This is a genomic window from Flavobacterium sp. WG21, from assembly GCF_000335775.1.
In the GTDB taxonomy this organism is placed as follows: Bacteria; Bacteroidota; Bacteroidia; order Flavobacteriales; family Flavobacteriaceae; genus Flavobacterium; species Flavobacterium tructae.
The window spans coordinates 173,015-218,571 of record NZ_AMYW01000007.1 but is presented as its reverse complement, the minus strand read 5'-3'; the positions used below and the strand labels follow the sequence as shown (position 1 = coordinate 218,571).

Sequence of the window (45,557 nt, the reverse complement as noted above, 5' to 3'; positions counted from 1 at the left end):
ACATTTTGTATTCTGGAAAATAATTTGATATATCAATATCGTCTACAAAAACATTACAGCTTATTTTGGCATCTGTTATATTACTACTGTCTAATATTTTTGGATTTTTTAGAATCAATTCTTTATTTGTTAATAATTTCTTTAATTTATCTACAGCATAATTTTTATTAGAAGAATGCGATAAATCATATCCTTTTACCTTGAGTGTATCACCTATTAATTTTGTTCCATCCGGTGTAATTAGAGACCATTTTGGTACAACCTTAATAGTTTCTCCGTCTACTATTTGTAAAATTTTAAATGCTGCCATAATTTTTATTTTTTATTCTCTGGAGGCGATAATTCTCCTAATTTTTCTACTTCTACTTCTGTTTCTTGTTTAAGAACCTTATCGTTTTTGTCCTTAATAAGAATTTGTTTCGCTTCTATTACCATGTTTAATATTTGCCAAAGAGCAAATAAGCTATAGCCAAAACAAATACCACTTATAATTATTGCTAAACATTTTAAAATAATAACGAATGGTAAGTCTAGTTGACAATAATTAGTCCTTGCAAAATAGTAAACACTGATAAATACTAGTGATAAAATAAGTGGAATAAAAACTCTTTTTATTTGTCTTTTAGGATTTAGTAAATTTAATTCTCTAATTACTTGTTTCTTGCGTTTTTCATTTTTTTTAATGATATCCTTCATTTCCTTCTCGATATCATCGACTCCTTTCTTTAGATACAAATCGTTGTAATATGACTTAATAGTTTCTAGTTCATGTTCATTTTTTATTCTTGCTTTTTCAATTGCATCAATAAAAATTGATATAAGCAAAGTAAAAGAAGGGCCAATAAACCCAAAAGTTGCAACAACTATCTTAGAATAGATTTCAATTATTTCTTTCATTCAGATTAGATATCTTTTAAATACATGAAATTGTTGTACAATTATATTCATTTAAATAGAAAATGAAATTTTCAGTAAATATAGATATTAAATTAAATATAGATATTAAATACTATTTATAAAAAAAAATACTTTTTATAATGCAAATAAGTCTCGGATTTGTTTTGTATAACTTTAGTATCTTAGAGTAAATTTAATGAATTTTGAGACTATTAAAATTGTTTATTATAATACAAGATTAAGATAGGGATTATTTAAATTCTATATTCATAATTTTTTTATAAAAATAATGCTCGACCAAAATTTTTAATAAAAAACTCTTTAATGCATTTATAATTGGTGATATATAAAGTCTTGAAGATTTCAGTATGCTAATTTAGGTTAAAAACCTAAAGTCATAAATTAACTACTAAGAAACTTAACATATCTGTTCGGAAAAACTGTTCGAGTAAGTACGGTTTTTCTTTTTATGTAGATTCGTCCTCCGCTCTTCAAAGAGCTATCATGAAAAACTATACGAATCTATCTTGACTTCCGCACCCTTAAATAACATTCTAAAAACAAAAAAAAAGAGACTTTCGAGTCTCTTTGTAAAATTATATATCTCTATAAATAATTATTTACCGATTAATTTCTCAAGCCTCACCATCATTTCATCTTTCTCTTTCAACATACGCTCGTATAACGCAATTTTTTCATCATATAATTGAACAATTTTGTCAATTGGATTAAATGTACAGTGTGGATTAACTGCATTTAATGTTGATGTATCATTACTTGTAAAAGTATTAGAAATAACATTTATCGCTTGTTCCTCATCAAAATTCTGAAAAGCTTCAACAGGAATTTTTAATACCGCTGAAATTTGTTTCAACAGGCTGTCTTCAATTACATCTTTCTGCTCCAGCATCGAAATTTTCTTTTGGTTCCAGTCTGCGCCCAGATCATAAGCTAATGCTTCCTGCTTGATGTTGAGCATTTCTCTGAAGCGTTTTACGTTTCTTCCCTGATGTATTTTCTGTTCCATAATGCGTGTCAATATTTCTAAAAGCTCAAAGATAAAGCGATTTTGATTAAAAAACCTGAATTTCAAAGATAAAAAAATATCCAGTAAAACATTCTTTTTTGTCAGATATTATGTCTGTTTTTAGAATAGACTATCCTTCTGGAAGAATAGAATCCCTGCTCTTCGAAAAGTTCTTATAAACAAAAAATCGCAATGATCTAAGTTTAGATTATTGCGATTTTTTTGTGGAGTCGCCGGGAATCGAACCCGGGTCCAAACAAGCAACTAAAGAGCTTTCTACACGTTTATTTCCTGATTGGATTTTCGATGTTAAGCTAGGTCAGGAACAACCACTCAACACTTATCTTCTTAATTTCGATATCCACCCGAAGCTCATGGAAATCTAGGTTTATTTTTACGGTTCCCCTGTACTGACCGCCACAAACCAAGGCTTTCAAGGAGAATCCAGCTTTCCTACCTTGTAGGAACGTGGCGCAATCTTACTATAATTCGGATTATGCAGCTAAAGCGTAGTTATTTTCGCCGTGTAAAATTGTAAGATCTTATATTTACGAGCAAGGTCTCAATGCTCGACGTGCTTACTTTTCAATTCGACTTGCTGTCAAAACCAGTCGACCCCAAAAATGAGTTTGCAAATTTATACTATTTGCAGTTAGTTTTGTAATAAATTTTTCAGAAAATTGTATTATTCAGTATTAGTCGAAAGTCAAAAGTTGTAAAGTTTTTAAAGTCAAACGCTTACTTCTTGTTTCCTCACAATTGATGGTATTTAAAAATAGATCAAAGCCAATATTGCAACTGTTTAGGACTTTAGGCTTTCGACTTTTGACTTTACGACTATTGTATTACTCTTCGTCCTTGAAGTTAAACGGGTAATCGCCAAAAATCGGTGCCAGTTTGCGAACCGCATAGGTATTTCGGGTCATTTTGTTCGACAAGGCAATAATGGTAACGTGTTCTTTCATTAAAGTAATATAAGAAGAAGTATTGCCGTGCCACCAGCCATTGTGGAAATAAAAATTCTGTCCGGTTTCCCAATTGATCATTCTGATTCCTAATCCGTAATTTTTGGTTCCTTTACGCTCATTGCTGTATCCGGTATAAACTTGTTTCAGTAAGGCAGGTTTTAAAAAATCAGGTGAATTTCTGGCGCGGTCAAACTTTAATAGATCTCGCACTGTTGAAAAAATATTTTTGTCCCCGTAAACATTGTCCAAATAATCAAAACCAATTTCTACACCATTACCTTTATAAGAAGGAACAATTTTTTTTCTGTCCTTATCATCGTCAAAAACGTAGGTGTGTTTCATTCCTAAAGGTTTGAAAATCATTTGGTGCATGGCTTCTTTATACGTTAAGCCCGTAATTTTTTCAATAATTAGAGCCAGCATCGCATAATTGGTATTGCAATAACTAAAACGCGTTCCGGTTCTGGACTCCAAACCAATGTTCTTGGTCGCTAAAATGTCGAGGATATCTTTATTGGTAAGCTGATTGTGCCTGTCCCAAACAGATTTGTCTCTGTCTGTGAAATAGGCATAATTACGCATTCCGGTACGATGGTCCAGCAGCATTCGGATCGTGCAGTCTTCGTACGGAAAGGTTTTTAGAATCGTATTTACCTTTTGATCTAAATCGATCTTCCCGGCATTAACCAGTTTTAAAACAGCAGTAGCAGTCAGAACTTTGCTTACAGAAGCAATCTGAACAGGAGTTTCTGCGGTTATTTTGGTGCCTTCGTTTTTATTGGCAAAACCATTATAGCGTTCGAAAATAATCTGACCGTTTCGGGCGACCAAAAAACTTCCGTTCATCGTATTGTTGGGCCAGTTTTTATTGTAAAAGTGATTTATTCTTCCTGCAACTGAATTGATATAGGCCTGCGAAATTCTTTTTTCAGGACCTAACGGTTTCATTTTCGGTAAAGTATCTTCTGTTGTAGTGGTAGTATCGGCGGTTGTTTTTTTATCATTACCACAAGAACTTAAAACTAATAACAGGAAAAGTATTTGTGGTATATTTGTTTTTTTAAGGAGGCTCATTTTCATCATTCTTTAAAAACAAATATATAGAATTCAATATTTATGTTTGGCTGTTTTGAGAGGCTCTAAAAGCACGATTTAACAAAAAATTAAGATTTTGTTTATTTATTTGGTTGTTTGTCAGCTTTTAACGGTTTTTAAACATTCTAAATTGTATTTTTTCAACAAAATTTTAACTAAATTTGTTATATTTGAAACAAATAAGATGTAAAAAGTTATATTAATAATTATTTTAAACCCGTTTAAATGAAATTTGGAATCATAAAAGAAAGAAAAAACCCGCCGGATCGCAGAGTTGTTTTTGCTCCTAATGAACTTACAAAACTCAAACAGCTTTATCACGAAGCAGTTGTTGAGGTAGAAAGTTCTGATATCAGGATTTTTTCGGATATACAATATAAGAGTATGGGAATCACCGTTACGGAAGATGTTTCTAATTGTGATGTATTATTTGGAGTAAAAGAAGTTCCGGTTGAGAATTTGATTCCGAATAAGGCTTACTTCTTCTTTTCGCATACTATTAAGAAACAGCCTTATAACCGAAAACTGTTACAGGCTATTTTGGAAAAAAATATTGATTTATACGATCATGAAACTATAGTTGATGCTCACAACCGCCGTTTAATTGGTTTTGGAAGATACGCAGGAATGGTTGGTGTTTACAACGGAATTCGTGCTTTTGGGATTAAGTTTGAGTTGTTTAAGCTGCCAAAAGCAGAAACACTTGACGGAAAAGAGGCTTTAATTAAACATTTGAAGCGCATTACCATGCCCGCTTTGAAATTTGTGATTACCGGAACGGGTAAAGTAGGGAGTGGTGCCAAAGAGATTTTGGATGCTATAAAAGTAAAAGAGGTTACAGTTGATAATTATTTGACTAAAAATTATGCGCAGGCTGTTTATGTACAGTTAGATGTTTTAGAATACAACAAGCGTATTGACGGTCAGGTGGTTGATTTTAAAGATTTTGTAGCACATCCTGAAGAATATGTTTCTGATTTTGAGAAGTTTACAAAAGTAACGGATATTTATTTCGCAGGTCATTTTTATGCGACGGGAGCACCGATGATTTTAACACGTGAAATGCTGAATGCGAACGACTGTAAGTTAAAAGTTGTTGCCGATATTTCTTGTGATGTTAACGGACCAATTGCCTGCACGTTAAGGTCTTCGACAATTGCCGATCCTTTGTACGGTTATTTTCCTTTAGAAGATATAGAAGTGGATCTTTTTCATCCAGCGGCAGTAGCAGTGATGGCGGTTGATAATTTACCGTGCGAAATTCCGAAAGATGCAAGTGAAGGTTTCGGAGAGCAATTTATGGAACATGTAATTCCGGCTTTCTTCAATGGTGATAAAGACGGAATCTTAAAACGTGCTAAAATAACCGAGAAAGGAAAACTAACAGAACGATTTAGTTACCTGCAGGATTATGTAGACGGAAAATAGAAACTTTGTTTCAAGTTTCAGGTTTCAGGTTTCAGGTTTCAAGTTGAAGTATTGAACAAATAAAAAAGAGCTTAATTAAAAAAGGAGAAAATTCAAAATTTTCTCCTTTTTTAATAACCTGAAACCTGAAACCTGAAACTTGAAACAAAAAAATTAAACCATCTCCTCCGGTTTTACCCAGGCATCAAAATCTTCCGGGGTAACGTATCCTAAACGAACGGCTTCCTCTTTAAGTGTAGTTCCGTTTTTGTGAGCGGTTTGAGCAATTTCGGCAGCTTTGTAGTAGCCTATTTTAGTATTTAAAGCTGTAACCAACATCAGTGAATTGTCTACCAGTTCTTTAATACGTTTGTAGTTGGGTTCGATTCCCTGTGCACAATGTTCATCAAACGAAACACAGGCATCTCCTAATAATCTTGCCGATTGCAGAAAGTTGGCTGCCATAACCGGTTTAAAAACATTTAGTTCATAGTGTCCTTGCATTCCGCCAACAGCGATTGCCATATCATTTCCAATCACTTGAGCGCAAACCATGGTTAAAGCTTCACATTGGGTTGGATTTACTTTTCCGGGCATGATAGACGATCCTGGTTCGTTTTCGGGAATATGAATTTCGCCAATTCCTGAACGTGGTCCTGACGCTAACATTCTCACATCGTTGGCAATTTTGTTTAAAGCAACTGCCAATTGTTTTAAAGCCCCGTGAGTCTCTACAATTGCATCGTGTGCAGCCAAAGCTTCAAATTTGTTTTCGGCAGTAACAAAGGGATGATTCGTAAATTTTGCAATATATTCGGCTACTTTTACATCGTATCCTTTTGGAGTGTTTAATCCGGTACCAACTGCTGTACCGCCTAAAGCGATTTCAGATAAATGTGCTAAAGTGTTTTTCAGGGCTTTTAATCCAAAAGACAATTGAGCGGCGTAACCTGAAATTTCCTGCCCAAGGGTTAGGGGGGTAGCATCCATAAGATGTGTACGACCGATTTTTACCACATCCTTAAATTCGGTTGCTTTTTTTACCAAAGTAGCGTGCAGTTTTTCAACTCCCGGAATAGTGGTTTCAACAATCATCTTGTAAGCAGCAATATGCATTCCGGTTGGGAAAGTATCGTTAGAAGACTGTGATTTATTTACATCGTCGTTTGCTTTTATAAATTGTTCGCCTTCTCCAATGTTAAATCCTTTCAGTACTTGTGCGCGATTGGCAATTACTTCATTCACATTCATATTGCTTTGTGTTCCCGAACCAGTCTGCCAGATGACAAGAGGAAACTGATCGTCTAGTTTTCCTTCAAGAATTTCGTCACAAACTGCTGCTATAGCATCTCTTTTTTCGATTGGTAAAACGCCCAGATCGTAATTGGCATAAGCAGCTGCTTTTTTAAGATAAGCAAAGCCTTCAATAATTTCCGGTGGCATAGATCCTGCTGCACCAATTTTGAAGTTGTTTCTGGAACGTTCCGTTTGTGCTCCCCAATATTTATCTGCCGGAACCTGAACTTCACCCATCGTGTCTTTTTCTATTCTGTATTTCATTATGTTGTATGTAAAAAGTTATTTGTAAAGTGTAAAATGTTTGCTGAAAACTGAAATTTCTTATGAAAATGAATGCACTAGCCCTGATGGCAGCGGCATCCTTTTGTGCCGGGGTTCGGGACAAAAGATATAGCGGACAGCAGGAATTAGCTTCTGAAAATTCTCATGTTCTTGTGCATGAGATTGTTCAGTAAAATGGCGGTCATCCATAAGAAAAAAAGCTTATTTAAAATGAGTATAAATATAAGCATAAATGTTATTTCCAGAAAATTGATTTGGATTTTATTGGTAACGAAAAATATAAGGCTTACATTTGTCCTTACATTCAAAAATTCCGGAAAACATGTTTGAATTTTCACAGTACTTAGGTTTTTTACTTTTCTTGACCATACTAACTATAGGGTTTTGGTTGATGTTTTTCTTAGTAGGTTTCGTATCTTATTGGGTTACGGGTGCTAGCTGGGAAATGTTCAAAGAGAAAAGAGCAAAGAAAAAGCAAGAACAATCAGCTTAAATTTTAGTTGATTTCAATAAAAAGGACTCGTTTTGCGAGTCCTTTTTTTATGCTGAAGAATGAAATTTTAATAAGTAATATTCAAATTCCAAAATCAAAAAAAAAAATCCAAATTCCAATTTTGTAAAACTTAATTGGAATTTGGATTTTTTAGTTTGGATTTTAAGTGAGATTATCCAGGGAATTCTCCTCCGCCGTCACCATCATTTTTAGGTGCGCCCGGTTTTTCTCTGTCACTTTTTGGTTTGTTGAAGCGGTACGTAAACGATAGATTGAATTGACGTTTACGGAATTGCATTTCGCCGTAAGATGTTTGACTTTCAAGAGTGGTGTCATTTTGAAGGTAAGTATACGATCTCATGATTCTTGAGTTAAAAATGTCACTGATATTAAACGCAATTGTTGCTTTGTCTTTCAATACATCTTTACTGAAAGCAGTATTCATTCCAAATTGGTCTAGAATTTTACCCTGTGCTGTCTTTTGTGAACCATTGTAGGTACCGCTTAACTGCCAGTCAATTTTGTATGGCAATGTAACTTTTGAACTAATTCTGGCAAACCAGGTGTTGGCCTGATTGTTCAGATTTTGTACAATCACTTTATTGTTTGTGTCTGTATAAGTGTTCTCTCCGGTTGTTTTTACATTGTAAAGGTTGAAGTTACTGTTTATTTTCCACCATTTATACGGACTGTAATTGAAGGTGAATTCGAAACCATATTTTTGCTCTTTTCCTAAGTTAATAGGACGGCTTAGGATAACAGGAATTCCGTCTACTTTATCTCCATTTGGAGTTCTGACAAAGCTGAAAACATCTTTTGTATTTTCGAAATAAGCTGAAGAACTAAAGGTTACTTTTTCCCATCTTTTAATATATCCTACATCAAATTTATCGGTTAAGGATGGATCTAAGTCAGGATTTCCCTGGAAAATATTAATGTTACTGGCGTAATTAAGAGCCGGATTCATGAAACGTCCTCTCGGTCTTGATAAACGTTTGCTGTAACTGGCAGTGAAGTTACTCTGATCTGAAATTTCATAACTAACAAAAGCACTTGGGAACAAGTTGTTGTATTTTTTGGTGTTAAAAACACTATTGTCTAATAAGTTCACTTGAATATTAGTGTCTTCCCAACGTAAACCAAATAAATAAGAGAATTTATTGACTTTGAGTCCATACTGTACATAAAGTGCATTGATGTTCTCTTTGTATTCTAAAGTATTTGATTTTTTTGGATCGATAACATATTCTCCATTTATAAGATTTGTAACGTTGTACTCGTTGTTTAAGTCACCAAAACTTCCTTTGTACCCCGCTTCAAACTGACTTCCTTTTCCTAATGGAAGAACATAATCTGTCTGAAGTAGTATTTGTTTTTGTACCTGATCGTTTAGAGTAGTATTAGAAGTAGGTAAAGCGGTAATAAGCCCGTCACTATCGTCTGTATTTCTGGAAACCGATAAATCGGCAGTAAGTTTGTGTCCTTTATCGTTGAAATTTTTGATTAAGTTCGAAGTAAATTCTACGTTCTCGCTTCCGGTATCGGCATTATTAAAACGATTAGTTGTTCCTGTAAAAGCGTGAGCGGCGTCAAAATTATTGTAGTTAATGTAATCTTTATCTTCACCCGAGTTCTTTTGATAATTAATGGCATTTGTCCAGAAAGTATTAGGAGCAACTGTCCATTCCATACCTGCTCTTGCATTAAAACCGTTTCGGATTCTTTTGGTATCACGATCTTCATCTAAATAACCTTTTGGAGATCCATCAGCATTATAATAAGAAGTATTGGTTAAACCCATACCTTCATTGGTTCTGTAGTTGTAACCCGCAGTCGTAAAATAGTTAAGTTTTTCGGTTTTATAATTTAAGTTGGCACTCAAACCATAAGTTTCAGGAAGTCCTGTAGAAGCAATAAAAGTTCCGTTGAACCCCTGATTTTTTCCTTTTTTAAGAATGATATTGATAATTCCTGATCCTCCTTCTGCATCATAACGTGCTGATGGATTAGTAATTACTTCTACTTTGTCGATAGCATCTGCAGGAAGCTGACGTAAAGCTTCGGCCACATTGATCGCATTTGAAGGGCGTCCGTCAATTAAAATTCGGATATTGTCACTGCCTCGCAAGCTTACGTTTCCTTCAGAATCAACAGAAACAGAAGGAACATTATCTAAAACATCACTTACTGTTCCACCTTTAACCATCATATCCTGTCCAACATTGTAAACCTTTTTGTCCAGTTTTATTTCGACACTTGATTTTTCGGCACGAACGACAACTTCACTTAATTGCGCAGCGTCTTCTGATAAATTTACAACACCTAAAGCAGTGTCTCCGGAAATTGTTTTCCCTTTAATAAATGTAGGTTTAAACGAAATAAATTCAACTTTTATATCGTAAGTACCCGGGGCAATAGCCACATCAAACTCTCCTTTTGGATTGGTGATTCCACCAGCAATAACTTTGGTGTCATTTGGGGCTGTGATCGAAATGGTAGCGTACTCAAGAGGTTGTTTGCTTACTTTTTCGAGAACTTTCCCGGTAACCTTTACCTTGTTTCTGGCAGGAGGTGCCTGTTGTGCATAGTTGTACAAACTTGTAAATAGGCATACAAGTAATACAGCAAATTTGATTTTCTTCATTGTGATTTTTGGTTTCTTTTGTTCTTTAGACGGCAAATGTAACTTTTGGTTTAAAGAGAAAAATCACAAAAATTTGTTAATATGGTTCTTTATAATTGATCTAAAAAAGAAGCTACTAATTCAGGGTCTCTGCCAATGATTGCTTTGTCGTCTTTTACAACAATCGGGCGCTCGATCAAAATAGGATTTTCGACCATAGCTTCAATGATCTGGTCATCGGTCAGTTCTTTTCCTTTGTAATTTTCAATCCAGATTTTTTCCTTAATTCTAACCAATTGCATCGGCTTAAGGTTTAATTTCTCAAGAAGTTTTTTTAAGTCATTAAAGTTCGGCGTTTCGGTCAGATAATGGATAATTTGATATTCCTGTTTTGTGTTTTCAATAAAAGCCAGGCAATTTCTTGATTTTCCGCAACGTGGGTTGTGATAAATTTGTATCATTTTGTTATATTTAAAATGTTGTAAGATAATTAAACTGAAATAGGTATTTTAGCAGTGCCAAAAATAAGATTTAGTTATTAAATCGAATTCTCATTTTTTAAATTATTATCAATATGTTTTTAGAACAAGGAATTAAACCTCATAATAAGTTCTGGTTGTATCTTTTAGGATCCGTTTTAATCATTATAGCATCTTTTATCGGTCAGATTCCTTTTTCTCTTGCAGTGTTTTATAAGAGTTGGATTTCCGGGAAGGCGTTTCCTTCTAATGATGCAGCGGTTATGAAAATGTTTGAACCCAATTTGACCTTGTTTTTGGTGATGATTTCTTTTGCTTTCGCCTTTGTAGGGATTTATTATGTGGTAAAATATATGCACCGTCAGACTCTTTTATCCGTTACTACTTCAAGAGCAGAAGTAGATTGGAGACGAGTTGCTTTTTCTTTTTTATTATGGTCTTTGTTCTCTGTTTTGAGTTTTGTGGTATTGTATTTTAGTTCTCCCGAGAATTTTGTTTGGAATTTTAAATTAGTACCTTTTTTAATTTTAGTGGTAATTGGAACGGTGTTAATACCCATACAAACCTCTACTGAAGAATATGTCTTTAGGGGGTATCTTATGCAAGGATTTGCCAATTTAGCGCGAAACAGGTGGTTTCCTTTACTGATGACTTCTGTTATATTTGGTTCGATGCACGTCTTTAATCCAGAGGTCGTAAAGATGGGGTATATCGTGATGGTGTATTATATCGGAACTGGTTTGTTTTTAGGAGTGATTACCTTAATGGATGACGGAATGGAACTGGCATTGGGTTTTCATGCTGCTAATAATCTGGTTGGAGCTTTATTGGTGACTTCCGATTGGTCGGTTTTTCAAACGCATTCTCTTTTTATTGATATATCAGAGCCTTCGGCCGGTGTAGATGTACTATTGCCGGTGGTTGTAGTTTATCCTGTGCTGCTTTTTATTTTTAGTAAGAAGTACAATTGGAGTAACTGGAAAGAAAAATTAACGGGGGAAATAAATGTTGTAGAATCTTTAAATTAAAACACACAGTCATGTCAAAATTAACACATAAAAATGTCCATAATTACTTTAAGTTAAATGGTTATCATTTAAATGGGAAAGATTTATGCCGTATAGGTTACAGTTACATCAAAGAAGGAGATGTATACGAAAAAGCTATTGGTGAGTTTTTGCTGGATTGGTTCGATAAGAAAGAGTTTATTGAAATGACAACTTCCGGCACGACCGGACTTCCGAAATTAGTCCGTCTCGAAAAACAGGCGATGATTCAGTCTGCTTTAGCTACAGGTGACTTTTTCGGACTAAAACCCGGTGATAAAGCCTTGCTTTGTTTGCCTGTACAATTTATAGCCGGAAAAATGATGTTGGTTCGAAGCCTGATTTTGGGGTTGGATATTGATGTTGTTTCGCCAAGCACGGCACCTTTGGCTTTAAATAGAACTAAATATGATTTTGTCGCCATGGTTCCTTTGCAGGTTCAAAATTCTGTTGAAGAATTGAAAAATGTGAAGAAACTTATCATTGGAGGGGCTAAGATCGATAGTGCGCTTGAAGAGCAATTACTTCCTCTAAAGACCGAGATTTACGAGACCTACGGGATGACGGAAACTATTACACATATCGCTGCCAAAAGAGTAGGAGAAAAAGCATTCTCGATTCTTCCAAATGTGAAAATCGACAAGGATGATCGTGACTGTTTGGTAATTCATCTGGCTTCGGTTTCTAAGGAACCTATCGTTACAAATGACTTGGTGGAGCTGGTTAATGAAAATCAGTTTGTATTTTTAGGAAGAATTGATAATGTAGTGAATAGTGGAGGAGTAAAGTTAATTCCGGAACAAATCGAAAGTAAGCTGATAGGGAAGATAAACAGCAGGTTTTTTGTAACCGGAGTTCCGGATACTACTTTAGGAGAAAAACTAATTCTGGTGATTGAAGGAGAAAAACAAGAGTTTGCTTCTGATTTTTTTGATGTATTGGGCAAATATGAAAAACCAAAGGAAATTGTTTTTGTTCCGAAGTTTAAAGAAAATGAGAATGGGAAGCTGTTGCGAAAGCCTAGTTTGGTGTAAAAAAGCACTTTGTTAGAAGTAAGAAAAATTACCTATATTTATAAGATATTAACTTTAAAACCTAATAATTATGAAATTTATCTTAAATCTGACAAATGTTGAGCAATTAAGTAAAAGCGAATTAAAGCAAATTAAAGGCGGTGATTTTATTTATTATTTAAATGGCTATCAATTGCGATGTACCAAGCAGTTAACACAACCGCCAACATGTGGCAATATCCCGCCATATTGTTTGATTTCACCAGATATGTGTCCAAATTGATCCTTTGCAAACAATAGAAAAAAAAGAAAATCCAAATTCCAATTGTATCGATTGGAATTTGGATTTTTTTATAGTAAAACTTTATTGTTAAGCCTTTCTCTCTAAAAGCGCCATATAGAATCCGTCAAATCCAGATTCTGAGGCTAGTATTTTACGATCTTTAATAAATGTAAATTGCTTTCCGATTTCGGTCTTTAAAAATTTCTCTACCTGTTCCTGATTTTCTGATGGCAAAACGGAGCAAGTGGCATAGACCAATTTACCGCCCGGTTTTACAATTTTCGAATAGCTTTCCAGAACTTCAGCCTGTACTTTTCGAATGTTATCAATAAATTCAGGTTGCAGTTTCCATTTAGAGTCAGGATTTCTTTTTAAAACTCCCAAACCACTACAAGGCGCATCAATTAAAACACGGTCTGCTTTTTCATGTAATTTTTTGATCACTTTTGTAGTGTCAATTATACGATATTCGATATTAAAAGCGCCATTTCTTTTGGCTCTTAATTTCAATTGTTTCAGTTTGCTTTCGTACAAATCCATTGCAATTAACTGCCCTTTGTTTTCCATTAACGAAGCAATGTGCAATGTTTTTCCTCCCGCTCCAGCACAGGTATCTACCACACGCATTCCAGGTTTTACATCCAGAAAACCAGCTACTAATTGCGAGTTGGCATCCTGAACTTCAAAAAGTCCTTGTTTAAAAGCGTCCGTTAAGAATACGTTGGCTCTTTCTTTCAAAACTAAAGCTTCAGGCTGATCTTTTAAATATTCCGTTTCAATATTTAAATCCATCAACGTGTTTCTCAAGTTTTCCTTGGTACCTTTAAGCGTATTGGTTCTTAAGATAACTTTAGCCGGCTGATTTTGAGCAGCAATTTCTTTTGCCCAAACTTTTTCTCCTAATTCTTTTACTCCTAATTCATCCATCCAGTCCGGAATAGATTCTTTTAAAGCTCTAATTTTAGAAAGCTCATCAAAACGACCTTTTATTTTTCTCTCAGGAGTTCCTTCCAATTGTCTCCAATCCGGAATAGGGTATCCTCTCAAAACTGCCCAAACCGCAAACATTCTCCATAAGTTATCTCTGTCGTATGGTTCTTTTACTTCTGCAATTTCTGCATATAGTCGCTTCCAGCGAACAATTTCGTATATCGTTTCAGCAACAAACTTCCTGTCGGAACTTCCCCAACGTTTGTCTTTTTTTAAGGCTCTGGCTACCACTTTGTCTGCATATTCTCCTTCATTGAAAATAGCATTTAAAGAATCGATGGTAGTATAAACTAAATTTCTGTGTAATCTCATTTTAATTATTTGAGTTGCAAAGGTACTATTAATTGATTGAAAGTTAAATTTTTAATTTTGATTGTTCGTTTAACTTCTTTTTAAAAGAAAAAACACTCTAATAAAGTTTAAAAGAGTGTTTGTTAATTATATTTTGGAATGATTTATTTCGTAATACGTGTCAGTCCAATATTTTCAGGAGCGTGTAGCACCATTGGGAATTTTTCAATTTTTACGGAACTACTGTCTAAACCAAAAGCTCTTTCTTCAGATAAACTCAGTTTTTTAATGAAGAAATAAGAACTCATGATAATGTTTTCATGCCATCTTAGATCGTTGTCGTTAGATAGGAATTTCTCTGATAAAACAAATTTAAAGTCTCCGATAATATTGTTTTTGTTTAAAGATTCGTAACGGCTGGTGATGTCTACTTCGCCACGTTTTACCATATCGCGAATTACTTCTCTAAACATTAAATTAATTTTTGTAGGCTCTCTGAATCCTAAATTAAAATCGATTCTGTAAATATCGTCCTTAGCTATTTCGGTAACTTTGTATTGTGTTTTGTACGGTTCTGTCAAAATGTTTACGTGTACAAACCAGTAAATATCAGCTCTTTTTGGACGCTTTTGTAAAATAGAATAGATTACTTTTTCTTCTAATTCATCAACGCGATTAGCATTAGTCATATAAACCAGGTGAGTAGCGTATTTTGGGATAGATAAGTCTTCGCTTAGTTCCATCAATACCTTTTTATAGTCATCAATTTTGATGATTTTGGTGTAGCTTTTGTTGATTTTCTTAGCCAGGTACCATATCGTCATGATAGAGATTAAAGCAATCGCAATAATTAAAGTTACGTAACCGCCTTCGGCAAATTTAGTAATGTTAGCAATCAGGAAACTAAACTCAATCAGTAAATAGATAGTGATTAACGGCACCATCAGGTACAGTTTTACACGTTTCATGATGAGATAGTAATTCAGTAAAATGGTCGTCATGATCATACACAGAATAATGGCAAGACCATAGGCGTGCTCCATATTTCCTGATTTCTCAAAGTGTAAAACAATTCCAACACAACCAAAAAACAATAACCAGTTGATCGATGGAATATACAATTGTCCTTTTACTTCGGTAGGGTATTTAATTTTAACTTTTGGCCAGAAGTTCAGTCGCATAGCCTCGTTGATCAAAGTAAATGATCCGCTGATAAGTGCCTGAGAAGCAATTACCGCTGCCAAAGTAGCTACCACAATTCCGAACGGAAGGAACCAGTGTGGCATAATCAAATAAAAAGGATTTCCATTTTCTCCACCCAGTTGTTGCAGCGTACTTCCTTCATGATGGATTAAGTAAGCAGCCTGTCCGAAATAGTTTAAAACCAAAGTAGTTTTTACAAATACCCAGCTGATTCTGATGTTTTTTCTTCCGCAATGTCCCATGTCAGAGTACAAAGCTTCGGCACCTGTTGTACATAAAAATACGAAACCAAGTACGAAGAAACCGTCAGGATGAATGGATAATAAATGATAAGCATAATACGGATTTACCGCTTTAATTACTTCAGGAAATTTTAGAATTTGAATTGTTCCAAGAGTTCCCAACATAGCAAACCAGATCAGCATCATTGGAGCAAAAAACTTTCCAACTAGTTTGGTTCCAAATTGTTGTATGGTGAAAAGAATGAATAAAATTGCGATAACAATATAAACAATAGTCTCCGTTTGCATAGTCGGATAAAACGCCCGGATTCCCTCTACAGCCGAAGAAATAGAAATTGGAGGGGTAATAATCCCGTCAGCTAATAAGGCACTTCCTCCAATAATTGCGGGGACAATGAGCCATTGAATTTTGGTTTTTTTGACCAGGGCATATAAGGCAAAAATTCCACCCTCACCATGATTGTCGGCACTTAACGTGATCAGCACATATTTTATTGTAGTCTGAAGCGTCAAAGTCCAGAAAACGCATGAAATTCCACCAAGAACGATATCAGAATTAATGGCGTAATCACCAAGAATGGCTTTCATTACATACAATGGAGAAGTACCAATATCTCCATAAATAATTCCCAATGTTATCAGTAAACCCCCTATAGACAACTTACTATGTAAGTTTTTATGCGATGCGCTCATGTATATTTTTATAAAAGACGGTTGCAAATTTAACGTTTTATAATAAACTAACCTCACTTATAACTAAAAAGATAAAAAAAAGCACAATCGTTAAATTGTGCTTTTCATTTTATATAAGATTGGAAATTTGGTATTAAATTCGTCTACCACCGTAACTTCTTCCGTTAGAACCGCTTTCTCTTTGTGGTTCACTGCCTCTGGATTCCTGAGTTGCTCTTGGAGATTCGTAACGTTGCGTGTTTTGCGAACTCTGTCTCTCTGAATTTCCTCTGTTTTCTGAATAACTTCTGGAAGACTCATTTCTTTGAGGATTCGCAACTCTTTCCGTAGTTCCATAGCTTTGTGAATTTCCTCTGGAAACATTCGAATTGTTTTGACCGTAATCTCTTCTGCCGGTATTTTCAACTCTTACAGGATTTGTGCTTATGCCTGAATTGTCTCTGTTGTTAGAAGAGGTTCTGTTTGTAGTATAAGTTCTGTCAGATGTTGTTCTGTTCTCTCCATAATTTCTGGTTGAGGTTCTGTTGTCTGTAGTAGATACTCTATCTGAATTGGATCTGTTTGTCGTGTATGTATTTTGATTTCTTCCGTAATCTCTGGTGGTAACACGTCTTTGATCTAAATCATATCTGTTAGTAGCATTCGAATTTCTTTGTGCAAAACTATAATCAGGACGTCTGGTTTCGTAACCGTATGTACGTCTTGTTTCATAGATAACAGGAGCTCTGTAACTTCTTCTCGTGTTTACATAGTTGTAGCTATTGTTTACATTAATACACAGATTAATGTTGTTTCTGTATCTGTAAATTGGGTAAGGTCTCCAGGCGTAGTAATATCTTGGATAGTAATTCCAACTCCAGCTAGAGTAATACGGTCTGTAATTGGTTACCCAAAATGAAGTGTAAATTACCGGAGCTACATTATAAACAGGTTCGTAAATGTAGTTGGCTCCATACAAGTAGCTGTTCCCTACGATCTGTACATTTACTCTGTTGTAGTTGTCTCTTTCTACATCAATTGTAGCAACGTCCTGATAAACATCACGATCTAAGACCGCCTGAATAATTACAACGTGAGTTCTGTTTTCTACAGATTCGATTACACGTAAATAATCGACCTGATTATCATCGTTCAAATCAAGATTGGAAATTTGATATTTAGAGTCGTTTAAACGTCTCTCAAAATCTTGCAGATTAGCTGATTCTCCAAAAATAGACGCAACAGCTCTTAAATCTAAGTTATCGCTTATGTCTGAGTTTTTTGCGTAAACAGTAGTTTGGCTTTGTACCGGTACAGAACTCAAACCTATTGCCAGGAGGGCTATAAAAAGTAGTTTCGTTTTCATTTTTAAATCGTATTATGATTAATATTTTGAGGTATCCAATTACTGTGCCAGAAAAAAAAGCGAAACTTATTTCAAGTGTTATAAATAATTGTATTTTAGCGCTAAAAAACTAATTTTATGAGAAAAGTAATATTCTTTTTTGGTGCTTTAATTTTGTTAATGTCTTTTAAAACCTTGAATAATAATGGTAAAGGGATTTTTAATACGGGTTTTACATCAATTCAGATAGATACTTTATTTCAGGATAAAATTAGTATCAGAGCCATCTCAATCGATAAAAATAAAATTTGGTATGGAGCTGATAACTCCCGTTTTGGGTTTTATGATTTGGATAAAAAAGAAAAATTTGAAGATCATATTTACCGCGATACGTTGAATTTGGAATTTAGAAGTATTGCTCAGAATGCAAATAATATTTTTTTGTTGAGTGTAGGAAATCCTGCATTGCTTTATCAGGTGTCTAAAAAAACTCAGAAAGTAAAATTAGTTTACAAAGAAGTAAATTCGAAGGTGTTTTACGATAGTATGCAGTTTTGGAACGATAAAGAAGGAATTGCGATTGGTGATCCTACAGAAGATACTTTTTCAATTATCGTGACACGTGACGGCGGTGAAACCTGGACCAAAATTTTATCGGATAAATTACCAACCAATGCAGAGGGTGAAGCGGCTTTTGCAGCCAGTAATTCAAATATAGTAATAAAAGGAAATGATACCTGGCTGGTTTCGGGAGGAAAAAAGGCGCGTGTTTTTTATTCACCGGACAAAGGAAGAACCTGGAAGGTAATTGAAACACCAATTGTACAGGGAAAAACAATGACCGGTATTTTTACAGCTGATTTTTACGATTCAAAACACGGATTTATCGCTGGCGGTGATTACGAATTTCCGGAACAAAAAAAGGACAATAAAGCCTTTACTACTGACGGAGGAAAAACCTGGCAGCTAATTGGTCAGGGTATGGGATTTGGATATGCTTCGTGCGTGCAATACGTTCCTGGTGGAAATGGTAAAGAAATTATTTGTGTAGGTTCTGAAGGAATCCAGTATTCGCAAAATGGAGGAGAGAACTGGACGCAATTATCAACGGATACAAAATTGTTTACCATTCGTTTTTTGAATAGAAATACTGCAATTGCAGCAGGCCATAATAAAGTAATCAGAATCAGGTTTAAATAATAAAAACCCCAAATAATAAAGCAAGTTATTATATGGGGTTTTCGCTGTTGTTGCTTTTTGTTATATTAGTTTTTTCCGGCTTTATCGCGATATTGTTTTAATAGTTTGCGGTTAAAGTCGTCTTCTGATTTTTTAAGCTTTAAGATTTTCTTTGCAGAAAGGATCTTTTTTAAGTTGCTGTTGTATTTGTCTCTCAGTGTATATAATTCTTTGTCTGCGCTTTCCATTTGTGAGAGGAGTGAAGCTGCTTCTTTTTCAGACATGGTACTAATGTTGTCATCATCTAGTTTACGCAAATACATTTTCATTTTTTCGTGACGCAATTCATATTGTTTGTCGTCGTATGTATTGTAAATGGGCCAGAATTTTTCGGCTTCTGTGGAGGTGAGTTCCAATTCTGTCGTTAAAAAAGAAACTTTATAAGCTTTAATCTTTTCCCGTTTTTCGTCTGTTTTGTCATTCTGTGCATAAAAGGAGAATGTAATAAAGAATAGAAGTATCGGAAGTATATTTTTAATTTTCATCTTTTGAAATTTTAGTTTTATTCTGAAATTAAATTTTCAATATTAGGGTTGGTAGCTAAGATGTCTTCAAGAGTTTCTTGTTCAAGAGCAACATTTTTACCGAGTTTATCAATGTCTTTTGTGTCCAGTTCACGAATCAAATCGTATTGATTTAAGTTGGATTGATAAGATAAATACGTTTCCAGAGTGTCTTCGTCAAGATCTTTGGATGTATTGTAATGGTTGATCACAGGAATCAGTAAAGCTGCAAAAACAACTGCGGCAGCCACAATCGAAAGTACTTTTTTACGCTTGTAAAGCGGTATTACTTTTACTTCTTTCTCTTCGTTTATTTGCTGTAAAACCTTTGTTGAAAAAGTATCAAAATAATTCTCCGGAGTTTTAAATCCGGTTTTTATTTTCGGTTCGTTTTCTAAATTAAATGTTTTCATAGTAGCTATTAGACAGTTGTTATTACAAAAGGTTTAATTTGAGGTAACATATATTTCAATTTTTTTTACTGCGTGATGATAGGATGCCTTCAGAGCGCCGACTGAAGTTCCCAGAATTTCAGCGATTTCTTCGTATTTTAATTCTTCAAAATATTTCATTTTAAAAACCAATTGCTGTTTCTCCGGTAAGGTTACAATCGCTTTTTGAAGTTTGATCTGAATTTCGTCTCCTTCAAAATAAACATCGGCTTTTAAATTGTCGATGGCTTTATTTTGTAGTGCTTCAGAAGTTATTCCGTTCAGTTTTGCTTTTTGACTTAAAAAGGTCAAAGCTTCGTTGGTTGCAATTCGATACATCCAGGAAAAAAGCTTGCTTTCTCCCTTGAAGTTTTTTAAATACTGAAAGACTTTTACAAAAGTATTCTGTAAAACATCATCTGTATCATCATGATTTAATACAATGTTTCGAATATGGGAATACAGCGGTTTTTGATAATCAGATACGAGCTTTTGAAACGCGGTATTTTGCGTTGCAGGATTTAATAATTGTTGAATAAATTCCTTCTCGTCTGCCAAATTCCGTTATTTATGGTGTTAGAATGAATTTTGAACAAAAGGTTTAATGAACCAAATTATTTTAGAATTCTGACTGTTCTTCTTCTGCCGGCTTTTTAGGTGTTTCTACAGGTTTTGCTACTGCCGGATCGGTAGTGGCTGGTCTGTAAACAGGAACTTTAGCAACCGGAACTACTTTAGGTTTTGTTGGATAGTAAATTTCAGTCATTAACTTAGACGGACTTTTTACATCCAGTTTGCTCATGGTTAAGATTTCAAGATGTGACCAGCTTAAATCAGGTGTGATTTTTTCGTTGTTGATAAAAGTAGTTGTTTTTTTAAAAGCTTCGTTAAGATGCGAATAATCACCTTTTAAAGTGGTTTTTACGGCTTCAAATCCGTTTAGTTTTCCTCCTGAAATATCGCTTCCGGAAGTAGTTACGATTTCGCGGCTGGTAGGTAAGCAAATCGAAATTTTAGCCAGTCCCGTTGTAATGTCGTAAGTGTGGTAAATAATAAATGGTTTTCCATTCGTGGCTAACCCATTGTTTTTACTGAATTCGATTAGTTTTGGAATAACGATTTTGGCATTTTTACCAACTTTTCCAATTTCACTCGTAAAGGTTTGTCTGATATAAGGAGTTTCAGTCTTTCTTACTAGTCCGTTAACTTTTATAGCGTATGTTTTGGTTTCGTAATCTAAGTTTTTGTCAATATTGGCAAGACTTTTTTCGTAGATAGTTCCAATTACTTTGTCCGAGCCTCCGTTTAGAGCGGCGTAAACTTTAAATAAAAAACTCATCGTTCCGGATGCTTTCCAGGTTACTTTTGTTTTTCCGGCCAACGTATCTTTAAAAGTCCAGTTTACATCGGCTTCGGTTCCGTCATACTTCATTTTTTGCTGTATGCTTTCTCCGTCTTTTGTTTTTAGAGTAATTGCGTTTCCATTTCCTTCAGATCCAGTCCAATAAAAAGAAGCTCCATTTCCGACTGTTTTGTTAGGAAAGGTCATCTTCATCGTAGGATCTTCAACAGACCAGGATTCAAAATCTTCATAATTTCTAAAATCATTAAGGTAATTGTATACCGTAGCTTTTGGTGAATTGATCACTTTGCTTCTTTCCACAGAAAAGATTCCTTTTTGTGTGGCAACAAAAACGGTAAGGGCAACAAGGCTCAATAATAGTAGTAGGAATAAATATTTAAGAATCTTCATTGTAGTGGTTTATTTGGAGTCGTAAAGTTATAAATTTATTACTAGTCGCACTAATAACACTTTGGTAAAAGTACATTTTATACCATTATCGGAAGAGAAAATCAAATAAAATGTACTGAAAAAGGTTTTATTTGAAATCGAAAACTTTCTTTTCGGTCTTATCGTTTGAAGAAAAATTTAATTACAAATAAAATGGCAATAAAAAGTAAAAATACCAGTAGTACTTTATAATTGCCTTTGTAAAAGACCTTGTGTAAGGCAAGATCTTTTCGATAAGCAAATATCATTACGATTACGAATGCAATAAAAAAACAGAGTCCGAATATTAATTGTCCTTGACTAAACATAGTTGAAAATAATTTTTGGCAAATTTAGAGAATTGTATACGAATTGTTGCTAATTTGCCATTTCATTTAATCAAAATAATATCATGAAGAAACAACTTGATGCGGTGACTGAGTTTCATACTGCTTTTAAAATAGGACATAGCCTTGAACCGATTGCTGATTTGGGAGAGACAAAGAAGCTGCTTCGTTATAATTTAATGAAAGAGGAAAACGAAGAATATCTGGAGGCGGTTCAGAATAACGATTTAGTTGAAATTGCTGATGCTTTGGGCGATATGATGTATATTTTGTGTGGAACTATTATTGAACACGGTTTGCAGGACAAAATCGAAGCTGTTTTTGATGAGATTCAACGCAGTAATATGAGTAAATTAGGAGAGGACGGTAAGCCAATTTACAGAGAAGACGGAAAAGTAATGAAAGGGCCAAACTACTTTAAGCCTGATTTTTCAAAATTGCTTTAGCATAAAAAACCCGACAGGTTTTATAGCCTGTCGGGTTTGTTTTATATAGAGCTGTCTTTTGCTTATTGTACTTTTACAGTCCAGCCAAAAGTATCTTCAGAAAGTTTGTTTTGAAGACTTGTTAGTTTTTCTTTTAATAAAGAAGCATAAGAATTCTCAAGAGGAGCCATTTCGTAATAAGTATCCTGATAAGAGAAACCTTTAATTACACTTACTACAGCAGCAGTTCCTGCTCCGAAGATTTCTTTTAAAGATCCATTTTTAGCCGCTTCTACCAATTCTGATACAATAACAGGACGAACTTCAACTTTAAGTCCTTCTTTTTCTGCGATAGCGATCAAACTTTTTCTGGTAATACCGTCTAAGATTCTTTCGCTTGTTGGAGCGGTTAATAAAGTATCATTGATTCTGAAGAAAACGTTCATAGTTCCCGCTTCTTCCAGTTTAGTGTGTGTGGCATCATCTGTCCAGATTACCTGTTGGAAACCATCTTTGTTGGCCAGATTGGTTGGGTAAAATTGTGCAGCGTAGTTTCCGGCAGCTTTGGCAGCTCCAATTCCTCCGTTTGCCGCTCTACTGTAATGTTCAGCGATAATTACTTTCACTTCACCTCCGTAATAAGATTGTGCAGGAGAAAGTAAAATCATGAATTTATATTCGTCAGAAGGATTTGCTACAACACCGGCACCGGTTGCAATCATAAAAGGACGGATGTACATACTGCTTCCATTTCCTTTTTGAATCCATTCCTGATCAATTTTTAATAATTCATTCAAACCGTCCATAAAAACAGCTTCAGGAACTTCTGGCATAGCCATACGAACTGCCGAGTTGTTAAAACGTTTGAAGTTTTCATCCGGTCTGAACAACCAAACATCATTATTGTCATCTTTATAAGCTTTCATTCCTTCAAAAATAGCTTGTCCGTAGTGGAAGACTTTTGAAGACGGATCCATTAAAATTGGAGCATAAGGCTTAATGACAGGATTTTGCCATTCTCCATTTTTAAAATCACACTCGAATAAATGGTCTGTAAAAACAGAACCAAAGCTTAAATTTTGAAAGTCTACTCCGCTTATTTTTGACGAAGTTGCTTTTCTGATTTCAATTTTGTTGGTTTGAGTTGTACTCATAATTAATATGTAAAGTTTTTTTTATGTAATTAGCATTAATAATTAAAGAAAATCTAAAGCTATGATTTGGTGAGTGATAGATTTTTCTCAATGCAAAATTAAGTAAAAATATATAATTTGCTTAGTAAAACTGCATTATTTACGCCCTTTAACTGAGATTTATATATCTTATAATAAAGTGAAAAAATTAAGACATTTTTATAAAGAATTTATGAAAAACGAACCGTTTTTTAAGGCTTTACGCATTTGTTTTGACTAAATTTGGCACTTAAAATGCCCCATATATCAATAGATAAAGATTGTTAATTCCGAAATAAGGTGAAAAGAGAAATAATTAAAACGCTAGATGGCTCAACTACAATTCATTTGCAGGAATGGAATGAGTCTTATCATTCCAAACACGGAGCGATTCAGGAAGCCAAACATGTATTTATAAAAAACGGTCTTTCTTTATTTGATGCTGCTCCGGTAAGTATTCTTGAAATAGGTTTCGGAACGGGGTTGAATGCGTTTATTACTTTTTTGGAATCTGCACAAAAACAGCAGCAAATTGATTATGTTGGAGTAGAAGCTTATCCGGTTGATGCGAAAGAGGTACTTGAAATGAATTATGTTGCTGAATTGGAGGCTGACAATTATAAGGATGTTTTTGAAAAAATGCACGAATGTGAGTGGAATCAGAAAGAGGTTATCAGTGCCGATTTTATGTTAACCAAAAGGAAACAATTTTTTGATGAAATTGATGATTTTGAAATTTTTGATTTGATTTACTTTGATGCCTTTGGATATCGGGTGCAGCCGGAGCTATGGAGTACTGAAATTTTTCGAAAAATGTACCAAAGTTTAAAGCCAAATGGAGTTTTGGTAACGTATGCTGCTCGCGGAGTTGTTAAAAGAAGTATGATTGAGGTAGGATTTACGGTTGAAAAATTGGCAGGACCTCCCGGAAAAAGAGAAATGTTTAGAGCCTTTAAAAAGGTTTAAATGAGTTGTTTAGAATGATTCTATATTGGTTTATGTTTATTAAGAAATCGTATTCGTTGCTAAAGTTTTTAAAAAAATAAGTTAAAATCGGTACTTATGAATGATATTTGTTTAAATTTGTTGCGAGTTTAAAAATATAGATAACCCCAAAAAATCTTATTTTATTATGTCAAAAATGATGTTTGATTACACGAAATCAATACTTGAGAGAGTGAGTTTCGACCCGATACTTTTCTGCAAAGAATTAGAAAAAGCTATCAAAACACTGTTACCGTACGAAATGGAACAATTACAAGAATGGTTATTAAATTTCATTATTGAAAAACCAGAATTAAAGCAAAGTCTACTACTAATTAAAGTATAAAAGAAAAGGAGCCAAATTGGCTCCTTTTTTATTTTTATTTCTTTTGTTGTAGCGGGCTGATGATCTGAACGTTCTGAAAAACAATTGCTCCTTTAATAACTCCTGCAATTGTAGATCTTAGGGCGTCAATGATTTGTATTTTTAATTCGCTCTTAGGGTAAATCAAACTTACCTCACGAGCAGGTTTAGGTTCCTTAAAGTTACGCAGTTTTTGTTTGTCTGAATCTTTTAAGTCTAAGGTGTGCAAGTACGGAAGTAGCGTTGTACCCAAACCTTCGTCGGCTAATTTTATCAGGGTCTCGAAACTTCCGCTTTGTATCTGAAAATTATTCTGATCCAGGTCGCTGGCATTTTTACACAAATTTAAAATTCCGTCTCTGAAACAGTGCCCGTCCTGAAGTAGCAGGATTTCATTAATGTTTAAGTCCGCAACTTCAATTTCTTCTTTTTGAAAACTGGCATGATGTTCCGGTATATAAGCCACAAAAGGTTCAAAATACAAAACGATTTCTTTTATTTTTTCGTCTTCAAGCGGAGTTGCGGCAATAGCAGCATCCAAATGACCATTTTTTAACTTCAGGATAATTTCATCCGTGTTAAGCTCTTCGATTAAGAGTTTTACTTTTGGGTATTTCTTGATGAAATTGTTTAGAAACATCGGTAAAAGCGTTGGCATAATGGTTGGAATAATTCCCAAACGGAATTCTCCTCCAATAAAACCTTTTTGCTGCTCTACAATATCCTTAATACGATCAGCCTCATTTACAATATTCTTGGCCTGGTTTACAATTTTCTGACCAATATCTGTAAGTTGAATGGGTTTTTTGCTTCTGTCAAAAATTTGAATACTAAGTTCTTCCTCGATCTTTTGAATCTGCATACTCAGTGTTGGCTGGGTAACGAAGCATTTTTCGGCAGCAAGGGTAAAATTTTTATGCTCGGCAACAGCTAATACATATTGCAATTGAGTTATAGTCATCTTGATAGTAATTTTTGATGCAAAAATAAGAAAATATAACTTTTTTTTATATTATTTTCGGAGAACTTATTTTAAATTTGTAGTAATCACATTATAAAATGAGAACTATGAAAACAAATATTTTAGGTTTACCGGTAAAGGAATCAGAATTGTTAGTAAAAGAATTAAATGTTCTGTTGTCAAATTTTCAGGTATATTACCAGAATTTAAGGGGGTTGCATTGGAATATTCGTGGGAAACGTTTTTTTGATTTGCATGTAAAGTTTGAAGAATTGTACACAGATTCCCAGTTGAAAATTGATTTGATTGCAGAAAGGGTTTTAACTATCGGCGGAACTCCTTTACATACTTTTGAAGATTATATTAAAAATAACAAATTAGCTGTTGGAAAAAATATTTCAAATGATGAAAAAGCGGTTCACTTAATTGTAAGTTCTTTAACGGATTTATTGAAAATCGAAAGAGGAATTTTGAAACAATCGGATGAAATTAATGATGAAGGAACAAATTCGATGATGAGTGACTTCATTTCAGAGCAGGAAAAAACAATTTGGATGATGAATGCATGGCTCGAAGAAGAACTTTAATATGTTGTTTCTGAATTGATTACTATAGCAGAATGGTCGGGTTTGATCATTCTGTTTTTTATGATTGTTAAATTTGTTTAAATTTTTTGGCCTCTCGCTTTGATTTTAGCTGTTTAACACTATTTTTGTTCCAATGAAATTAGTCGCTCGCATATTATTATTCATCTTTATTGCCTTCTTATCTACCCCAACTATTGTGACGGTAATGAAGAAAAGCAACGATGCGTCGATATTTTTCAGTTTTTCTGAAGAGGAACATTCACATAAAGAACTTAAGGCTGCTGTTTATCCGGCAATACTTCAACATGAAGTTGTTATGCCAGTTTATATTGAAAAAAAGACCATTGTGTCTGAGAACATTGTGAAATTAGACAATATTTCTCCGAGCATTTTTGCTCCACCTCCTAACTTGGTATAATACTTCCGATTATTTTGAATTGAACTGCATTTTAATAAATGTGGTAAAACGTTAATGAATAATTTTTTTAGTATTGTATTATGACAAAAAAAATCAATCTTTTTGCCAACCTTAAATCTGATTTTGCGTCAGGTTTAGTGGTTTTCTTGGTAGCTCTTCCATTGTGTTTAGGTATTGCAATGGCCTCCGGAGCACCGTTATTTTCGGGAATTATCGCAGGTGTTGTTGGAGGTATTGTGGTAGGTTACTTAAGCCAGTCTCATATTAGTGTCTCCGGACCAGCGGCTGGACTGACCGCTATCATTTTAACTGCTATTACAGATTTAGGGGCATTCGATGTGTTTTTAATGTCTGTTTTTATTGCTGGATTAATTCAATTAGCATTAGGATTTCTAAAGGCCGGAAGTATCTCCAATTATTTTCCTACCAACGTTATTGAAGGGATGTTGGCAGGTATCGGAATTATTATTATTCTGAAACAATTACCACATGCTTTTGGTTACGATGCCGATTTTGAAGGAGATCAGGCATTTATTCAAAATGACGGAAGCAACTCTTTTTCTTTTCTATTCGATGTTTTAAATCACATACATTTAGGAGCGGTTGTGGTTTCACTTGTTTCTTTGGTGATTTTAATTTCGTGGGAGAAAGTTCCCTTCTTAAAAAGAATGAAATTAATTCCGGGAGCACTTGTTGCTGTTGTTACAGGAATAATTTTAAACGAGTTTTTTACTTCAACGGGAAGTTCGCTGGCAATTGCAAATGAGCATTTAGTTTCTTTGCCGGTTCCAAAATCTTTTGATGAGTTTAAATCAATCATAATTTTGCCAAATTTTGCTGCGGTTACCAACCCGCAAGTTTGGGTGGTGGCGATTACAATCGCAATAGTTGCCTCTATTGAGACGTTGTTGTGTATAGAGGCGTCTGACAGAATGGATGTTCAAAAACGTTATACCAATACCAATGTTGAGCTTAGAGCGCAGGGAATTGGTAATGTAGTAAGTTCGCTTCTGGGCGGTTTGCCGATGACATCCGTTGTAGTAAGATCATCTGCCAATAATAATGCAGGAGCAAAATCAAAAATGTCAGCCATTATTCATGGTGTACTTTTGCTAATTAGTGTATTGGCAATTCCTACGTTATTAAACAAAATACCATTGGCAACTTTGGCAACGGTTTTAATTTTAGTAGGGTATAAATTGGCGAAACCTGCCACTTTCAAACATTTCTGGGAAAAAGGAAAATATCAGTTCGTACCGTTTATTGCCACTTTGGTATTTGTTGTAGCGACAGATTTACTTAAAGGGGTTGCTTTAGGAATTGTGATCAGTATTATTTTTGTATTGAGAGGAAATCTGAAAAGAGCGTACAGTTTCAAAAAAGAAGAATACGAAGATGGTGATGTCATTCATATCGATTTAGCACAGGAAGTTTCATTCTTGAATAAGGCTGCGATTAAGTCTACTTTAAGTGAAATTCCGGAAAACTCTAAAGTAATTATCAATGCTGCAGATACAGAGTATATTGCGCATGATGTTTTAGATTTGATCCGTGAGTTTAAAGAGACACGAGCAATTGACGAAAATATTAAAGTAAAGCTTAAAGGATTCAAGAAAGCATATGAACTTGAGAATTCACCGGACATTAATAATCATGTATCGATAGAGCATTATTATGATGTTGCGAAAAGAACTTTAGTTCAAAAAGAAAAGGTAAAAGAGAATTTTAAATAAATTATAATTAATTAAGGTATTTCTTGATTGTGAGAAGTATTAAAATTAGATAACTTTACGAGAAGTTTTTTTTTAGTAGATTTAAGCAAACGGGATTACCATACAAAAAACAAAAAAATGAGAGAGTTTTATAAGCAGTTACTTGAAAATAACAGACAGTGGGTTGAAAAATCATTAGCATTAGATCCTAATTATTTTGCGGATCTTGCAAAAGGACAAACACCGCCATTATTGTGGATTGGATGTTCAGACAGTCGTGTTCCGGCAAATGAAATTATTGGAGCTAAACCGGGTGAAGTTTTTGTACACCGTAATATTGCTAATATGGTAGTACACTCTGATATGAATATGTTGAGTGTTTTAGATTATGCGGTAAATGTATTGAAAGTAAAACACGTTATTGTTTGCGGACATTACGGTTGTGGTGGTGTTAAAGCTGCTATGGGTAATCAGTCTGTTGGAATTATCGACAACTGGATTCGTCACATTAAAGATGAATACCGTCTACACGATAAGTACCTGAATTCAATTGAAGATGAAACAGAACGTTTCAATGCTTTTGTTGAAATCAATGCAAAAGAGCAGGTTTACAATTTAGCGAAAACATCTATCGTTCAGGGAGCCTGGAAAAACGGACAGGATTTGATGCTTCACGGATGGGTTTACGGTTTAAATTCCGGTTTTGTAACCGATTTAAATGTGAATATTGCTTCAAACGAGGAGCTTGATGAAGTTTATCAGTTAGATCTATAATATAAAAAAGAAAATCGCCCCAAAAGGGCGATTTTTTTATTCGTTTTCGTCGAGGTTTTCATTAAAAGCTGACGGAAGTAAAGTTGGAATAAATTTGATAAGAATCGGTAATAACAAACTTCCTCCGGGCAGTAAAAATATGGTGAGCGACGGAATCGTTTTACAGATGTCTAAAAGTTGTTTTTTCACCTTTTTCTTTTCTTTAGCATCCAGATCTCTGGTGGTAGAATAAGCCAGCAGAACCATTAACTCCTTGCTTTGAATGATTTCCTTCACTAATCTGTTTTTGTTTCTTACAATCAGTTTTACCACACTGTGGGTCATTTGGTCGTAAAAATGTTTTACGGGATTGGAGTAATTAAAATAAGGGATCTTCTTTTTGTGAGTAGTGATGAACGCGTTGGTCGTTTCAATGCTTTTGGTTACAAAATCATCAGAAATTCCCATCATTGATCCTAAAGAGTACAAAAAGTAGGCTTCTTCATTTTCGACAACACCATCGCTCCACAAAGCCATTCCGGCCATATCAATGAAATAGTAGTGTTCCAGTTTATGGTTGTAATAGTCCAATTGTAAAGTTTCTAAAGTATCAACCGTAACTTTTGAAAATTTTGAGTATCGGATGGAAGCTTCAAAAAGTTTAATCAGTAAATCGTCGTGCTGAGATTTTATGGTTTTGGTTTTTAAAGCCAGAGCCACAATGCCCATAACGGTTTCTTCGATTCGTTTTAAGTATTTTTCAGGAATTGTCCCATGTTCTAAATATTGTCTGAAAGCCAGAACATCAATAAACAAAAGCGCATTGGTTACTAAATGCGAAAAGTTTTTACTGATAATACTGTCATTCGTCTGAACGCGCTGATCTATAATGTTTTCTAAAGAAAGAGAAGGAGTGTCCTTTGGAAGCAGAATTTTAAATATATTAAAACCTTCCGGACTCATTTCCTTATAGAATTTTAAAACTTCAGAAATAAAATTATTAGGTTCAGAGCTTCTTTTTTCCAAACAAAAAACACCGTACAAAGTATTTAATAAAGCTACTTTGGAGATTTCGGTTTTGAACCAGCCTTTTATAGGGATTGGAATCTGAGAATCTATAGCGATGATGTGACCGTAAATAAAACCGGTTTCTCTGACTTTATGGTAAAACGACTCAGCAGTCTCAAAAGGAATAGCTTCTGAAAACTTTTGTTCGCTAAAAAACTTATCTATCCAGCCTGGTGCCGATGGGTTAATCATTAACTTTATAATTTATAGCTGCAAAGCTATATCTTTTTCTTGTTTTAGTGTAAATTTAAAATGAAATAACCACTAGATTTTGTGAAAATATAGTGGTTATTACTGTTTTATGTTTTTTATTTAATGATTCCGGCACAGGCAACTCTTCCGCCCGCATTTCCTGTAGGCTGTGTGGTGAAATCATCAGATCCCTGATGAACAATTAATCCTTTTCCCAGAATATCTTTACTTTCATCTCCGCAGCCAATGCACCATTCATCAGTAGTTAGTGTTATAGTCCCGTTACCATTTGCATCAGCGGTAAAGTTTCCTATATCTCCTTTGTGGTATTCGGCAACACCCCATTTTCCATGTTTTTTAAAAGTTGGATTCCAGTGTCCTCCGGCCGAACTTCCGTCTGCAGCACTACAATCTGCCTTTTCATGAATGTGAATTGCATGTACTCCCGGCTGTAAACCCGTTATTTTTGCAGCAAAAGTTACTTTTCCTTTTCTCTCGGTAAAAGTGGCTATTCCTGCTACTGTACTTTTGCTTTTTGGCTCTAAAGCTACCCTTAAGGTTTTGGCATCATTTGATTTTGTACTGGTTTTACAACCAATGATTAAAGCTGTAATTATGGCGAAGGAAACGATTATTTTTTTCATAGAAGAGTCTTTTTATTATAGTTTAAGTAAAATTAACATAAAATACTGACATGGATTGGTACCGATCGTTAAAAAAAACTAAAACTATTGATCAGAATTTAAAGCAACTTTAGCTGATGAACCAAAAAATATTGCGTAAATTCGTGTAGTTATGAGTTTATTTACTTGAAAATCAATGGTTTTATTTTTAACTTAATTTTAAATATTATGATCAAAAGTATTTTATCTTTCGTTTTTTTAGGAATTGTTCTAACTTCCTGTAATTGCTCTAAAGGAGCAAAAGGGGGCGATGCTTCTAAACTTGAAGGAAACTGGGAGCTTAATTATATCTCCGGTTCAAGTGTTGATTTTGATGCTTTGTATCCCAATAATAAGCCAACTATTAATTTTAATCAAATTGAAAAAAGAGTATCCGGAAATAACGGATGTAATTCTTTCAACGGAGCACTTGTGGTAACGGGGCATAAAATCGATCTGACAGGTCCAATGGCTGTAACCAAAAAGATGTGTCCACAAGCACAGGAAGGGGAACGTCTTTTTATGGGGACTTTGCCTAAAATTACATCCTATGATATTACAGATGAAGGGAAAACACTTCATTTTATCTCAGGAGACATTGCATTGATGCGATTTACCAGAAAATAGTACTCTTCTTTTCTAATCTAAAATTTGCACTTTATGAAGACTAAATTATCCATTTTATTGTTACTGTGCTGTTTTTTGAATGTTTCAGTTTTTGCACAGGATAAGACGAAGAAGGAGCTAAGGGCAGAAAGAGATTTACAGCAACAGAAAGAAACAGAAGCATTGATTGATTCTAAAAAGTTCGATTTTGAAGCGCAGAAATTAAATCCGCAAGGAGGAAGGCTCATTATTCTGGATTATAATATTTATTTTTTAAGATTTAGCAGCGATAAAATTATTTGTGATCTGCCTTTTTTTGGGCGTGCATTCAACGTTGCGTATGGGGGAGACGGCGGGATAAAATTTGAAGGAGCACCGGAAGATATTAAAGTCGAAAAGAAAAAGAAAAGTTACATTTTAAGAACTACCGTTAGGGGAAAAGATGATGTATATAATTTGCTTTTCACTATTTTCAATAACGGAAGTACGACGCTTTCAGTCAACAGTAACAATAGGGCGTCCATTTCTTATGATGGCGTAATTAGAGCGCCAAAAGCGGTGGAGAATAAGTAGTCTTTCTTTTTTAGAATCTAGAAGTATTTTTTATAACGGATGAATTTATAAAACAAATTTAAAATCAGAACTATGAAAAAAATAAGCCTTATTCTTATCATGGCCATTGTTTCATTTTCTTCTTACGCTCAATCAACATTTAAAGAAGATGTAGATGTTGTGCAAAGTATTTATGGAAAATCAAAAGGGGATCTCGTAAAAGAGTATATGAATTTATCCGATAGTCAGGCTGCAGCATTTGCAAAAGTGTATGATAGTTATGAAGCGGATCGCAAGGGTCTCGGGCAAACTAAATTTCAATTGATTAATGATTATGCGGTGAATTATGCAACGCTTACCGATGAAAAAGCCGATGAGCTGGCAAAGGGAACTTTAAGAAACCATATGGGATATGAAAAGTTATATTCTAAAACCTATACGCAGGCCAAAAAAGTGATAGGTGCCATTAATGCTGCGAAGTTCATTCAGTTAGAAGTGTATTTACAGACGATAATCAGAGCTGAAATTCTGGAAACGATTCCTTTTATAGGTGAACTGGATAAGAGTAAAGTTAAAATTTAGTTTTAAATTTTTACGATAAGCAAAACGGCAGCCATTTTTTGAACAGCTGCCGTTTTTTTTATGATCTAAAGTTTTTTATTTAGCGATTTTAACGTCGTAAATTGTATTGACCATTCCGTTACGTGTGGCATCCAGAGGCAATTCCCAAAACATGATTCCACCTAAGTTTTTAGCTTTCGCATATTCTGCTTTTGCTTTTATAGACGCCAGATTGTCTCCTGTGGCAAATGTTTTTTCTTTTTCATTGTACCAGTGAGGTGCTTTGGCTTTTTCATCCCAAAAGTATTTCCATCCATTGGCTTCTGTATAAAAAGTGCTATAATCTTTAAAAGAAACTCCCTGAACATGCTCACCTGACTGATACAAACCATTGTTGATGTTTTCTACATTTTTCCAGGTTCTGGTATAGAAAGCGCCTCCTATAACTAGTTTTTCGGCAGGAATTCCCAGTTTCAATAAATATTCAACCGCTCTGTCTGTAGATTCTTCTTTTGGATTAGTGCTGTATAAAGGCGTATGGTGTCCGGTAACTTTTGAGTATCCGTTCACTAAATCATAACTCATAATGTTTACACGGTTTACTAGAGGCATTACTTTTTTCCAGTCAATCGATTCGTCTAAGGCTTTTTGAAAACCTCCGGCAGCAAAGCTCAATTCGTATTTTTTTCCTAAAGTTGAACGTAAAATTTTGATTAGTTCGGTGAAATTTGGCTTGTCAGCCGGTTGAAACAAATGTCCTGGCAGTCCCTCAATTGCCGGATACTCCCAATCTAAATCTAAACCGTCTACTTTAAAATAATGGCTTACTTCTTTTACCGATTTGGCAAAAGTAAGTCTTCCTTCGGCTGTCGAAAATGCAGCAGAACAAGGCTCACAACCTCCCCAGCCACCAAGTGAAAGAATAATTTTTAATTGTGGATTGGATGCTTTTAATGAAACCAAATGTTTAATCGTAGTAGAATCTTTTGCAGAATCAACACTTAGTTTCCCATCTTTTAAATGGCAAAAACTAAATATGATTTGGTTTAGTTTACTTACTTCGTATTCGTTAATTAGCTTGTCATCACCTGTATAATAGGCTATGATGTCCATTTTTTTGCTTTTTTGCCCAAATGTACTTGTGGTAAAGTTGCACAATAGAATCAGGGCAAACAGGTTAATTTGTTTCATTTTATGTTTTTTAAAGTTTTTAGAATGCTAAATATAAAGTAATACCGCCAATATTTAACTATTCTATAGGGGTCTGAGAGTTAATTTTAACGAATATTTTGCAAATCGTTGCAAAAATATTGCGAAAGCTCCTTCCTTCGATTTAGTCAAAAAAATAAATAAATAAACCCGCACTGTTTCGGATTAGTGCGGGTTTAAACAAATTAAAAGCTAAAAACTATTTTTGTATTAGAAGCAGTATTCGTTTTCTGCAACTAATTTAGAAGTAATAACCTCTCTTAAGGCCACCACATTTGGATTGTTTGTATATTTTGTGAAACGTTTAAGTCCCATTAACATCATACGTTGCTCGTCACCTTCTGCAAAAGAAATGATTCCTTCTTTACCATTTAGGTTAACGATATCTACTGCTTTGTATAAGTATAATTTTGCCATTGCAATTTGCTCTTGTACTTTAGCTTCTCCTTCTTTTTTGGCTAATTTTTCAGTTCTTAAAATAGTACTTTCAGCCATGTAGATCTCGATTAAGATGTTAGAAGCTGCCATCAATAATTGTTGGTGAGAATCTAAATCCGGTCCGTATTTTTGAACAGCGCTTCCGGCAACCATTAAGAAAACTTTTTTCAGGTTAGCGATGATTCCTTTTTCTTCTGCAAATAATTCAGAGAAATCAGGAGTATCAAAAGATGGAATTCCCATTAATTCTTCCTGAACTTTCATAGCTGGTCCTAATAAATCAACATGACCTTTCATAGCCTTTTTGATCAACATACCCACTGAAAGCATTCTGTTAATTTCATTTGTTCCTTCGTAGATACGTGCGATACGAGCATCTCTCCAGGCACTTTCCATTGGAGTGTCTTCAGAGAATCCCATTCCGCCAAAAATCTGAATTCCTTCATCTGAACAGCTTTGAACGTCTTCAGAAACAGCTACTTTTAATATAGAACACTCGATAGCATATTCTTCAACACCTTTCAATTCAGCTTCCTGATGAGAAGTTCCTTCTGCTTCACGAGCAGCGATTCTGTCTTCGATGTCTTTTGCAGCACGGTAAGAAGCGCTTTCTCCTGCGTAGGCATTAGTTGCCATTTCAGCCAGTTTAGAACGGATAGCACCGAAGCTTGAAATCGGAGTATTAAACTGAATTCTTTCGTTAGCATATTTTACAGCTCCAGTAGTAACTCTACGTTGAGCATCTAAACAAGCAGCAGCTAATTTAATACGACCTACGTTTAAAGCGTTCATTGCGATTTTGAAACCGTTTCCTCTTTCAGACAACATGTTTTCAACAGGAACTTTTGTATCGTTGAAGAAAACCTGACGTGTAGAAGAAGCACGGATTCCTAATTTATGCTCTTCTTCATTCATAGAAATTCCGTTTGACGGATCATTTTCTACGATGAAACCTGTAATGTTTTTATCATCTCCAATACGGGCAAAAACGATGAAAACGCTGCAGAAACCTGCATTCGAAATCCACATTTTTTGTCCTGTGATCGAGTAGTATTTTCCATCTTCAGATAAAACTGCTTTCGTTTTTCCTGAGTTAGCATCAGATCCTGCTCCCGGCTCTGTCAAGCAATAAGCTCCGAACCATTCTCCTGAAGCCAATTTAGGAACGTATTTTTTCTTTTGTTCTTCAGTACCATAAAGCGTAATTGGCATAGTTCCAATTCCAGTATGTGCACCAAAAGCTGTAGAGAAAGAACCCGTTGCTCCTGAAATGTAGTCACAAACCAACATTGTAGAAACAAATCCCATTCCTAATCCGCCATATTCTTCCGGAACAGCAACTCCAAGAAGTCCAAGTTCACCTGCTTTACGCATAGAAGATTCTGTATAAGCGTAATCTTTCTTCTCGAAACGATCTTTATGTGCCCATAATTCTTTGTCTACGAACTCTTTTACAGAGTCACGCATCATTAATTGCTCTTCCGAAAAATCTTCCGGTGTGAAGATATCTTCGCATTTTGTTTCTTTAACTAAAAACTGACCACCACGAGTCACGTTTTTTTCGATAGTATCTGCCATTGCTTTTGTTTTTTGTATGTTTTTAAATTAAGATGCAAGAATCAAGAAGGAAGACTGTTGTCTAACTTGTTGATGAAGCCTGTGGTCATCTTTTGAAATTCAATTATTTTATTTTCTAATTTTTCTGTTTTTTCTTTTGTTAAATAGTCATTTTGACAAGCTATTAACAATTGTGTTTGTAACTCAAATGATGACCCTAAACTAATATTCAGATAATGCTGAAAGTGTTTATTTCCTCTGTTTGAACCTTCGGCAATATTTGAAGGCATTGAAACAGAACATCTGTTCATTTGACTTGTCAAACTATACGTTTCTGATTTTGGAAAAGTGGCGGTTAGTTTATAGATATCATTTGTAATTTCTATAGCTAAAATCCAAATTTTCAAATTCTTAAAATTGTGTCTCATGTTTTTTTGAGGCAAGATAAGAAGAAAAACTAAAAAGTAGGTTTTTTACTACTTTGTAAAGATGCTTATTCACAAAATATCTTCATTCCAAAATTAATTCTAGCCTCTTGCTTCTTTACTCTAAAAAAAACATCTATTCTCTTTATTCTATATTCTATTTTCTTTTTACAGCACCTCGTAAATCCCTGCAGAACCTTGTCCGGTACCTACACACATACTTACGATTCCGTATTTGTTGCCTCTGCGTTTCATTTCGTCGAATAACTGAACAGAAAGTTTAGCTCCTGTACAACCCAGTGGGTGACCTAATGAAATGGCTCCACCGTTTACGTTTACGATTTCCGGGTTGATGTTTAATTCGCGGGTAACTGCTAAAGCCTGAGAAGCAAAAGCTTCATTCAGCTCGATTAATTCGATATCATTCAACGTTAATCCTGCTTGTTTCAAGGCTTTCGGAATTGCTTTTACAGGTCCGATACCCATGATTCTTGGCTCCACACCAGAAGAAGCAAAGTTTACTAAACGTGCGATTGGCTCCAGGTTTAATTCTTTTACCATTTCTTCGCTCATGATTAAAACAAAAGCAGCACCGTCACTCATTTGAGACGAGTTACCGGCAGTTACACTTCCGTCTGCTGCGAAAACGGGTCTTAAACCTGCTAAAGCTTCTTTAGTAGTTCCTGCTCTTGGACCTTCGTCTTTATTTACAACGTATGATTTTGTTTCTTTTTTACCATTTTCATTGATGAAAGTCTGTTCAACAGTAATCGGAACGATTTGTTTGTCAAATTTTCCTTCTGCTTGTGCTTTCAGCGCTTTCATATGAGAGTTGTAAGCAAACTCATCCTGATCTTCTCTGGAGATTTTATATTGATTGGCCACCGCTTCAGCAGTTAAACCCATTCCCCAGTAATAATCCTCATGACCTGCAGCAGCCACTTTATAGTCCGGAGTTGGTTTGTAACCTCCCATCGGAATATAACTCATACTTTCTGCACCACCAGCAATGATACAATCTGCCATTCCGGATTGAATTTTAGCAGTTGCCATTCCGATAGTTTCTAATCCGGATGCACAATAACGGTTTACTGTAACTCCGGGAACGTCTTCTACTTTTAATCCCATCAAGGAGATCAAACGTCCAACGTTAAGACCTTGCTCAGCTTCCGGCATGGCATTTCCTACCATAACGTCATCGATGCGCTTTTTGTCAAAATCAGGCAGTTCATCCATCATAAACTGAATGGTTTCAGCCGCTAATTCATCAGGTCTTTTGAATCTGAAAACCCCTTTTGGAGCTTTTCCAACTGCGGTTCTGTATGCTTTTACTATATATGCTGTTTTCATTTGTTTTTGTTTTTTAAGATTTATAGAAGCAAGAGGCAAGAGAAAAGACAAAACTTTGTTTTGAAATCTTGCTTCTTACATCTTTCTTCTACTTTTCTAGTTACGAAGCGGTTTTCCTTTAGTTAACATATATTGAATACGCTCCAGAGTTTTTCTTTCAGTACATAAACTCAAGAAAGCTTCACGTTCGATATCTAATAAATATTGTTCAGATACTAAAGTAGCTTCAGATAAATCACCACCAGCCATTACGTAAGCCAGTTTGTTAGCAATTTTTCTATCGTGCTCAGAAATGTATTTTCCAGCTTGCATTTGGTCAGTTCCTACTAAGAACATTCCAAGAGCCTGTTTTCCTAATACTTTTACATCTGTTCTTCTGATAGGTTGCGTATAACCTGCTTCAGCCATTAACAAAGCATGTTTTTTAGCTTCTGCAATCTGACGGTCTTTGTTGACTACGATAATATCTTTTCCGTGTTGTAAAAGTCCGGTATCAAAAGCTTCATAACCAGAAGTCGAAACTTTAGCCATAGCGATAGTAAGGAAATACTCCTGAAGAACGTTTAATTCAACGTCATTTTTGCGGAATAAATCAGAAGCTCTTAAAGCCATTTCTTTAGATCCACCACCGCCAGGAAGTACACCAACACCAAATTCCACTAATCCCATGTAAGTTTCAGCCGCAGCAACTACTTTATCAGCGTGTAAGCTCATTTCGCATCCACCGCCAAAAGTCATTCCGTGAGGTGCTACGATAACCGGAATCGAAGAATAACGAACGCGCATCATGGTGTCCTGGAACAATTTGATCGCCATGTTCAATTCATCGTACTCTTGTTCCACTGCCATCATGAAAATCATTCCGATATTAGCTCCAACAGAGAAATTCGCTGCCTGATTTCCAATCACTAAACCTTGGTATTCTTTTTCAGATAAGTCGATGGCTTTATTGATGGCCTGAAGTACATCGCCACCAATAGTATTCATTTTAGACTGGAATTCTAAGTTTAAGATTCCGTCTCCTAAATCTTCGATAATAGCGCCACTGTTGCTCCAAACTTTTTTGCTTTCACGGATGTTGTTCAGGATAATGAATGAATCTTGTCCAGGAACTTTAGTTTGTGATTTTGTTGGAATATTATAGAAGAAAGTTGCTCCTTCTTTTACAGAATAGAAACTATCGCTTCCGGAAGCTAACATTTCAGTAACCCAGGCAGCAGGCGCTAAACCTTCGGCTTTCATGATTTCGATTCCTTTTGCAACACCAATAGCATCCCAGATTTCGAATGGACCATTTTCCCATCCAAAACCAGCTTTCATGGCATCGTCAATTTTGTATAATTCGTCTGAGATTTCAGGAATTCTGTTGGACACGTAAGCAAACATTCCGGCAAAACTCTTACGGTAGAATTCTCCCGCTTTGTCAGTTCCTTTTACTAAAACTTTAAAACGATTGATTGGTTTATCGATAGTTTTTGTTAGTTCAAGTGTAGCAAAATTTGCTTTTTTTGCAGCACGGTATTCTAAGGTGTCTAAGTCTAAAGAAAGAATATCTTTGTCTACTTTTTTGTAGAAACCTTGACCAGTTTTGCTTCCTAACCAATTATTTTCCATCATTTTGTTGATGAAATCCGGAAGTTTAAACAATTCGTGTTGTTCGTCTGTTGGGCAGTTTTCGTAAATACCGTTAGCAACGTGTACCAAAGTATCCAATCCAACCACGTCAACCGTACGGAAAGTAGCCGATTTTGGACGGCCAATTACTGGTCCGGTCAATTTATCCACTTCTTCGATCGTTAATCCCATTTCTTTTACCAGGTGGAATAAACTTTGGATGCCGTAAATACCAATTCTGTTTCCAATAAACGCCGGAGTATCTTTAGCAACAACCGAAGTTTTTCCTAAGAATTTAGATCCGTATTCGTTTAAGAAATCCAATACTTCAGTTGAAGTTTTTGGACCAGGAATAATTTCAAATAACTTTAAGTAACGCGCAGGGTTAAAAAAGTGAGTTCCGCAGAAGTGTTGTTGGAAATCTTCGCTTCTTCCTTCACTCATGAAGTGAATTGGAATACCGGAAGTATTAGAAGTAACCAAAGTTCCCGGTTTACGGAATTGCTCGATTTGTTCGAATACCAGTTTTTTAATATCCAGACGCTCCACAACTACTTCAATAATCCAATCAACATTGGCAATTTTTGCCATATCATCAGTCGTATTTCCAGTGGTAATTCGGTTTGCGAATTTTTGACTGTAAATAGGAGATGGTTTTGATTTTAATGAATTCGCCAGATGCTCATTTACTACTCGGTTGCGAACAGCTTTACTTTCAAGCGTTAATCCTTTTTTAGCTTCAGCTTCTGTCAACTCGCGTGGTACGATGTCAAGCAGTAAAACTTCAACACCAATATTGGCAAAATGGCAAGCTATTCCCGAACCCATAATTCCGGATCCAATTACAGCGACTTTTTTAATTGTGCGTTTCATAGTTAATATTTTGTTTTTTATTTGATTTGAATGTTCCTTATGAATTAAGGTTATTCATTTTCTGATTTTTCTGTTTGATTGAATATGTTTTTATCCTGAATTAATTCGTTTATAATTTCAGAAACCTCGATAAAATGGTTTAGTTTCTCATCAGAAACATGTTTTCTTACCGTTTCATTAAATTTCAGAACCGTATTTTTAGATAAATCTCTTTTTTCTTTTCCAAATTCAGTCAGGTAAATCAAAACACCACGACCATCAGTTGGGTTTTTTTTGCGAACAATCAAACCTTTATCTTCCATAGATTTCAATGTTCTGGTAAGACTTGTGGCTTCCATGCCCATCCGGGGACCCAAAGCTGTCGATGGGGTTCCTTCTTCCTTATCTATACTCAAAAGGGCAAACCCGGTAGCCATTGTGGCATCGTACTTAGCAGCCTCTTCATTGTACATTCTTGATACAGCTTGCCATGTAGCACGCAGAATATAATCTATTGTTTTCTCTTTCATATGTAACTATATCGATTTCAAATATAATTAAAAAATACTATGCATGCATATAATTTTTTAATAATTTTTTGGTTAGTTAAAAAATCCCTTTGATTTATAGGGGGTTACGGTTAAAATTTAATTGAAATATACTATTCTTTTTTGATGTTTTAACAAAATTAATGCTGTAAAAATTGTTTTATGGTTTTAAAATAAGATAAAATTCTGCATTTTGTAAAAAATTATGGCTTTAATTCAATGGTGTTTTCGGGTTCATATCTTGAAATTGCCTTTTGAAGTATAGCTTTTACTCTATTTCTTAGATTTTCAGGTTTGATAATTTCGATGCCGTCTCCAAACCCTAAAAGCATACGTTCCATTTCGTAATTGGGAGAAATGAACAAATGAACGATGATGCTTTTGTCGTCATTTTCTTTAATGAGCCGCTGCGTGTGATGCAAAGGTTTGGTTAACACATAAGGTGCATTAGTTGCGTCTATCCACAGTTCGATCTTTTTGGGTTGTAAACCTGAATTAACGGTTACCCCAATTACGTTTTTATAAAAGAGCTCTGCATCAAAGTTTTCTTCTAAATAGGGAATGTTGAAATCGTAATCTATAGATATAATTCTGTCCAGGGCTAAATTGGTAATCGGTTGCGAACCTTTTTTCTTTCCTACCAAAAACCATCGGTTATTGAATTCCTTTAAAATAAAAGGGTGAAAATGAAATTTGCTTTCTTCCCGAGATTTAAACGATTTATAGGTAATAACCAAAGTCACCTTTTTGATGATGGCCTGATAAATCTCATCCAGATAATGAAGTCCTTTTAGTTTTTCATTTTTGTCGAGATAGATAACGGGTTTAGTATGCGATTTTTCGGCGTAGATTTTATCCTCCAAGCGCTGTAGAATATCCGATACATCACTAAAGAGAGAGAAATCTTTAAACTGCTTTAACATCGAGACGGTCTCGGTGAGCACATTCATGTCTGTTTCGGTTAAGGGTATATCGGTTATGGTGAATTCGTCGTCTTCGTATTTATAGTACTTTTTATCATATACCACAATGGGGGCATTGTACCCCAGTTTCTCACTTCGCATGAGCTGAATATCCATCTGAATGGTTCGCTTGCTGATGGGGTTAGCACGACCTTCGTATTCAAACAAAGCATCAGAGCAGCATTCGATTAAGTCGTCTAAAGTCCATTGCCGGTATTTGTTTTGAAGACATTTATCTATTGTTTTGTACCGAATTAAGGCATTTTTGTTTTGTGACATGGTTTGTATTTTTGGGCGTGTCCCTCCGGGTCGGGCTTTCGGCTATATCTTTTGTTTCGTTTCTCTTCACAAAAGGATACCGCCTCAATCCCTCACGCGCGTTTACGTTAATAAGGAAATTTCTTTTTCAATATTCAATCTCGCTTTCTTTTCATATAAATTCCTAAACTCATCCGTTTGAAAAATAAAGTCGTTTTCCAGAAAATGTTTCAGTGCCTTAGCACGTCCGGGTTTGTAGAGAAAATCAGGATAAATGTGATACTCTTTTCTAATTTGCTCGAAATAGATTTTGTAATCCTCCCAATCATGGGCCAGAATCTTCAAATCAAAATCGATTAACCAGTTAATATCTTCAACTGTATTGTGTAAATGCTGTTGCGTAGCACAGATCGCATCAAAAATGAATTGTTTGTTTAGGGGGATATTTTCGGGAAGAATTGACAAAGCGAATTCGGCACTTTTAAGTTCATTGTCTTTTCTCGAAGAAGAGTAAACAATATCATGATAAAAAATCGAAAGTAATACTTCATTCGGATTTTCAAGTTTGTTCCGATAGACCTCAAAGCTCTCCATCATTTGTCTTAAATGCGTGAGATTGTGATAATGCCTTGATTTTTTGGAATAGGCCTTTTCTAAATCCATCCAGTTTTGCTGAATTTCATTTGCGGGAAAGCCAATATTGGATAGTAATTCAGAATAGATTTTTTCTAAATTCATATGGTATTTTTTATTTAAATCTAATGAGAAGCTCTGTAAGAGCTGAATATTTATAACCAAATTATAGCACAGAATCAAAAGCTCCAGCGGAGCGACATCTTTATTTTCCTTTCATTGATAGAATATGTCGCCCCGCTGGGGCTCTTCAAATGCATGTGAAAAATCCATAGTTATAACGTCCCTCTGGAACTTATAGACTTTTTTAAAATTAATATTTACTCAAATTTAAAATTCTTTTTTTACTGCGCAAAATAATTGCGTAGTGGTTTTGAAATCTTTGTTCAGAAATAAAAAACAAACGTTCATAGCAATCAAATAAAAAATAAAACAGGTCAAGTTTGAGTTACTTCAGAAAACTTTCCAACGTACACACTTACACCATTACCTTTTTATTTTACAATCATAATAGAGACAGTAGCTCAGCGGTAGAGCAGGTAGTTTTGAGATTATCGGTAAAAGGTCAATCAAAACTTACTTCGTACACTTCTAATGTTCGGGTCGTGGGTTCGAATCCCATCTGTTTCACTATTGATGATCAATTAAAACTTACTTCAGAACATTGGTATTTCCGGTTCGAGTCCGGCAAGTTTTAAAATTATCATTAATAAAATGAGGGTCAAGATTAACTTACTTCTTCGCGGTCGCCCGCTCCATTTTAGCTTAGTTAGTCTATTACACTCCAATTTAAGGTCAAGTGTTTCTTACTTCAAAATCTTTTAGGTAGAATCAGAAGCGCCATTATCTAAATTTTTAAAAATTAAAAAATGAAAACAACAACATTATTAAAAATCAGTTTACGTCAGAACGCTATTTTCATTCCATCAGAGATGATTAAGAATGACGTTAAAAATTTATCAGGAACAACATCAGTTTTGCTAGCCAATGTTTCCAAATTGGGATTTATATTTTCAGAATCCTTACTTCAGGCTTTAAACAACGTAAGTCCGACTTATAAAGTTGAGGTTTTAGAAGTTTTGAGAGAAGTTTTAGGAACTGATAAAAACTGGACACCATTGGTAAAAGAATGGAATGTTCCAACAGGAGAATCTGTTTTGGATCATGTTATTACGTATTTCGGAAATGTTTTTAAAACTAAAAACGGAACAACTTTATCTTGCGGACATATCATTCCCGATAATACTTTTCCGTTAGAAAGATACAATGGTTGTCCCTTCTGTGGAACTCCTTTTGAATTTGGTAAAATCGAAAAAGTGGGACAGGGAAGCAAATTAAAAATGCTGGAATTGTGGTCTGAAAAAGATTTAAATGATTTCTATATATCGTTATTGCAATCCAAAACTGCTTTAGACGCCACTCAGACAGATACCTTAAAAATGGTTATGCAGTATTTGCCTTTACCAAAAACCGAGGTAGCAATGAAGGAAACTTTAATGCTTGTAATCGATCTTTTGATTGAAAACGGTAAAGAAGACGAAGCATCGCAATTTTTGAAAACACCAACGGATATTTTAAGATATTTATGGTTTAAGAATACAGGAATGCTTCAGATCATTGAACCAAAAACCATTGTTAAAAGAGCAGCTAAAAATGGACAGCATTTTCATACTGTTTTAGATACAAGTGTGCAGGCGAGAATGGCGTCTCAAAAAGATTTGAAATTGAAATATTCAAGAAAAGAATGTTTGATGGTTGCCAACTGGTTAAATAATATGGATATGGAAGTTGAAGCCATGTGCGAAATAATGCATCCAAAAAGAGGAATGTGGGTTCGTTTTATCCGTGCTTTGCGTTTGGCAGAATACAGCAAAAGAAAAGGATTCGAAAAATTGAACTTTTTAATGGATGTATTTTACAATCAGGTATATGACGTTTGGCAGGGGAAAGTAAATTCGTCAAGGCTAAAGTTTGATGCCGATAAAACATTTACGTTGTTAAAGCAACGTCCGGGTTTATTTGCCCGTTCTTTATTTTCGAATATGCTTTGGTTTGGAGCAGACGAAACGATTGCTCATTTTTCTGAAATTATAGATAAAGTTCCGGCTAGACTGATCTTTACGCTGAACATGTATGCATCAAATTATTTTGATAAAAACATACAAAGAAGTGTAAAGCCTTTAGGAGGAACCAATAAAAGAGTAAACCCAAACGCATTGTTGAATTTGTATGACGAATTGCAGTTGGAGGAGATGAAAAATCAGATTGAGGATTTGTGTCTTTTGGCAATGAGAAAAAGATTCGCGGCGGTTAAAAATACCAATAAAACCATCTATATTGATCCGCAATTATTCAACATTCCGGTTTCAATAGGAGATCGTAGCGATACGGTTCAGGATTTACCTGTAGCTTTAATGGGAACGCGTTTTCCGGTTGAAGGCAACGAAGTACGATTGTTTATGCAGTGGGGTGCAGGTTTGCCTGCTCAACATCTGGATATGGATTTAAGCTGCCATATTGCTTACGAAGATCGTTCTGATATTTGTTCGTTCAGCCGATTAATGACAACCGGTTGTCAGCATAGTGGTGATATCAGAAGTATTCCGAATAAAATTGGAACTGCCGAATATATCAACATCAATATTGACGAATTGGCAAAAGCCAAAGCTAAGTTTGTGACTTTTACCTGCAATGCTTATAGCAACGGAAGTATCACGCCAAATCTGATAGTAGGTTGGATGAACAGCA

The 45,557-nt window shown here is 34.9% G+C and carries 43 protein-coding genes, 1 tRNA gene and 1 other RNA gene (1 of these 45 cut by a window edge); 18 read left to right on the top strand and 27 right to left on the bottom strand.

All coding sequences use genetic code 11. The features are described 5' to 3' along the window. From C245_RS0108365 to C245_RS0108350, 5 genes are all read right to left on the bottom strand, one after another. The coding region (locus C245_RS0108365; RefSeq protein ID WP_026109950.1) for a hypothetical protein at nucleotides 1-310 on the bottom strand (310 nt) is incomplete at its 3' end. 5 nt (nucleotides 311-315) lie between these two features. After that, complete coding sequence (locus C245_RS0108360; protein WP_017496140.1) at nucleotides 316-897, bottom strand: hypothetical protein; 582 nt, start codon at nucleotides 895-897, stop codon at nucleotides 316-318. Nucleotides 898-1,513: 616 nt separating this feature from the next. Further along, the gene (locus C245_RS0108355) at nucleotides 1,514-1,924 is read right to left on the bottom strand and encodes a helix-turn-helix transcriptional regulator (protein WP_017496139.1); all 411 of its coding nucleotides are present in this window, start codon (nucleotides 1,922-1,924) and stop codon (nucleotides 1,514-1,516) included. 222 nt (nucleotides 1,925-2,146) lie between these two features. After that, nucleotides 2,147-2,543, bottom strand: a transfer-messenger RNA (tmRNA) gene (ssrA, locus tag C245_RS24000). A 226-nt stretch (nucleotides 2,544-2,769) separates the two neighbouring features. Further along, nucleotides 2,770-3,972, bottom strand: a complete 1,203-nt coding sequence (locus C245_RS0108350; protein WP_017496138.1) for a serine hydrolase — start codon at nucleotides 3,970-3,972, stop codon at nucleotides 2,770-2,772. A 240-nt stretch (nucleotides 3,973-4,212) separates the two neighbouring features. On the opposite strand from C245_RS0108350, the gene C245_RS0108345 reads away from it, so the two are divergent. Further along, the gene (locus tag C245_RS0108345) at nucleotides 4,213-5,415 is read left to right on the top strand and encodes an NAD(P)-dependent oxidoreductase (protein ID WP_017496137.1); all 1,203 of its coding nucleotides are present in this window, start codon (nucleotides 4,213-4,215) and stop codon (nucleotides 5,413-5,415) included. A gap of 153 nt (nucleotides 5,416-5,568) precedes the next feature. Here C245_RS0108345 and fumC read toward each other — a convergent pair whose 3' ends face one another. Next, nucleotides 5,569-6,954, bottom strand: a complete 1,386-nt coding sequence (fumC, locus tag C245_RS0108340) for a class II fumarate hydratase (protein WP_017496136.1) — start codon at nucleotides 6,952-6,954, stop codon at nucleotides 5,569-5,571. Nucleotides 6,955-7,022: 68 nt separating this feature from the next. On the opposite strand from fumC, the gene C245_RS24695 reads away from it, so the two are divergent. Then, nucleotides 7,023-7,148 (top strand): hypothetical protein, encoded by a 126-nt coding sequence (locus tag C245_RS24695; protein ID WP_255348297.1) that lies wholly within the window; start codon nucleotides 7,023-7,025, stop codon nucleotides 7,146-7,148. A 492-nt stretch (nucleotides 7,149-7,640) separates the two neighbouring features. On the opposite strand, the gene C245_RS0108325 is transcribed toward C245_RS24695, so the two are convergent. Both C245_RS0108325 and arsC read right to left on the bottom strand, forming a co-directional pair. After that, nucleotides 7,641-10,112, bottom strand: coding sequence for an outer membrane beta-barrel family protein (locus tag C245_RS0108325; RefSeq protein ID WP_017496133.1), 2,472 nt, complete (start codon nucleotides 10,110-10,112; stop codon nucleotides 7,641-7,643). Between the two features lie 89 nt (nucleotides 10,113-10,201). Then, the gene (arsC, locus tag C245_RS0108320) at nucleotides 10,202-10,552 is read right to left on the bottom strand and encodes an arsenate reductase (glutaredoxin) (RefSeq protein ID WP_017496132.1); all 351 of its coding nucleotides are present in this window, start codon (nucleotides 10,550-10,552) and stop codon (nucleotides 10,202-10,204) included. A 113-nt stretch (nucleotides 10,553-10,665) separates the two neighbouring features. Here arsC and C245_RS0108315 point away from each other — a divergent pair, with 113 nt between their 5' ends. From C245_RS0108315 to C245_RS24240, 3 genes are all read left to right on the top strand, one after another. After that, entirely contained in the window at nucleotides 10,666-11,598 is a 933-nt protein-coding gene (locus C245_RS0108315; RefSeq protein ID WP_017496131.1) for a CPBP family intramembrane glutamic endopeptidase, read from the top strand. Nucleotides 11,599-11,609: 11 nt separating this feature from the next. Continuing rightward, nucleotides 11,610-12,650, top strand: coding sequence for an AMP-binding protein (locus C245_RS0108310; protein WP_017496130.1), 1,041 nt, complete (start codon nucleotides 11,610-11,612; stop codon nucleotides 12,648-12,650). 70 nt (nucleotides 12,651-12,720) lie between these two features. Next, complete coding sequence (locus tag C245_RS24240; protein WP_157495800.1) at nucleotides 12,721-12,912, top strand: bacteriocin; 192 nt, start codon at nucleotides 12,721-12,723, stop codon at nucleotides 12,910-12,912. An 87-nt stretch (nucleotides 12,913-12,999) separates the two neighbouring features. Here the strand turns inward: C245_RS24240 and C245_RS0108305 are convergent, their stop codons facing one another. From C245_RS0108305 to C245_RS0108295, 3 genes are all read right to left on the bottom strand, one after another. Beyond that, nucleotides 13,000-14,214, bottom strand: a complete 1,215-nt coding sequence (locus tag C245_RS0108305; RefSeq protein WP_017496129.1) for an RsmB/NOP family class I SAM-dependent RNA methyltransferase — start codon at nucleotides 14,212-14,214, stop codon at nucleotides 13,000-13,002. A 143-nt stretch (nucleotides 14,215-14,357) separates the two neighbouring features. Beyond that, complete coding sequence (locus C245_RS0108300) at nucleotides 14,358-16,331, bottom strand: KUP/HAK/KT family potassium transporter (protein WP_017496128.1); 1,974 nt, start codon at nucleotides 16,329-16,331, stop codon at nucleotides 14,358-14,360. Nucleotides 16,332-16,464: 133 nt separating this feature from the next. After that, on the bottom strand, nucleotides 16,465-17,676 hold the full coding sequence (locus C245_RS0108295) for a hypothetical protein (RefSeq protein WP_017496127.1): 1,212 nt from the start codon (nucleotides 17,674-17,676) through the stop codon (nucleotides 16,465-16,467). Nucleotides 17,677-17,793: 117 nt separating this feature from the next. On the opposite strand from C245_RS0108295, the gene C245_RS0108290 reads away from it, so the two are divergent. Beyond that, nucleotides 17,794-18,855 (top strand): oxidoreductase, encoded by a 1,062-nt coding sequence (locus C245_RS0108290; RefSeq protein ID WP_017496126.1) that lies wholly within the window; start codon nucleotides 17,794-17,796, stop codon nucleotides 18,853-18,855. A 65-nt stretch (nucleotides 18,856-18,920) separates the two neighbouring features. Here C245_RS0108290 and C245_RS0108285 read toward each other — a convergent pair whose 3' ends face one another. From C245_RS0108285 to C245_RS0108270, 4 genes are all read right to left on the bottom strand, one after another. Further along, on the bottom strand, nucleotides 18,921-19,379 hold the full coding sequence (locus tag C245_RS0108285) for a hypothetical protein (protein ID WP_017496125.1): 459 nt from the start codon (nucleotides 19,377-19,379) through the stop codon (nucleotides 18,921-18,923). A 17-nt stretch (nucleotides 19,380-19,396) separates the two neighbouring features. After that, complete coding sequence (locus C245_RS0108280; RefSeq protein ID WP_017496124.1) at nucleotides 19,397-19,810, bottom strand: hypothetical protein; 414 nt, start codon at nucleotides 19,808-19,810, stop codon at nucleotides 19,397-19,399. Between the two features lie 33 nt (nucleotides 19,811-19,843). Continuing rightward, nucleotides 19,844-20,386, bottom strand: coding sequence for an RNA polymerase sigma factor (locus C245_RS0108275; protein WP_017496123.1), 543 nt, complete (start codon nucleotides 20,384-20,386; stop codon nucleotides 19,844-19,846). Nucleotides 20,387-20,447: 61 nt separating this feature from the next. Then, complete coding sequence (locus C245_RS0108270; RefSeq protein WP_026109949.1) at nucleotides 20,448-21,581, bottom strand: SRPBCC family protein; 1,134 nt, start codon at nucleotides 21,579-21,581, stop codon at nucleotides 20,448-20,450. Between the two features lie 430 nt (nucleotides 21,582-22,011). Here C245_RS0108270 and C245_RS0108260 point away from each other — a divergent pair, with 430 nt between their 5' ends. Beyond that, nucleotides 22,012-22,392 (top strand): nucleoside triphosphate pyrophosphohydrolase family protein, encoded by a 381-nt coding sequence (locus C245_RS0108260; protein WP_017496120.1) that lies wholly within the window; start codon nucleotides 22,012-22,014, stop codon nucleotides 22,390-22,392. Between the two features lie 62 nt (nucleotides 22,393-22,454). On the opposite strand, the gene C245_RS0108255 is transcribed toward C245_RS0108260, so the two are convergent. Then, a complete protein-coding gene (locus C245_RS0108255) occupies nucleotides 22,455-23,525 on the bottom strand; it encodes a branched-chain amino acid aminotransferase (protein WP_017496119.1) in 1,071 nt (356 codons plus the stop codon). Between the two features lie 318 nt (nucleotides 23,526-23,843). Between C245_RS0108255 and mnmD the strand changes: the two genes are divergently transcribed. Beyond that, nucleotides 23,844-24,509, top strand: a complete 666-nt coding sequence (gene mnmD, locus C245_RS0108250; protein ID WP_017496118.1) for a tRNA (5-methylaminomethyl-2-thiouridine)(34)-methyltransferase MnmD — start codon at nucleotides 23,844-23,846, stop codon at nucleotides 24,507-24,509. 166 nt (nucleotides 24,510-24,675) lie between these two features. Beyond that, nucleotides 24,676-24,873: a hypothetical protein gene (locus C245_RS24525; protein WP_017496117.1), complete on the top strand. Its 198-nt coding sequence runs from the start codon at nucleotides 24,676-24,678 to the stop codon at nucleotides 24,871-24,873. A gap of 34 nt (nucleotides 24,874-24,907) precedes the next feature. Here C245_RS24525 and C245_RS0108240 read toward each other — a convergent pair whose 3' ends face one another. Beyond that, nucleotides 24,908-25,852 carry a LysR substrate-binding domain-containing protein gene (locus C245_RS0108240; RefSeq protein ID WP_017496116.1) on the bottom strand — a complete coding sequence of 315 codons (945 nt, stop codon included), beginning with the start codon at nucleotides 25,850-25,852 and terminating at the stop codon, nucleotides 24,908-24,910. A 107-nt stretch (nucleotides 25,853-25,959) separates the two neighbouring features. Between C245_RS0108240 and C245_RS0108235 the strand changes: the two genes are divergently transcribed. The 4 genes from C245_RS0108235 to can all read left to right on the top strand — a co-directional run bounded on the left by C245_RS0108235 (nucleotide 25,960) and on the right by can (nucleotide 29,343). Beyond that, on the top strand, nucleotides 25,960-26,439 hold the full coding sequence (locus tag C245_RS0108235) for a Dps family protein (RefSeq protein ID WP_017496115.1): 480 nt from the start codon (nucleotides 25,960-25,962) through the stop codon (nucleotides 26,437-26,439). Between the two features lie 133 nt (nucleotides 26,440-26,572). Further along, nucleotides 26,573-26,857, top strand: coding sequence for a hypothetical protein (locus tag C245_RS0108230; protein ID WP_035746393.1), 285 nt, complete (start codon nucleotides 26,573-26,575; stop codon nucleotides 26,855-26,857). Nucleotides 26,858-26,937: 80 nt separating this feature from the next. Then, nucleotides 26,938-28,590: a SulP family inorganic anion transporter gene (locus C245_RS0108225; protein ID WP_017496113.1), complete on the top strand. Its 1,653-nt coding sequence runs from the start codon at nucleotides 26,938-26,940 to the stop codon at nucleotides 28,588-28,590. Nucleotides 28,591-28,707: 117 nt separating this feature from the next. Then, nucleotides 28,708-29,343: a carbonate dehydratase gene (gene can / locus C245_RS0108220; RefSeq protein WP_017496112.1), complete on the top strand. Its 636-nt coding sequence runs from the start codon at nucleotides 28,708-28,710 to the stop codon at nucleotides 29,341-29,343. A 36-nt stretch (nucleotides 29,344-29,379) separates the two neighbouring features. Here can and C245_RS0108215 read toward each other — a convergent pair whose 3' ends face one another. Both C245_RS0108215 and C245_RS0108210 read right to left on the bottom strand, forming a co-directional pair. After that, nucleotides 29,380-30,582 (bottom strand): LETM1-related biofilm-associated protein, encoded by a 1,203-nt coding sequence (locus C245_RS0108215; protein WP_017496111.1) that lies wholly within the window; start codon nucleotides 30,580-30,582, stop codon nucleotides 29,380-29,382. A gap of 116 nt (nucleotides 30,583-30,698) precedes the next feature. Next, nucleotides 30,699-31,226, bottom strand: a complete 528-nt coding sequence (locus tag C245_RS0108210; RefSeq protein ID WP_017496110.1) for a superoxide dismutase family protein — start codon at nucleotides 31,224-31,226, stop codon at nucleotides 30,699-30,701. A 207-nt stretch (nucleotides 31,227-31,433) separates the two neighbouring features. On the opposite strand from C245_RS0108210, the gene C245_RS0108205 reads away from it, so the two are divergent. The 3 genes from C245_RS0108205 to C245_RS0108195 all read left to right on the top strand — a co-directional run bounded on the left by C245_RS0108205 (nucleotide 31,434) and on the right by C245_RS0108195 (nucleotide 32,984). Continuing rightward, nucleotides 31,434-31,871 (top strand): META domain-containing protein, encoded by a 438-nt coding sequence (locus C245_RS0108205; RefSeq protein WP_026109947.1) that lies wholly within the window; start codon nucleotides 31,434-31,436, stop codon nucleotides 31,869-31,871. A 33-nt stretch (nucleotides 31,872-31,904) separates the two neighbouring features. Then, a complete protein-coding gene (locus C245_RS0108200; RefSeq protein ID WP_017496108.1) occupies nucleotides 31,905-32,423 on the top strand; it encodes a DUF4251 domain-containing protein in 519 nt (172 codons plus the stop codon). 72 nt (nucleotides 32,424-32,495) lie between these two features. Further along, nucleotides 32,496-32,984 (top strand): hypothetical protein, encoded by a 489-nt coding sequence (locus C245_RS0108195; protein WP_017496107.1) that lies wholly within the window; start codon nucleotides 32,496-32,498, stop codon nucleotides 32,982-32,984. 75 nt (nucleotides 32,985-33,059) lie between these two features. On the opposite strand, the gene C245_RS0108190 is transcribed toward C245_RS0108195, so the two are convergent. The 8 genes from C245_RS0108190 to C245_RS0108155 form a co-directional block, all read right to left on the bottom strand. Next, the gene (locus C245_RS0108190) at nucleotides 33,060-34,154 is read right to left on the bottom strand and encodes a glycoside hydrolase family 18 protein (RefSeq protein WP_017496106.1); all 1,095 of its coding nucleotides are present in this window, start codon (nucleotides 34,152-34,154) and stop codon (nucleotides 33,060-33,062) included. A gap of 228 nt (nucleotides 34,155-34,382) precedes the next feature. After that, on the bottom strand, nucleotides 34,383-36,188 hold the full coding sequence (locus tag C245_RS0108185) for an acyl-CoA dehydrogenase family protein (protein ID WP_017496105.1): 1,806 nt from the start codon (nucleotides 36,186-36,188) through the stop codon (nucleotides 34,383-34,385). Between the two features lie 41 nt (nucleotides 36,189-36,229). Then, nucleotides 36,230-36,595, bottom strand: coding sequence for a four helix bundle protein (locus C245_RS0108180; RefSeq protein ID WP_017496104.1), 366 nt, complete (start codon nucleotides 36,593-36,595; stop codon nucleotides 36,230-36,232). Nucleotides 36,596-36,760: 165 nt separating this feature from the next. Further along, the gene (locus C245_RS0108175) at nucleotides 36,761-37,942 is read right to left on the bottom strand and encodes an acetyl-CoA C-acyltransferase (RefSeq protein ID WP_017496103.1); all 1,182 of its coding nucleotides are present in this window, start codon (nucleotides 37,940-37,942) and stop codon (nucleotides 36,761-36,763) included. Nucleotides 37,943-38,038: 96 nt separating this feature from the next. Beyond that, complete coding sequence (locus C245_RS0108170) at nucleotides 38,039-40,429, bottom strand: 3-hydroxyacyl-CoA dehydrogenase/enoyl-CoA hydratase family protein (RefSeq protein WP_017496102.1); 2,391 nt, start codon at nucleotides 40,427-40,429, stop codon at nucleotides 38,039-38,041. 50 nt (nucleotides 40,430-40,479) lie between these two features. Beyond that, nucleotides 40,480-40,938, bottom strand: a complete 459-nt coding sequence (locus tag C245_RS0108165) for a MarR family winged helix-turn-helix transcriptional regulator (protein ID WP_017496101.1) — start codon at nucleotides 40,936-40,938, stop codon at nucleotides 40,480-40,482. 221 nt (nucleotides 40,939-41,159) lie between these two features. Continuing rightward, nucleotides 41,160-42,197 (bottom strand): YafY family protein, encoded by a 1,038-nt coding sequence (locus C245_RS0108160; protein ID WP_017496100.1) that lies wholly within the window; start codon nucleotides 42,195-42,197, stop codon nucleotides 41,160-41,162. A 102-nt stretch (nucleotides 42,198-42,299) separates the two neighbouring features. Beyond that, entirely contained in the window at nucleotides 42,300-42,914 is a 615-nt protein-coding gene (locus C245_RS0108155; RefSeq protein ID WP_017496099.1) for a hypothetical protein, read from the bottom strand. A 408-nt stretch (nucleotides 42,915-43,322) separates the two neighbouring features. Here C245_RS0108155 and C245_RS24235 point away from each other — a divergent pair. Continuing rightward, nucleotides 43,323-43,439 (top strand) — tRNA-OTHER (locus C245_RS24235). Nucleotides 43,440-43,678: 239 nt separating this feature from the next. After that, nucleotides 43,679-45,557, top strand: partial view of a prokaryotic RING finger family 4 gene (locus C245_RS0108150; protein ID WP_017496098.1) — the 5' portion only. Its footprint extends 362 nt past the window's final position; 1,879 of the gene's 2,241 nt are visible here — the first part of the coding sequence; it begins with the start codon at nucleotides 43,679-43,681; its stop codon lies off the right edge, out of view.

Bases quoted from the DNA above. Each gene is read 5' to 3' on its own strand.
- C245_RS0108360 (WP_017496140.1), bottom strand. From the start codon at position 897: ATGAAAGAAATAATTGAAATCTATTCTAAGATAGTTGTTGCAACTTTT.
- C245_RS0108355 (WP_017496139.1), bottom strand. From the start codon at position 1,924: ATGGAACAGAAAATACATCAGGGAAGAAACGTAAAACGCTTCAGAGAA.
- C245_RS0108350 (WP_017496138.1), bottom strand. From the start codon at position 3,972: ATGAAAATGAGCCTCCTTAAAAAAACAAATATACCACAAATACTTTTC.
- C245_RS0108345 (WP_017496137.1), top strand. From the start codon at position 4,213: ATGAAATTTGGAATCATAAAAGAAAGAAAAAACCCGCCGGATCGCAGA.
- fumC (WP_017496136.1), bottom strand. From the start codon at position 6,954: ATGAAATACAGAATAGAAAAAGACACGATGGGTGAAGTTCAGGTTCCG.
- C245_RS24695 (WP_255348297.1), top strand. From the start codon at position 7,023: ATGAATGCACTAGCCCTGATGGCAGCGGCATCCTTTTGTGCCGGGGTT.
- C245_RS0108325 (WP_017496133.1), bottom strand. From the start codon at position 10,112: ATGAAGAAAATCAAATTTGCTGTATTACTTGTATGCCTATTTACAAGT.
- arsC (WP_017496132.1), bottom strand. From the start codon at position 10,552: ATGATACAAATTTATCACAACCCACGTTGCGGAAAATCAAGAAATTGC.
- C245_RS0108315 (WP_017496131.1), top strand. From the start codon at position 10,666: ATGTTTTTAGAACAAGGAATTAAACCTCATAATAAGTTCTGGTTGTAT.
- C245_RS0108310 (WP_017496130.1), top strand. From the start codon at position 11,610: ATGTCAAAATTAACACATAAAAATGTCCATAATTACTTTAAGTTAAAT.
- C245_RS24240 (WP_157495800.1), top strand. From the start codon at position 12,721: ATGAAATTTATCTTAAATCTGACAAATGTTGAGCAATTAAGTAAAAGC.
- C245_RS0108305 (WP_017496129.1), bottom strand. From the start codon at position 14,214: ATGAGATTACACAGAAATTTAGTTTATACTACCATCGATTCTTTAAAT.
- C245_RS0108300 (WP_017496128.1), bottom strand. From the start codon at position 16,331: ATGAGCGCATCGCATAAAAACTTACATAGTAAGTTGTCTATAGGGGGT.
- C245_RS0108295 (WP_017496127.1), bottom strand. From the start codon at position 17,676: ATGAAAACGAAACTACTTTTTATAGCCCTCCTGGCAATAGGTTTGAGT.
- C245_RS0108290 (WP_017496126.1), top strand. From the start codon at position 17,794: ATGAGAAAAGTAATATTCTTTTTTGGTGCTTTAATTTTGTTAATGTCT.
- C245_RS0108285 (WP_017496125.1), bottom strand. From the start codon at position 19,379: ATGAAAATTAAAAATATACTTCCGATACTTCTATTCTTTATTACATTC.
- C245_RS0108280 (WP_017496124.1), bottom strand. From the start codon at position 19,810: ATGAAAACATTTAATTTAGAAAACGAACCGAAAATAAAAACCGGATTT.
- C245_RS0108270 (WP_026109949.1), bottom strand. From the start codon at position 21,581: ATGAAGATTCTTAAATATTTATTCCTACTACTATTATTGAGCCTTGTT.
- C245_RS0108260 (WP_017496120.1), top strand. From the start codon at position 22,012: ATGAAGAAACAACTTGATGCGGTGACTGAGTTTCATACTGCTTTTAAA.
- C245_RS0108255 (WP_017496119.1), bottom strand. From the start codon at position 23,525: ATGAGTACAACTCAAACCAACAAAATTGAAATCAGAAAAGCAACTTCG.
- C245_RS24525 (WP_017496117.1), top strand. From the start codon at position 24,676: ATGTCAAAAATGATGTTTGATTACACGAAATCAATACTTGAGAGAGTG.
- C245_RS0108240 (WP_017496116.1), bottom strand. From the start codon at position 25,852: ATGACTATAACTCAATTGCAATATGTATTAGCTGTTGCCGAGCATAAA.
- C245_RS0108235 (WP_017496115.1), top strand. From the start codon at position 25,960: ATGAAAACAAATATTTTAGGTTTACCGGTAAAGGAATCAGAATTGTTA.
- C245_RS0108230 (WP_035746393.1), top strand. From the start codon at position 26,573: ATGAAATTAGTCGCTCGCATATTATTATTCATCTTTATTGCCTTCTTA.
- C245_RS0108225 (WP_017496113.1), top strand. From the start codon at position 26,938: ATGACAAAAAAAATCAATCTTTTTGCCAACCTTAAATCTGATTTTGCG.
- can (WP_017496112.1), top strand. From the start codon at position 28,708: ATGAGAGAGTTTTATAAGCAGTTACTTGAAAATAACAGACAGTGGGTT.
- C245_RS0108215 (WP_017496111.1), bottom strand. From the start codon at position 30,582: ATGATTAACCCATCGGCACCAGGCTGGATAGATAAGTTTTTTAGCGAA.
- C245_RS0108210 (WP_017496110.1), bottom strand. From the start codon at position 31,226: ATGAAAAAAATAATCGTTTCCTTCGCCATAATTACAGCTTTAATCATT.
- C245_RS0108205 (WP_026109947.1), top strand. From the start codon at position 31,434: ATGATCAAAAGTATTTTATCTTTCGTTTTTTTAGGAATTGTTCTAACT.
- C245_RS0108200 (WP_017496108.1), top strand. From the start codon at position 31,905: ATGAAGACTAAATTATCCATTTTATTGTTACTGTGCTGTTTTTTGAAT.
- C245_RS0108195 (WP_017496107.1), top strand. From the start codon at position 32,496: ATGAAAAAAATAAGCCTTATTCTTATCATGGCCATTGTTTCATTTTCT.
- C245_RS0108190 (WP_017496106.1), bottom strand. From the start codon at position 34,154: ATGAAACAAATTAACCTGTTTGCCCTGATTCTATTGTGCAACTTTACC.
- C245_RS0108185 (WP_017496105.1), bottom strand. From the start codon at position 36,188: ATGGCAGATACTATCGAAAAAAACGTGACTCGTGGTGGTCAGTTTTTA.
- C245_RS0108180 (WP_017496104.1), bottom strand. From the start codon at position 36,595: ATGAGACACAATTTTAAGAATTTGAAAATTTGGATTTTAGCTATAGAA.
- C245_RS0108175 (WP_017496103.1), bottom strand. From the start codon at position 37,942: ATGAAAACAGCATATATAGTAAAAGCATACAGAACCGCAGTTGGAAAA.
- C245_RS0108170 (WP_017496102.1), bottom strand. From the start codon at position 40,429: ATGAAACGCACAATTAAAAAAGTCGCTGTAATTGGATCCGGAATTATG.
- C245_RS0108165 (WP_017496101.1), bottom strand. From the start codon at position 40,938: ATGAAAGAGAAAACAATAGATTATATTCTGCGTGCTACATGGCAAGCT.
- C245_RS0108160 (WP_017496100.1), bottom strand. From the start codon at position 42,197: ATGTCACAAAACAAAAATGCCTTAATTCGGTACAAAACAATAGATAAA.
- C245_RS0108155 (WP_017496099.1), bottom strand. From the start codon at position 42,914: ATGAATTTAGAAAAAATCTATTCTGAATTACTATCCAATATTGGCTTT.